The organism is Pseudomonas sp. WT-JTC, from assembly GCF_056711565.1.
Genome location: NZ_CM160042.1, coordinates 4,182,904 through 4,237,803, shown reverse-complemented (window position 1 = coordinate 4,237,803; position 54,900 = coordinate 4,182,904). Strand labels below are relative to the sequence as shown.

Below are 54,900 nucleotides of genomic sequence, written 5' to 3'. Positions count from 1 at the left end.
GAAACCCGCGAGTTGCTGCGCCGCGAGAAGGTCTATCGCGGCACGCGGCCGCCGGTGCAGCTCAAGGATCAGGTGGTGATCCTGATCGACGACGGCCTGGCCACCGGTGCTTCGATGAGGGCTGCGATCCAGGCGTTGCGGGTGCAGGCGCCATTGCGCATCGTGGTGGCGGTGCCGGTGGCGCCGATCGACACGGTGGAGGCGCTGCGCAACGAGGTGGATGAACTGGTCTGCCCGCTGATGCCCGAGTGGTTCACTTCGATCGGGCATTGGTACATGGATTTTTCCCAGACCTCGGATGCCGAGGTGATCGCGCTGTTGCAGCGGGCGTGGCAACGCGGGGAGTGCGGGTAGCGCTGACGGCCATCGGCAGGTGGTCGCAAATCACCGCGTGAGGTGGAATAAACGCCGGTTGTTTGCTTAAGTCATTTGATGCCACCCGACCTGTGCGGCACCCCAACTCAAGACGGGAGCCCTCCCGGAGAGTGCCATGAACCTTCGATCCGCGCGTTGCGTTGTTCTGGCCGGCACGCTGGTGTTCGGCCTGGTGCCGTTCGCTAAAGCCGTGGAATACAAGGATGTGAACGCCAGGGCCAGCACCTTGAGTTTCACCTATGAGCAGATGGGTTCGAGAGCCTACGGCACCTTTGGCAAGTTCAAGGCCAAACTGGACTTCGACACCGATAACCCCGGCGCCGCCCATGCCGCGCTGACCATCTACCTGAAGAGCATCGACGCCGGCAGCAGCGACGCCAACACCGAGCTGCAAAAAACGGCGTGGTTCGACACCGCGACTTATCCGGTGGCGACCTTCGAGTCGACGTCCATCAAGGCCCTGGGCGATAACCGCTACACCATCACCGGCAAGCTTTCCCTGCGGGGGCTTACTCGCGAAGTGAGTGTACCGGTGCTGCTGAAATCGGAGAGCGCCATCGGCATTTTCGAGGGCCAGCTGGTGCTCAAGCGTGACGACTTCAAGATCGGCGAAGGCGAGTGGGCGGACAGTGTGGTGTCCAACGAGATCAATATCCGCTTTCGGATGGTGGCGCCGCAGCGGTGACCGTCAGCGCAAATGCCAGGCACTTTGCCGATAGAACCGATAGTCAGTAAACCTCACCTCGGTACCACCTTGCGATTCGCAAAAGAAAAACGCCCGATCCACATTGCATGGACCGGGCGTCGATCAATCCGCTCTAGTGCACTGGCACCGTCACGGTTTTGCCGAAGGCCGATGTGACGGTCGCCGTCGGGTTAGGCGACGGGCCACTGCCGGTGGTGGTCACCGCTATATTCCAGCGTGCGCCTGTCGCCGTCGGCGTCAGGGTGGCGGTGCCAAGGCTCACCGGACCGGAGGTGGTCGTGGCAGTCGCCGTGATGGTATTGCCCGTGCCACGCGAGGTGGTGCCGGACAGGACCCAGTAGTAACGGCTGTTGCTGCGGGCGGTGACGGTAGCGCTGGTGACGATCAGGTTCTCGACGACACCTGCCGAGACCGCCACGGACACCGTCGTCGGTGCCGACTCCGCACCCTTGGCATCGGCGGCCTTATAGGTAAAGGTCGCGGTGAACGGCGCGGGGACCGTGGCCGGTGGTGTGTAGGTCACGCGCAGACCATCGGTGCTGACCGTGCCCTTGCCGGAGTCCGGTTGCTCCAGGCCCACCACTTTAAGCGGCACGTTACCGTCAGGGTCGGAGTCGTTGGCCAGGACGTTGATGGGCACTGGTTGGCCGTTGTTGCTGATGGCGCTGTCGGGGTTGGCGATCGGATTTTTGTTATCGCCGTCGTTGTTACGGGTATCGCCAGTGCGGAAGGTTGGCAGCGCGGCGGAGTTGACGTAGTTGACGCCGTCCCAGCCAGGCAGGGGCGTTGGCATCAACTGGAACTGGCCCGGGTGCTCAATATCCCAGCGCAGCAGCATGGAGGTATCCTCGTGCTGGGTGTTGTGGCAGTGCTCCATGTAGGTCCCGGCGAATTCACGGAAGCGGATCGCCATTTCCACATCCACCGAACTGTCGATGCCCTCGCCGATGCGATAGACGTCCTTGCGTGCCCATTTTTCCCATTCTGGTGGCGCCTTGCCGTCACGGTGGAGGATGATCCCCTCTTCGAAGTGCACGTGCACAGGGTGATTCCAGCCGTTGCCGCCGCTCTTGATTTTCCACACTTCCATGGTGCCGTCGCCGGAGAACCCGGCATCGGTCGGGCCGTTCGCCAGTTGCGGAGCGGCGCTGATGATCCGAGGGTCCATGGGGTAGCCGAAACCACCGTCGGTCTTGATGGTCCAGGGGGCGTCGTCGGTGCCGTCGGAGCGGCCGAAGATGAACTCGCGATGGCGTGCCACCTTCAGCTTGGCCTGCACTACCGGATCGTCGCGGTTGATCGTCAGCGGGAGCATGGTCTTGCCGGCCGCTTTGCCCGGTTTGGCGGGTTCGTAGTCGGCGGGGTTCATGCTCACGTCCTGGCCGGCATAAGGCTTGACCACCAGCTGCAGGAACTTGCCCACCCCCGGGTCGCCGTTGTCCCATTCCAGCCCTTTGCTGCCCTGCTTGAGCACCGCTTTGTACTTCCCGGACAGGACATCGGCCAGGCTCAGCAGTGTAGCCTCCGGACCCTTGCCGTTCTGGTGCTCCATCAGGTTGACGAAGTACAGCTTGTCGCCGACGCTGATCCCGTTTTTCGCGAAGTTGACGATGATGTCGTAACGCTCGGCGATGCCCATGGTGGGCAGGATGGCGTTGTGGTTCTGCATGTCGCCGTCACCGTCCAGGTCCATGCTGCCGTCGAACGGCACGGCATGTTCCATGAGGTTGCCGTCGTTGCCGACCATGTGGAACGGCACGCGGGTGTAAGACACGCCGGAACCTGCCGGGCCGGGGAATTCGCCACCGGAGCCTGCGACTTCACGCACCAGCGCGATCCTGAAGTAGCGCGACACCGAGCCGTTGAGGATGCGGAAGCGGTAGCTGCGCGCGCGCACATTCAGGCGTGGCTGGTACTGCCAGTTGACCAGGATCTGATCACCGAGGAAACCGTCGGTGTTGAACGGGTTGAACCACAGCTGGCCATTGGCGTCCCAGGCCTTGTCGGCCACCATCAGGTTGACGTCATAGTCACGGTTGCCCCAGGGCAGCGCCGAACCGCTGGGCAGGCGCAGGTTGACGCCGTCTTCGAAGGCTTCGTTACCGCGATCCAGGGCGCTGTAGTAGTTCATCATCACCGCGTTGCCCTTGTAGACGTTCTGTGCGGTGAAACCGTTCATGTGGTCATGGAACCAGTGGGTGCTCATGGTTTCACGCCAGTCGCCACGGATCTTGATGCTGCCGTTGTTGCACGTCTTCAGGCCCGGAGTGGCATCGTTGACGAACAGGGTTTCGCCCGGGGCGCAGGGGAACGCCGCGCGCGGATCCTGGGCGCTGGTGTTGATGGTGTCATAACCGGCCAGTTGAATTGGCCAGCGATAGTCGTAGTACTGCCCCGGAAAGAAAAACGCATTGGCAAAGCCGTCGCTTTCGGCCGGGGTGTGGCCGTTGTGTTCGTGGGTGCTGAGGGTGTGCAGGCCAAAACCCATGTTGGCCGACGGATCGATCGGCAGGGCGTTGTAGTGACGCATCAGCGTCGGTTGGCCGTAGCGCACCATCAGCAGTTTTGGCGGAAAGGTGCCGTCGAAGGTCCAGAGCGCCTTGTGGTTCTGGATCGGCATGTTGGGGTGGAAGCGGGTGTCGATGCCTTTGGTGGTGCCTGTCGTGGTCGGGAGGTCTGAAGTCTGGTAGTACAGCCCGCCAGGCCCGAACTCACCAACGGCGTAGTTGTGCAGCTGGCGACGGTCGCGCATGCCGCCATTGAGCTTGGCGCCCGCTTGAGCAGTCTTGAAGGCGACCTGCGGGTAGAACTCGTTCCAGCGCTGGTGCGACCAGCCTTTTCCTGGCGGACGACCTTCGGCTGGCGAGCCGACCGGATGGCGGTTGAGGAAGGCTTCGATCTGCGCTTTCCACGGGTTGCGGTCCAGTACGTTGGAATACTGCGACGGAAACGGGTACAGCCCCGGCTGGCGCATGAAGGCTTCCAGGGCCGCGGCCGAAGGACCGCTGCGGGCGATGTTGTTCGGGTCCTGCATGGGCGCCGGGCCGACGAGCGGAACCGGGAAGGTCAGGGGCGGTGCCGGCAGTGTCGGGTCGAGTTTTTCCGTGCCGAATTCTTCGAACAGCAGCAGTTGCTGGGTGTACGGCTGCGCCCCGAACAATGGGCTGGGCTTGCCATTGGTGGGGATCTTGAAGGATGTCTGCAGGGCTGGCGGCAGCACGTTGTCGGTCGTTGGCGTGGTGAGGCGGGTGCCAAAGGCGCCATTGGGCAGGGCGATGGCGCCCTGGAAGGCGGGTGGCATGGCCAGTATGGCATCCAGCGCGGCCTTGGGGTCGGCCGGCGGGTTGGTATACGCCGAAGGATCTGTTGGCGGCGGCTGGCTGACATCATCAAGCGGTGCGGCGTTGCCGATGCTGATGTTGATGTTGATCAGCATCACAGCGGCGATGCCCGGTTTCCTGAAAAGGCCGAGCGACTTGAGATCAGGTATTCTCTTCATATTGTATTTCCTCGGGGGCGCGCCGGTGAGGCTGACGTTCGCAATTCGCTCTTTGCAAGAGCTGCGCCAATCGCGAGTGGATCCGAGGGATAGGAAAAATCGTTTTGTATCAAAAGATTGATGGCTGTGGTGGCGGTTATCGCGCCGCAGTGGGGGGGAATCCTCAATGTTGGGGGCCTTCACCCCCCGGTTCCCCCCACCGCGCAGGTGTCAGGCGCGCTATGATAGGCCGCCTTTGCCTCCCGGAGCCTATCACCGCAATGCCCCTGATCAGCCACTTCAAGACTCCGTGCCCCGAGCACGTCAATAGCCAGATCCTGCAGATGGTGGTCGACAACCTGACCGACATCAGCATGGTCGCGATCCCGCCAAGCAACCTGCTGTACAACCTTTATCAGTACGCGATCGGCTATGAGGTGCACCTGTATCTGCAAGCGTTGAACGGTGAGAAAGGCATTGCCGTGGAGTTGATCGTTGCCACTGACGAAGACGACCCGGAAAAGGTGATCGGCTTTTTGCTGTACCTGCCGGTGCAGGACGATCCCGAGGCGTGTGGCGTGGCGTACATGGCGGTGCAGGCCGAGTATCGGCGCCAGGGCGTGGCCCGGCGGATGCTGCGGGAAATGGTCGGCCGCTATCCCCATGCCGAGCTGACTTGCGCGGTGGCCAAGGTGCCGTATTTCGAAGCGATGGGCTTTCAGGTGGTGGGCGTGCGTGCGACCCAGGTGTTGATGAATACCCGTGACCACGCCACCGATGGCTTGATGGCGCTGCTGGATGTGGCGTCGATCTACAGCTCGCTGGAAGTGCGGCAGATTCATACCTACTTGCTGCAAAAGCATGGCAAGCGGGCCATGACCGACGCGGAAAAACAGCGCGACCGGCACCTGGACCAGTTGACGCACAAGGCCCGGGAATTTGTGCGGGGGCGGTTGGGGGACGATGCCGTACCGGCCAGTAGTCCTCGACTTCGGTTGGTCTGACCGAGTTCATCTAAACACCACCCCCCCCTGTGGGAGCGGGCTTGCTCGCGAAAGCGGTGTGTCAGCCAACATTTTTGGCGACTGATACGACGCCTTCGCGAGCAAGCCCGCTCCCACAGGGGATTGGTTGCCCGCGAGAGCTCGCACAGCGTTTAAGCCAGCTTCACATTCATGGTGATCCGCGCCGTGAACACCTTCTTGCCCTCGGCATCGTGAATGTCCACCGGCACGATCTTGTCGCCTTCGGTGGTCCAGTCCACGGCATCTCCCTCGGCTACCGCCGTCACATCGCTCTTGGCCTTGGCCAGGTATTCAACGGTCATGCCTTTGGGAATCCAGCGGGCGCCAGCGGGAATGGAAACGTCGGTCATCATCCCGGCGGCCAGTTCGGCGGCGTTGCACATCGCAATCGCATGCACCGTACCCAAATGATTGGTGATTTCCCGGGCAAACGGCACGTGCACGGTGGCGCTGCCTTTGCGCAAATCCTTGACCAGCGGGTTGATGGTGGAGAAGTAGGGCGCCACCTGGCAGGCCATTTTGCTGAACGCCTGCGGGCCTGCGCTGCTGAACATGCTGAGGAACTGACTCATTTTGATGCCTCTTGAGGATGACAGTTTGCAGAACAATATTCTTTAACAGAACAATGTTCTGCAACGGAACAGTATTCTGTCGATGAGAATTCTGTCAACCTAGTGCCACTTGTTCGTTGGCAACCGCCAGCTCCACCTATGACTTTTCTGGACCGTTTTTCAGCATGGAAACCGCCGATCTGCTCGAACGCTGCTACCCCGGACGACGCGCCGAACTCAAGCGCGACATCTTCAGAAAGGCCCTCGGCCTGTTCAACGAACAGGGGATCGAGGCCACCACCATCGAAATGATCCGCGCCGAATGCGACACCAGTGTCGGCGCGATCTATCACCATTTCGGCAACAAGGAAGGCCTGGTGGCGGCGCTGTTCTTTACCGCTCTCGACGACCAGGCCCGCTTGCGCGACAGCTACCTGGCTGAGGCACACACCACACAAACGGGGGTGCATGCGCTGGTGCACAGCTACGTGGATTGGGTCGATAGCCAGCCGGAGTGGGCGCGGTTCCAGTACCACGCGCGGTTTTCCGTCACCAAGGGGCCGTTCAAGGACGAACTCGCCAGCCGCAACAAGACACGCAACAAGCAGTTGCTGGAATGGCTGGGCGCACAGGGGAACGAGCTGGGTGGTTTTCCGGCGGAGTTGATACCGTCGTTGATCGTCGGCCAGGCAGACAGTTACTGCCGCGCCTGGTTGTCGGGCCGGGTCAAGGGCAGCCCGAAGGCGTACCGGGACATGCTGGCCGAGGCGGCGTGGCGGTCACTGTGCATCCCCAACTCCAATGAACATCCCTTGTAGGAGCGAGCTTGCTCGCGATGGTGTGTCAGGCTGAGTGGTGTCACTGACACTCCATCGCGGGCAAGCCCGCTTCTACAGTGAGCTGTGATGTTTTTCAGAGGCAAAAAAAGAGCCTCAAAGCTCTTTGATGGGGAGGAAGTAGAGCCATTGAGGCTCAAGATGCGCATGAAGCAGGCGGTGAGCTTGGTAGGGGTTCAGTTCACTCACCACCTGCGCAGCGGCTTGAGCAAGCAAGCGACTGCGCAACTTCATCCTAAAAAGACCTAGCGTTTCACTCAAGTACCGCTAGTCGCATCCCCCGGCCAGCCGGCGCGACGCAAGGCCTTGAGCAAGGTCTCGGCATCCAGCCCCGGTACCGCGTGCCCGTTGCCTTCGGCGGTGTCGGCGGCGAGCAAGGCATTGATGATGGCTTCTTCCACGGCCTCGGTGGCGGCCAGGAACAGCTCGCTGATGTGGTCGTTGTTGACCATGCTCAGGTTGTGGGTGGTCGGCGCTTTCTTGCTCTCATAGGCGGCCGGTGGCACGTGATCGTTACCGGTGGCGAAGGCGATGAAAATGTCGCCGCTGTGGTCTTCATTACCGCCGCCAGTGCGGGCCAGGCCGAGGCTGGCGCGCTGGGCCAGACGGGTGCACTGGTGCGGCAGCAACGGCGCATCGGTGGCCAGGCAGACCACGATCGAACCCATGCCCGGATGGGGCAGCGATGCCTTGAGGAACGGCGAATCGACCTGTTCCATGTAGCGCCCGACCGGATACCCGTCAACGCGCAGTTCATTGCGAATGCCGTGGTTGGCCTGGACGATCGCCCCGACTGTCCAGCCGCCCTGGGTGCTGTTCAACCGTCGCGACGCGGTGCCGATGCCGCCCTTGAACTCGTGACAGATCATGCCGCTGCCACCGCCGACATTGCCTTCGGCCACCGGGCCACCCGCCGCCGAACGCACGGCCTGAGCCACGTGTTCCGGTTTGACGTGAAAGCCGTTGATGTCGTTGAGCAAGCCGTCGAAGGTTTCCAGCACCACCGGCATGTTCCAGTAGAGGCGCCCGTCATCCGGTTGCTGCTCGCGGTCGATCACGATCAGCGCATCGCGCACCACGCCCAGGCTGTGGGTATTGGTGAAGGCGATAGGGCTGGTCAGCAAGCCTGCTTCGCGAATCCATTCCAGCCCCGTGGCATCGCCGTTGCCGTTGAGTACATGCACACCGGCAAAACACGGTTGCTGGCTGGTGGAACCGGCGCGCGGTTCGATGACGGTGACGCCGGTGAGGATGTCGCGGCCATTGGCAGTGCGTCCTCGTATATTGCTGTGGCCGACCCGTACGCCGGGAACGTCGGTGATGGCATTGAGCGGGCCGGGTTGCAGTTGGCCGATCGGGATGTTCAGGTCGCGGGCACGTGGTTTCATGGTTTTCTCATCTTCGAGTCGTGGCAGAAAAAATCTGTGGGGCACTGCAGTTCCTGTGGGAGCGGGCTTGCTCGCGAAGGCGTCGTATCAGTCGCCAAAAGTGTTGGCTGACATACCGCTTTCGCGAGCAAGTCGGATCGCCGCACCGCCGCTCCCACAGGGTTAGTGGTGTGTCTACTGGCCATTCTTGACCTTGCTCCAGATCCGCGTCCGCACGCGCTCGGTCGCAGGCGGCAGGGGCTGGAGGGTGAACAAGGTGGCCATGGCTTCGGCCGACGGGTAGACGGCCGGGTTGCTGCGGGTCTCTTCGGCGACCAGTGTCGTGGCGCTGCGGTTGCCGTTGGGATAGTTGAGGTGGTCGCTGACCGGGGCGATGACCTCGGGGCGCATCAGGTAGTCGATGAAGGCCAGCCCTTGTTCCGGGTGCGGGGCGTCCTTGAGCAGTACCAGTGTGTCGAACCACACCGGCGCACCTTCCTTCGGCAGGCTGTAGGCGATCTTCACGCCGTTGCCGGCCTGCTCGGCGGTGGTCTTGGCTTCGAGCATCGCGCCGGACCAGCCGACCGCCACGCAGATGTTGCCGTTGGACAGGTCGCTGATGAACTTCGACGAGTTGAAGTAGGCAATGTGCGGACGCAGCTTCAGCAGCAAGGCTTCGGCCTTCTTGTAGTCCTCGGGGTTGGTGCTGTTGGGCGGCAGGCCGAGGTAGTGCAGGGCAACCGGCAGCATCTCTGATGGCGAGTCGAGCATGGCCACGCCGCATTCGCCGAGCCTGGCCAGGTTCTCTTCCTTGAACACCAGGTCCCAGGAATCCACCGGCGCCTTGTCACCCAGCACCGCGCGCACTTTGTCGACGTTGTAGCCAATGCCGTTGGTGCCCCACAGGTAGGGCACGGCGTACTGGTTGCCCGGATCGTTGTTGGCCAGTTTCGCCAGCAGATCGGTGTCCATGTTCTTGAAGTCCGGCATCTGCGCACGGGGCAAGGGGGCGAGGGCGCCGGCCTTGATCAGCGTGGGCAAACTGAAGTTGCTGGCCACCACCACGTCGTAGCCGCTGCGGCTGGTGAGCAACTTGCCCTCGAGCACTTCGGCGCTGTCGAAGGTGTCGTAGACCGGCTGGATCCCGGTGTCGCGCTTGAAGTCCTGCAGAGTGGTGGGGCCGATGTAGTCGTACCAGTTGTACACGTGCACCGTCGGGGTTTGGACCGCAAACGCCGACAGCGACACCGCCAGACAGGCGCCAAAGCCCAGATTGAAATACAAGTGGTGACGACTCATGATGCGGCACTCCTGGCCTGTTGCGGCCGGTGGTATTCAGGAGTTTTCAGCGTATCGACCGGGGTGGCCTTCACCCATTCCCATCATGGGTTACTCAAAAGGGGTAGTGCGTGGACGCGTTGTTGAAAGAGTTGCCGGTGCACCAGGGGCTGGCGCGGGTCTTCACGGCGGTGGGGCGGGATGGTTTCTGGCGTGCACTGGTGGACACCCTGCGGTTGCTGGTGCCGCTGGACAACGCGTTGGTGGCGCTGATGCGGCCGGGCCATGTGCCGCGCCTGCTGATTGATTTCGATGCCAAGGGCAACGGTGACGAGCAGGAAGAGCTGGCGGACTACCGGGCCGGCATGTACCTGCTCGATCCGTTCTATCAAGCCGCTTGCGCCGGCATCGCCGACGGCTTGCACAGCCTCGAATCGGTGGCCCCCGACCAGTTCCAGCACAGCGAGTACTACCTGAGTTACTTCAGCCGCGTGGTCGGTGGGGACGAGTTGCAGTTCATGGTGAACCTCGACGGCGCCGTGCTCGGCCTGTCCCTCGGGCGTTCGGTGCGCTTCAGCCTGGAGGAACAAGGCCGCCTGCTGTGCGTGCGTGACTGGGTATTGGCGGCGATGCGCCGACACCTGGATCTGACGCCACTGCAAGGGCCGGTCGCCGAACCGCCGGCCAGCGATCTGGCCACGTTACTCGATCGCTTCGACGCACGCCTGACGCTGCGGGAAATCGAAACCGCGCGCCTGATTCTCCAGGGTTTTTCCAGCAAGGCCATCGCCCAGAAAATGGGCATCTCCCCGGAGACGGTGAAGGTGCATCGGCGCAACCTCTATCACAAGCTCAATGTGAACGGGCATGGCGAGTTGTTTGCACTGGTGTTGCAGCCGCGGTGATCTGAGTCAGGCTACAAAAAAGCGGGACTCAGTCTCCGAGCCTGAACACCAACGCCTTCAACCCGCACTCCACATCCGCATCGGGAAACTCTGGCGGGTTCTCCAGGCGCTGCTCAAAGCGCAGGCTCGGCGCTTCGCGGGTCACGCCATCGATCAGGAAGTCGGCACCAAACGCCGGGTCGTTCATGCAGGCCAGAACCGTGCCTTGCGGGCTGAGCAGTTCCGGCAAGCGGCGCAGTACGCGCTGGTAATCCTTGGTCAGCAGGAAACTGCCTTTCTGGAACGACGGCGGGTCGATGATCACCAGATCGTACGGCCCCTTGCCGATCACCTTGCCCCAGGACTTGAACAGGTCGTGGCCGAGGAAGCTCACCTTGCTCAGGTCGTGGCCATTGAGGCGGTGGTTGTCGCGACCACGGCTCAGGGCCGGGCTGGACATGTCGAGGTTGACCACGTGGCTCGCGCCGCCTTCGATGGCCGCCACCGAGAAGCCGCAGGTGTAGGCGAACAGGTTCAACACCCGCTTGCCTTCGGCATTGGCGCGGACCCAGTCGCGACCGTAGCGCATGTCGAGGAACAGCCCGGTGTTCTGTTTGCGGCCCAGGTCGACCCGGTACTTCAGGCCACCCTCGGTGATGTTCATTTCCTCGATGACGTCCCCGAGCAGCCACTCGGTGGTGCTTTGCAGCAGGTAGCGATGCTGCAACAGCAGTGTATGGGCACCGGATTGTGTCCATTGCGCTGATTGGGTGATCGCCATCAGCACCTGCTTCAAGTCTGCCAGTTGCGTCGCTTGCGGCTCCTTGAACAACGCCACCAGCACCACGCCCTGCAACCAGTCCACGGTCACTTGCTCCAGCCCCGGCCAGCAGCGGCCACGGCCGTGGAACAGGCGGCGGGTTTCTGCGGGGGCGGCCGCGAGGGCGGTGAGCACCTGTTGGTTGAGGATGGCGAGGGCTTCAGGGTTCATCGGGTCGGGTCGGTCATTTGTAGGGGGCGGCATTTAACCATAATTGCGCAACTGGTGAATCACCACAAAACAGGGTGGGAGCGGGCTTGCTCGCGAAAGCGCAGTGTCAGTCAACATTGATAGCGACTGACACTGCGCCTTCGCGAGCAAGCCCGCTCCCACAGGGTTCTCGGTGTTCGTTGGGAGCGAGTTATCACAATTAATTTAACTCTGCGTGAGGATTTGGCGATCTTCCCGCTCCCATAATCGGCCCCAACGAACAACAAACGGGAGCCGGACATGTCGCAGACCACTGCTTCACCCAAGTCCAGTCATCCACGCTGGCTACGCCTGACCCATTGGCTCAATGCCCTTGCGGTGCTGGTGATGGTCACCAGCGGCTGGCGCATCTACAACGCCTCGCCGATCTACGAATTCAGCTTTCCCAAGGCGATCACCCTCGGCGGCTGGCTGGGCGGCGCGCTGCAATGGCATTTCGCGGCGATGTGGTTCCTGGCGATCAACGGCCTGATCTACCTGGCCTTCAACCTGTTCAGCGGACGCCTGAAGCGGCGGTTTTTCCCGGTTTCGCCCAAAGGCGTGCTGCAGGACCTGTGGGCCGCGTTACGCGGAAAACTCGGGCACGCCGACCTCAGTCATTACAACCAGGTGCAACGCGTCGCTTACCTGTTCGTGATGGTCGACATCACGCTGCTGGTGCTCTCCGGTCTGGTGTTGTGGAAGTCGGTGCAGTTCCCGCTGTTGCGTGAATTGCTGTTCGGTTACGAAGGCGCGCGCCGTGTGCACTTCTTCGCCATGGCGCTGTTGGTGGCCTTTGTCGCGGTGCACCTGGTGATGGTCGCGCTGGTTCCGAAAACGCTGTTGGCCATGATCGTCGGCCGCAAGGAGCAGGTATGAAAAAGCGCATTCAGGTACCCGGGCTGGACGAGGCCTCGATCCTCACCGACGCCCGCAAGATCCTCGCCCCGCAAATCGAAGACCGCTCGCGCCGTTCGTTCCTGCTGCGCGGCCTGACCCTCGGTGGCGTGGCCATGTTGTCCGGCTGCAACATCACCGACAACGACAGCGTCGAGACTGCGCTGTCGTCCATGTCGCGCTTCAACGATCGGGTCCAGGGCTGGCTGTTCAACCCCAACGCGATGGCGCCGACCTATCCCGAGTCGATGATTACCCGGCCGTTTCCCTTCAATGCCTTCTACGGCATCGACGAGGCGCCGACGGTGGAGGAGGAGAGCTATCGCCTGGAGGTCACCGGCCTGGTCGCCGACAAGCGCAGCTGGCGCCTCGAAGAACTGCGCGCCATGGCGCAGACCGAGCAGATCACCCGGCACATTTGCGTCGAAGGCTGGAGTGCGATCGGCCGTTGGGGCGGCGTGCGTTTCAGCGATTTCCTCAAGCGCATCGGCGCCGACACCGATGCCAGGTACGTCGGTTTCAAATGCGCCGACGACTACTACACCAGCATCGACATGGCCACTGCGCTGCATGCGCAAACCCTGCTGACACTGACTTATGACGGCGAGGTGCTGCCGCGCCAGTACGGCTTCCCGATGAAGCTGCGCATGCCCACCAAGCTGGGCTACAAGAACCCCAAACACATTCAGGCGATTTTCGTCAGCAACACCTACAGCGGCGGTTTCTGGGAAGACCAGGGCTACAACTGGTTCGGTGGCAGCTGATGAACGTGCGAAACATTCACCGTCCGCAAACCCGTGCTCCAAGGAGATTCATCATGAAAAAGTTGACCACCGTTGTTCTGTCCATGTGCCTGGCCGTTGGCGCTGCCAGTGTTTTTGCAGCCGATACGATGAGTAACGACAGCATGAGCAAGGATTCGATGTCCAAGGACGCCATGTCCAAGGATGCGATGAAAAAAGACGCGATGAAGAAGACCGACTCGATGTCCAAAGACAGCATGTCCAAGGATGCAATGTCCAAGGACACGATGAAAAAAGATGCGATGTCCAAGGATGCGATGAAAAAAAGCGAAATGTCGCAGTAAGTCCAGACAACCGCGATCCATTGTAGGAGCGAGCTTGCTCGCGATGGTGTATCAGTCAGCCCGTCATCGACTGACACTCCATCGCGAGCAAGCTCGCTCCTACAGGGGGGCGTGTTGTGCAGGGGTATGACTTGAAGTCATACCCGCATGACTTTTAATGGTTACAGCCCTGCCAACCCCCGGTGTTAAAAATCGCAAACCAGCTCATCAACAACAAAAAAGAGCGTTTGCAACCATGACTCATCATCACTGCCGCGTCTTCGCCAGCGTTCTGCTGCGCTCTTCGAACCCGAACATTTGCCAGCGTGTGCCCCGTGCATGCGTGCGCTTCTGACACCCAAAAAATCCTCTGCGTCCTGATAAGAGTAACGACTCATGAAAGAACTCGACCTGTACATCGGTGAAGGTTTCGAAGGCCCGGGCGTGAACGCCGCACACATCAACATCCTGATCGGCCCGCGCAACGGCCCGGCAGGGCAGGCGTTCGCCAACAGCCTGGCCTCGCCAAGCCAGGGACACTGCCCGTTCATGGTGATCGCCCAGCCGAACATCCCGGTCAAGCCGATGACCCTGTATGTGAACAAGGCCGCGATCAGCAGCGACCTGCACGGCAACGCCACCTGGGGCGCGTCCCAGGCCGGCATCGCCAAGGCGGTTCTCGAAGCGCTGCTCGACGGCACCCTGCCGCCGGAAGCCGAGGACGAGTGGGCCATCGTGACGGCCAACTGGGTCAACCCGGCCTGCGACGACCTCGACGCCGTGTACCTGAACAACTACAACGCCTGCCGCACCGCGATCCGCGCCGCCCTGACCGGCAAGCCGGAAACCGCGCAACTGGCCGATGTGGTCAATCACATCAGCAACCCTTTCTACACGCCAAAAGCCTGAGGTCCGCGCCATGCAATACATCCGTTTGGGCAACTCCGGCCTTGAAGTCTCCCGCCTGTGCCTGGGCACCATGAACATGGGCACCCCGGACTGGAAACCGTGGATCTTCGATGAGAAGAAAAGCGAACCGATCGTCAGGCACGCCCTGGATAACGGCGTGAACTTCATCGACCTGGCGGACTTCTATTCCGCAGGTGTCGGCGAGGAAGTGGTGGGGCGCATCGTCAAGCGCCTGGCCCGTCGCGAAGACCTGGTGATCACCACCAAGGTCGGTTACGGCACCCGCTCCGGCATCAACGCCAGCGGCCACTCGCGCAAGCACATCATGGACAGCATCGATGCTTCACTGAAGCGCCTGGACATGGATTACGTCGACGTTTTCATGCTGCATTACTTCGACGTGAACACCCCGGTCGAAGAAACCATGAGCGCCATGAACGACATCGTGCGCTCCGGCAAGGCCCGCTATATCGGCGTGTCGACCATGCTCACCGGGCAGTTGGCAAAGATCCTCATGGCCTGCGAGCGCAATGGCTGGGTCAAGCCGATCAACATGCAGCTGCAATTGAACTGCGCCTACCGCGAAGAAGAACGCGAGATGATCCCGTTCTGCCGCGACCAGGGCCTCGGTGTCTCGGTGTTCAGCCCGTTGGCGCGAGGCCTGTTGACGGGGGACGCACAATCGACCCGCAATCAGACCGACTTCTTCACCCAGCAGATGTACAGCGACGAAGCCTCGTTCGAAATTGCCCATTCGGTGCAACGCGTGGCCCGTGCCCGCGGTGTGTCCAATGCGCAGATCGCCCAGGCGTGGGTGTCAAACCATCCGGGCGTGGATTGCATGCTGGTCGGCGCCGACACCACCGAACAGTTCGACAGCGCCCTCGCAGCGCTGGAGACCAAACTCGATGCTGAAGAGCTGCACGAGCTGGAACGCAATTACACGCCGTGTGACGTGATCAACGATTACACCGCCGGCAAACGAATCCTGCGTACCGCCCGTCCGGGCCTTGAGCGCTTCAACCTGACCGAGGCCGTGGCATGAGCGCGTTGATCCGTCACGGCAACTTCATCGATGGCCAATGGTCCAGCGGTGGCGCCACGTACCCGGTGCTGAACCCGGCCAACGGAGAGCTGATCGCCGAGGTGCAAAAGGCCGGCGCTGAAGAAACTGATTTGGCTATCGAAGCCGCCAACCGTGCATTGCCAGCGTGGCGCAAGCTGACCGCCAAGGAACGCAGCCAGCGCCTCAAGCGCTGGAGCGAACTGATGCTGAGCAACCAGAAGGACCTGGCCACGCTGCTCAGTCGCGAACAAGGCAAGCCACTGGCCGAAGCCATGGGCGAAGTGGTCTACGCCGCAAGCTTCCTGGAGTGGTTCGGCGAGGAAGCCAAGCGTGCCTACGGCGACGTGATCCCCAGCCACAAGGCCGATGCGCGGATCATCGTGGTCAAGGAAGCCATCGGCGTGGTGGCGGCGATCACCCCGTGGAACTTCCCGTTGGCCATGGTCACCCGCAAGGTCGGCCCGGCGCTGGCCGCCGGTTGCACGATGATCCTCAAACCCTCGGAAGAAACCCCGTTGTCGGCCTTTGCGTTGGCGGTGCTGGCCGAGCAGGCCGGGATTCCGGCCGGGGTGTTCAACATCGTTTCCGGCGATGCGGTGGCGATTGGCGGCGCGCTGCAAGCGTCCAGCGTTGTGCGAAAACTGTCGTTCACCGGCTCGACCCGCACCGGCAAATTGCTGATGCGCCAGGCCGCCGACACCTTGAAAAAGGTCTCTCTGGAACTGGGCGGCAACGCGCCGTTCATTGTGTTCGACGATGCCGATCTGGATGCGGCGGTGAAAGGCGCAATGGCTTCGAAGTTCCGCAACACCGGGCAAACCTGCGTCTGTGTAAACCGCTTCTTCATTCAGGACGGCGTGTACGAAGCCTTTACCGGCAAACTCGCTGAAGCCGTAGCGGCCATGCGTGTCGGCAGCGCCCTGGACGGCGAAACCGAACAAGGTCCGCTGATCAACAGCGCTGCGCTGGCCAAGGTCGAACTGCACGTGAGCGACGCGGTGGAGAAGGGCGCCAAAGTCTTGTGCGGCGGCCGTCGTCATGCGCTGGGCGGCACGTTCTACGAACCGACCATCCTCGCCGAAGCCAACAGCGAGATGTTGATCGCCCAGGATGAAACCTTTGGTCCGGTGGCTGCCTGCTTCCGCTTCAAGGACGAAGCCGAGGTGCTGCAAAAGGCCAACGACACGCCGTTCGGTTTGTCGGCCTACTTCTACAGCCGCGACATCGGCCGCGTCTGGCGCATGGCCGAAGGCCTGGAAGCCGGCATGGTCGGGATCAACGAAGGGATCATTTCCACGGAAGTGGCGCCGTTCGGCGGCATCAAGGAATCGGGCCTGGGTCGCGAAGGATCGAAGTACGGTCTGGATGACTACCTGGAACTCAAATACCTGTTGATGGGTGGTCTGTAAGCGCCACGCCGCCCCCCTGTAGGAGCGAGCCTGCTCGCGATGGACGTCAACGATAACGCTGGGAGCCTGACACCCCGCGGTGCCCTGAAGTCCATCGCGAGCAAGCTCGCTCCTACAGGGATACACGTTTCATTTCTCCATCAATAACAACAACTGGAGACGAACATGTCCGTAACACCGGTAAAAATCGATGACCTGCCCATCGGCCGCTTTCACATCAAGATCGCCGGCCTGACCTTCGGCGCACACTTCACCGACGGCTACATCCTCGGCCTGATCGGTATCGCCTTCACCCTGCTGAGCCCGCAGATGCAACTGGATGCATTCTGGCAGGGCCTGATCGGCGCTTCGGCCCTGATCGGCCTGTTTCTCGGCAGCCTGTTCTTCGGCTGGATTTCCGACAAGGTCGGCCGGCAGAAAATCTTCCTGGTCAGTTTCATCCTGATCACCGTCGCTTCGGTGATGCAGTTCTACGTGGAATCGGCGATGGCGCTGTTCCTGTGCCGGGTGCTGATCGGCATCGGCCTGGGCGGTGACTTCAGTGTCGGCCACGCCATGCTCGCTGAGTTCGCACCGAGAAAGCACCGTGGTGTGTTGCTCGGCTCGTTCAGCGTGATCTGGACGTTTGGCTACGTCGCCGCGACCTTCGTCGGCACCGCCATGCTCAGCCTCGGCGACGATGCCTGGCGCTGGATGCTGGCTTCGTCGGCGATCCCGGCGGCACTGATCCTGATTGCCCGTATCGGCACCCCGGAATCGCCCCGCTGGCTGGTCAATCAGGGCCGCATCGCCGAGGCCCGCGCCATCGTCAAGAAACACCTGGGCGACCACGTCGAACTCGACGAAACCCCGTCCAGCGAAATCCGCTCCGGTTACGCCGTGCTGTTGAGCCGTGAATACCGCAAGCGCACGGCGTTCAACTGCCTGTTCTTCGTGTGCATCGTGATGCCGTACTTCGCCATCTACACCTTCCTGCCGTCGATCCTGCAGAAAATGGGCCTGGCCGAAGGCTTCGGCACCGAACTGATGTTGAACATGTTGCTGATCCTCGGCGCGCTGATCGGCATCTGGTGCACCATCAAGTTCACCCGGCGCGGGTTCCTGATCAACTCGTTCATCATTCTGGCGGTAGCGTTGTTCCTGCTGGCGGTGTTGCCGGGTAGCGCGGCATGGCTGATGGTGCTGGTGTTCGGCGTGTTCACCCTGGTGCTGTCGGCGGTGAGCAACCTGGTGGGCGTGTTCCCGGCCGAGAGCTTCCCGACCGAAGTGCGTGCCAGCGGTATCGGCCTGGCCACGGCGGTGAGTCGCCTGGGTTCGGCGATCAGCACCTTCCTGTTGCCGGTGAGCGTGGCGGGGATCGGTTTGAGCCCGACCATGGGCATTCTCGCGGCGATCCTGGCCATCGGTGCGTTGCTTTCGTGGGCGTGGGCACCGGAGACCAAGTCGTTGACCTTGAGCCAGGCGTGCAAGGCGCAGAGTCCGGTTGAGGGTCAATCGCCGGTGGCGGTGAAAGTGGCAGCGCCGGTCTGACTGACTGTTGCAGATCCAAATGTGGGAGCGGGCTTGCTCGCGAAGGCGTCGTGTCAGTCGCTATTGATGTTGGCTGGCACACCGCTTTCGCGAGCAAGCCCGCTCCCACAAGGGGAATGTCGGTGACTTAAGGGTTGCTGACCAACCCCAACCACTCGGTAAACAACCGTACCTTCGACAGGCCCTGCTTGTCGTTCGCCACATCCAGCCAATAGCCATACGGCCCGACCACTTCCACCGGGGTGATCGGCAGCAGGCTGCCATTGGCCAGTTCCTTTTCGATCATCTGCCGGTCGATCACCGCCAGCCCGCCGCCCGCCAGTGCGGTGTGGATCACCTGGTCCAGGGTGCTGAATTCCAGCCCTTGCCCGGCATCGACATCGTTGCGGCCCATGGCCGCCAGCCAATTTTCCCAGACCTTCAAGCGTTTGCCGTCGTGCAGGATGTGCAGCAATGGAAACTGCCGCAGGTCCGGCGGCTGGTCACCGTTGAACAGCTCCGGGCTGGCCACGGCGATGTGCCGTTCCATCACCAGTAGCTGGCTGCTGCAATGACTGGCCGCCTCAAGGCCGAAGCGGATGTGGCAATCGATTTCCGCGAGGCTGTCGTGGCCCATCTGGTTGGTCACGCTCAGGCTGATATCGGGATAACGTTGCACGAATGCGCGCAGGTGTGCCGACAGCCAGCGTGTGGCCCAGGTGGGCGGCGCGACGATGCGCAGGCGTTGGCGCAGATTGGGCACCCGTACGGCTTGCAGGGCGCGTTCGATATGGTCGAAGGCTTGCGCCAGATGCGGTGAGAGGGCGGTGCCGGTTTCGGTCAGGGTCAGGCCCTGGGGCGTGCGGACGAACAGCGCGACGCCGAGATAATCTTCAAGCTGTTTGATCTGCCGGCTGACGGCGCCCTGGGTGACGTTCAATCCCAGGGCCGCCTGGCTGAAACTGCGATGCCGCGCGACTTCTTCAAAGACACGCAGCATGTTGAGCGAGGGCAGTTGACGCATGGGAGGGGGCTCATTTGCGAGGATGTTTTGTAGCGCCTATCTGACTATTGGCAACGAGCCGATGCAACTGTTGTTTGGGCTGACGCCTTCGCGGGCAAGCCCGCTCCCACAAATCCCTGTGGGAGCGGGCTTGCCCGCGAAAGCGTCCTCAAGGACGCCAAAAATTCCGGATCAGAAGTAGTAGCCGATGTTCACGTACAACTGGTTCTCCCACTGATCAGTCCCACCCGCCCCGAGGCTCTGGGTATAGCTGCTGCCGCCAATGTACGGATCGTTCTTGCCGAACAGCCATTCGGTGTAGACCCACAATTTGCTGACCGCGAACGAGGTGCCGAGGATCATCCGCTGGGAGGTCTTGAAGTCATCGGCGGATTTGTCGAAGGCGCTGTAGTTGGCATAGAGCTTGACCCCGCTGACCTGGTCGAACAGGTACTTGCCGGCCACGTCATAGCTGACGTCCGCCACGTACAGGTTGCCGCGGCTGGCGACGTTGTAGGTGCCGTCGTAACCGCCGAGGGTCACCAGTTCATCAGTGCCGGGGTTGCGCGGTGACATCTGCTGCCGCGCTGCCTGCAACTGCACGCCCCAGGGGCCGTTCTTGCCCAGGTAGTGCACGGCCACGGCATTGCGCCGGCCGTCGTTATCGGTGTCCCTGTTCTGGATGCTCGACGTCAGGCCGGAAACACCGACCTCGGACTTCCATGGCCCCAGGTCCAGCGCCTTGGCCACGCGCAGCACCACGGTATTGCGTTCCTGGTTGTCGCTGCCGTCGGCCACATAGCTGTCGGCCTCCGACACCACGCTGGAGTAGGTGACGCCGTTGCTGGTGCCTTTGCCTTGCCAGGCCGGGCGCAGGTAGTAACCGGCCTGGATGTTCCAGTCACCGCTTTGCTGGATGTACTTGGCGCCGACCTGTTGCACATCTTCCAGGCCGATGACGTTGCCCAGGGTTTCGTAGAAGGTGCTGCCGAAGTACGGCTGCAAACCGAACGGCACCGTGTTCAGGCCCACTTGCACCTGCTGGTCGGGGTTGAACTTGTAGCCGGCCCACGCGTACTTGGCGAATTGGATGTCGCCATAGTTCCTGGTGTACTGGTAGGGATAGGAACGGCCGTAGAAACGGTACTGGGCCTCACCGATCCAGGTGTCGGAGTTGTATTTGGCGCTGAGAAACACGGTGTCGAGGCCGAACTTCTGGATGTCGCGGTCCGGGTCGTAGTCCCAGCGGGCGCGGACGGCACCGCCAAGGTCGAGGTTGTCGGTGACCTGGATCGCCATGGCCGGTGCCGCCAGGGCGCCGAGCACCGGTATCAGGGCCATGGAATGAATCGCGCGAAGGGTAGTTGTGCGCAAAGTCTTACTCCTGTTTTTGATTTTATGTTGGCAACAGCAACCCAAGCCGCAGCGAACGCAGCGGCGTGGGGAAAGGGGTTCGGGTTATCGGGCCTGGGGTCGGATCAGTCTCAACGGCGGGCCATCGACAGGGCTGGCCTGTATCGCCGAAGCGCCGGGGGCCGCCGCCAGCAGCGTCTGGGTGTAGCTGTTCTGCGGCCTGAGCAGTACCTGTTCAGCGGTGCCGTACTCGACCACTTCACCCTGGCGCATCACCGCGATGTAGTCGCTGATCTGCGCCGCCACCCGCAGGTCGTGGGTGATGAACAGGATGCTCAGGTTCAGCCGCTGTTGCAGTTCGGCGAGCAACTCCAGCACTTGCTTCTGCACTGACACATCCAGGGCCGAAACGCTTTCGTCGGCGATCAGCACTTCCGGGCGCATGGCCAGCGCGCGGGCGATGCCGATGCGCTGGCGCTGACCACCGGAAAACTGCCGTGGCTTGCGTTTGAGGGCGTCGCGCTTGAGCCCGACCTGCTCCAGCAGATCACCGGCTTCGATCCACGCATCCTTGGCCGACAAACCACGCAATTGCGCGGCGCGGGCGATGATGTCGCCGACCCGATGGCGTGGATTGAGCGAGCCATAAGGGTCCTGGAAAATCATCTGGATGCGCCGTCGGTTGGCTGCCAGCGCAGCCCCGCGCAAAGCCAGGAAGTCGGTGTCGCCGAGCCAGACGTGACCGCTGTCGCTGTCCACCAGGCGAATCGCCGCTTTGACCAGCGTACTCTTGCCCGAGCCGGACTCGCCGACGATGGCCAGGGTCTTGCCCCGTGGCAGTTGCAGCGAGACATCCCGCAACGCCGCCACCGAGCGGCCGCCGACGTTGTAGGTCTTGTTCAAGTGCTCGATGCGCAACGCCAGTTCGCCGTCGGCACTCGGTACGTGGAGTTCCGGGTGCAGCGCCGGCACCGCCGCGATCAGCTTGCGGGTGTACGGGTGCGTCGGGGCATTGAGCACCTGGTCGCGCTCACCGATTTCCACCAGCCGCCCACCTTCCATCACCGCAATCCGGTCGGCGATCTCCGCGACCACGCCAAAGTCATGGGTGATGAACAGAATCCCGTGCTGGCCGCGCCCGCGCAGTTCGCGCACCAGTTTCAGCACTTGCGCTTGCGTGGTGACGTCCAGCGCCGTGGTCGGTTCGTCGGCGATCAGCAGGTCCGGGTTCATCGCCAGGGCCATGGCGATCACCACGCGCTGGCATTGGCCACCGGAAAGCTGGTGCGGGAAGCTGTTGGCGATCCGTGGCGGGTCGGGCAAATGGGTCGAGTCGAGCAGGGCGAGCATGCGTTCGCGGCGTTCGGTAGCGGGCATTTGCGGTGCATGAATGTCGAAGATTTCCTCGACTTGCTGGCCGATGCGGATCGCCGGGTTCAGTGCCGCCATGGGTTCCTGGAAAATCATCGCGATGCGATTGCCACGCAGCTGACGCAAGGCATCGTCCGGCATGCGACAGATGTCGTTACCGAGAAAATCGATCACCCCTTCGCTGTGGCGCAGGCCTTTGGCGTAGTCGCCCATGATCGCCGCCGACAGTACGGATTTGCCCGAGCCGGACTCACCGATCACGCAGAGGATTTCGCCTTTGCGCACCTCCAGGCTGATGCCGTGCACGGCGTGGCTGCGGTCGGCGCCGGCCGGCAGCTCGATGCAGAGGTTCTCCACGCGCAGCACTTGTTGCAGCTTCTGTGGGTTGTTCATGCTCAGCTCCTTGCGCCTTTCTGGGCGTGTTCATCCAGGCCGTCCGCCAGCAGGCTCAGGCCCAGCATCAGGGTGGAGATGGCAATGCACGGGAAGATCACCAGGTGCGGGAACGCGATGGCCATGCTGCGGCCTTCGTTGATCATGCCGCCCCAGTCCGGGGTCGGCGGTGGCAGGCCGAGGCCGAGGAAGCCGAGGGCGCCGATCATGATCGCGGTGTAGCCGATGCGCAGGCAGAAATCGACGATCAGCGGCCCGCCGCAGTTGGGCAGGATTTCCACCAGCATGATGCGTAGCGAACCTTCGCCCTGGGTGATGGCGCTGAGCACGTAGTCCCGGGAGCGGATGTCGATGGTCAGGGCGCGCATGATGCGGAAGATCGCCGGGGCGCTGGTGAAGGTCACCGCGATCAGGATGTTCAGCGCCGAAGCGCCGAGGGCGATGATGATCACGATGTACAGCACCAGCACCGGGAACGACAGCACGGTGTCGGCGACATAGGACAGGAAGGCGTCGACCTTGCCATTGAAGTAACCGGCACACAGGCCCATCGCGATGCCTGCGGCGAACGCGGTCAGGGTGGCGAGGATCGACCAGAACAGCACGGTCCGGGTGCCCCAGATCAGCCGCGAAAGAATGTCCCGGCCAATCATGTCGGTGCCCAGCAGGAAGCTCTGGCCGCCGGGGTCGGCGGTCATCGGCGTGAGCAACGGGCTGAAGCTTTCCAGCGGGTCGTGGGGCGCCAGCCACGGCGCAAACACGGCGACCAGCACCCAGCCGCCCACCAGCAGCAGGCCGAGCAGGGCCAAAGGATGTTTGAACGAATGCAGGAAGCTCATTGGCCACCTCCGCCAAGACTGCGCAAGGTGATGCGCGGGTTGAGCCAGGTGTAGGCCAGGTCGGAAAAGATTTTGGTCGCGCCAACCACCGCGCCGCTGATCATGGCGCAGGCTTCGATCAGGTACACGTCGTGGTTCAGCGAGGCGGTGTACAGCAATGAGCCGAAGCCCTTGTAGGCGAAGAACACCTCGACCACGATCACGTTCGACAGCAGCCACGGGATGTACAGCATGATCACTGTGATCGGTGCGATCAGCACGTTGCGCAGGGCATGGCGCAGGACGATGCGCGAAGTCGACGCGCCCTTGAGGCGAGCGGTGCGGATGTACGGCGCCTGCATCACTTCGACCATCGAGGCGCGGGTGATGCGCGCCAGGTAGCCGATGCCGAACAGGCACAGCACCATCAGCGGCAGGGCCAGTTCGGCGGCGTTGAAGCCTTCGCTCATGCTGCTCACGCCCGGCAGCCAGTTGAGCCAGAAGACGAAGATCGCCGAGACGAACACCGCACTGGCGAAGTCCGGAATCGACGTGGTGACAATCGACAGGAACGACACCAGGCGGTCCACCGGCGAACCCTGGCGAATGCCCGCCAGAATGCCCAGGGTCAAAGCCACCGGCACCATGATCAACAGCGCCAGCCCGGCGAGGATCAGGGTTTGCCCAAGGTTGGGCAGCAGCAGGTTGATCACAGGCTCGCGAAAGTGCACCGAGGTGCCCCAGTCGCCGCTGACGAAATCCTTCAGCCATACCAGGTAGCGCCACAGGAACGGCTGGTTGTAGCCGTGTTCCACCAGCCACGCCGCGCGCTGGTCGGCGGCGGAGTAGGGGCCGAGGACGTTGATCGCCACGTCCTCGATATTCAGTTCGAGGGCGACGAACACGATCAGCGACACCGACAACAGGGTCGCGATCAACGCCATCAATTTGCGTAACAGAAATTCAGCCATGCTTGCAGGCTCCGGCTAATCAAGGGATGCCGGCCCGCCGCACCGGTCGGTGGGCGGGCACTTTCGGGGCTGCGGGTCAGGCGCTCAACCAGACTTCATCCATTGGGTAGAAGTCCGAAGGGTGAACCTTGAAGCCCTGGACCTTCTTGCTGGTGGCGGTGAACTTGTCACCCCAGAACGGCTGCACCATCACGGCGGCGTCCTGCAGGATGCGTTCGACGTCCTGCATCGCCAAGGCGCGTTGCTGCGGATCGATGATGCCCATGGCCTTGTCCAGCGCGGCGTCGAACGCCGGGTCGCTGTAGTGGCTTTCATTCCAGGCGGCGCCGCTGCGGTAGGCCAGTTCCAGAGACATCACGCCCAGCGGGCGGTGTGCCCAATAGGTCAGGCTGAACGCCGCCTTGTCCCAGATCGGCCAGTACTGGGTGGCCGGGATCACCTTGAGGGCGATGCGGATGCCGGCGTCCAGGCAGTTCTGTTGCAGGATCTGCGCGCAGTCCTGTTCGTAGCGGCCCTGGGTGTTGCCGACGATCAGGTCGATGTCGATGCCGTTGGGGTAACCGGCTTCGGCCAGCAGCTTTTTCGCCCCGGCCACATCCCGCTCACGCTTGGGCAGTGGCGAGTATTCCGGGTGGGAAGGCGCGACGTGGTGGTCTTCACCGAGGGTGCCCATGCCGCGATAGGCGATCTTCAGCATCTGTGCGTTATCGGCACACAGCACCACGGCTTTGCGGATGCGCACATCGGTAAACGGCTTCTGGTCGCAGGCCATGCGCATGACCACGGTTTGCGCCGACTTGCAGCTCAGTAGCTGCGCCCCCGGCAAGCGTTTGGCCAGGTCCAGCTCGGCGACGGTGACGCGATAGAGCACGTCCACTTGACCGGCCTGCAAGGCAGCCAGGTGGGTGGAAATGTCGGTGCCCATGTCGACGTAGCGCAGTTCGTCGAGGTTGGCCGGCTTGCGCCAGTAGTCCGCGCGTTTGGCGAAGGTGGCCTGCTTGTTGACCGCGAAAGAAACCAGCTTGAACGGGCCGGTGCCGATCGGGTTTTTCGTCCAGTCGTCGCCGTTCTTGAAGCTGCGGTGCACCAGAGTGCAGGTGAACGCACTGAGCATTTCCGGAACGGCCAGGATCGGGCGCTTGAGCACCAGGCGGAACTGGTACGGGCCGGTTTTTTCGAAGGCTGCAACGTCCTGGAACGCGGTGCGGTTGACCGACTTGGAGTCGGCGGCGATCCAGCGATTGATGTTGTGCTCGACGTCGTCGCTGGTGAACTCGTCGCCGTTGCTCCACTTCACGCCTTGGCGCAGGTTGAAGGTCCAGACCTTGAGGTCTTCGGACGGGCTCCAGCTTTCGGCCAGGTACGGGTGGGTGATGTTCTCCGCATCGACCCAGGTCAGGAACTCCAGGGAATTGCGCAGCAGGTTCGACGCTTCGATCCAGGTGATCAGCATCGGGTCCTGGATTTCCTGGATGGCGCAGGCAAAACGCAGGCTACCCCCTTGGCGCGGCGGCTGATCCTCGGCGGCGAACGCCGAATCGCCGAGCAGCGCCGAACCGATAAAGGTGCTGGCGCTGGCCACGGTGACGCCCAGCAGGGCGGCGGTGCGCAGGAATTGTCGACGGTTGATCCGGCCATTCCTGACCTGTGTGCACAGGTCGTCGACGGCAGGGTGCGGCGCGGTGCCGTCCAGTGTCATCAGCTCGTTCATAAAGCCTCTCCGATACGTAGCAAAGTGCGTTTTTCGACTGGCCGCAGGCGGCCTGGAACTCAAGGGATCAAGTCAGCGAAAGAATCAGCGGCGAGCACCGTGCAGGCGCAGGCGAGGCGGGCGGGAAGCCGGAGGCTTAAGCGGTCGGGGCGTATTCGGGAGGGGGCGGGTGAGGTAAGGCATGGGGCAGCTCTCATGTTGTTTTTATTAGAGATGGCTGCAGTTTTGTCAGCGGGGCAAAGAACGACAAACGATAAATTCAGCGGGGAAACCTTTGATAAATGCATGTTACTGGCGCAGGGCTGTGCCGGAGCCTGAAATAGACAGGCTGGACACGATCCTTGTGGGAGCGGGCTTGCTCGCGAAAGCGGTGTGTCAGATACATCAATGTTGACTGATACACCGCTTTCGCGAGCAAGCCCGCTCCCACAGAAAAGCGGTTCGCGGTGCTTTCTGAGTTGTCCTACGCAACACAAAATTGCATGTTACTCAGGAAATTTCCCACGAGGCGTGGGATGCTAATTAACTGGTCAGCCTTCCACGAGTGTCTTTCATGAAACGCAAAATGCCCGGTCTGAATGCCCTCAAAGCCTTCGAAGTGGCCGGTAGCACCGGCAGCTTCACCCGGGCCGCCGAGTTGCTCAATGTCACCCAGAGCGCAGTCAGCCGCCAGGTGCGTCAGCTTGAAGAGCAATTGGGCGAGAACCTTCTGGAGCGGCGGCATCATCACCTCGACCTGACCAGCGCCGGCCGGGTGCTGTTGCGGGCATTGCACCAGTCGTTCGACAAGATCGAGCTGACGGTGCGCAGCATCCAGCAGAAAACCCACTCCAACCGTTTGCACATCAACGCACCGCCGACCTTCACCAGCCGCTGGCTGATGCCACGGCTGGGGCGCTTGCGCGAGCAGCATCCGGAGCTGGAACTGAGCATCACCACGCGCCTGCAGGACAGCCTGGCGGAGACCAGCACCCTGGACTGCGCGATCCGTTTTGGCGATGGCGAATGGGACGGGCTGGACAGTTCGCTGCTGATCCAGGAACGGCATATCGCGGTGTGCGCGCCGTCCCTGTATGCGCGGGAGTGGAGCGAGCAGGGCCTGGACCTCAATCGCCTGACGCTGCTGCATGTGCTGGCCCGGGAAGACCAGCGTTACCTGACCTGGAAACACTGGCTGGATGCGGCGCGCATCAGCGGGGTCGACACCCAGGGCGGTTATGAATTCGATTTGCTGGACCTGGCGATCCAGGCCGCCATCGATGGCCTGGGGATCACCATTGCCGACTGGCACATGGTCGCCTCGGAATTGGCCAGTGGGCAGTTGACCCAGGTGTTGAACGTGCATGTCGACGGGCACCAGTCCTACTGGCTGGTGACCCGGCCGGAGCAGACACAGATGCCTCAGTTACAGGTGTTCAGCCAGTGGTTGCAGGAGGAGGTCTGGTTGGCGCAGAGGCAGCTGGAGCCGTCTACCGCGGCTTCCTGAAACACCACAGCCCCCCTGTAGGAGCGAGCTCGCTCGCGATGGGCGTCAACGATAACGCTGGGAACCTGACACCCCACGGTGCCCTCAAGACCATCGCGAGCAAGCTCGCTCCTACAGGGGATCACACCGTTCACAGGGGGTAACGTGCGTTTTTTGAATGTTTCGTCGCGCAATAAATCGTTTGTTCAACGCGGGTCAGATGCCAAGACTGCCCGGACTGGATAAAAACAACGATGGGCGATTCACATGCGACTCGAGCGAAACTTTGTTAACGGCCACTTCATTGAACCGGCCAACGCTGCACTGATCGCGGTCTACAACCCGGCGACCGAAGCGCTGGTGGGCCACGTCTCCGCGGCCACCGCCGATGAAGCCACGGCGGCGGTCGAAGCGGCCCAGGCAGCACAAAAAGTATGGGGCAGGCTCACCAGCATCGAGCGCGCCGAATACCTGCGTGCCTTCGCTGATGCCCTTGAAGCCAACGCCCAAAACATCGGCGAGGCCCTGGCCGGCGAATCCGGCAAAAGCGTTGCCGACGCCAGCAACGAAGCCCGTTACGCGGCGCAGATCACTCGCTATCACGCCGAATGGGCGCGTCGTATCGAAGGCGAGATCATTCCCAGCGATTCCCCGAACGAAAACCTGTTCCTGCACCGCGAGCCGATTGGCGTGGTCGCGTGCCTGATTCCGTTCAACTACCCGGTCTACACCCTGCTGCGCAAGATCGCCCCGGCGCTGATTGCCGGCAACACTGTAGTGGTGCGACCGAGCAACAACACGCCGACTTCGGCCTTCGAAATCGCCAAGGCCGTGCAGCAATCCGGCCTGCCGGCAGGCGTGGTGAACATCCTGACCATGGACCACGGCACCGCAGCTGTTGTCTGCACCCATAAGGCCGTGGGCCTGATCACCCTGACCGGCAGCGTCAACGCCGGGCGCATCGTGCTCGATTACTGCAAGGCCAACATCGCCAAGCCGTCCCTGGAACTGGGGGGCAAGACACCGGCGATCATCGAGGCCGACGCTGACCTTGAAGCCGCCGCCAGCGCCATCGTCGCTTCCAAGACCACCCACTGTGGCCAGTTGTGCACGGCGGTGGAGCGGGTCTATGTGCAGGAAAGTGTCTACGACAGATTCCTCGGCCTGTTGAAAGAGAAAATCAGTGCCGTGAAATTCGGCGACCGCGCCACCGATGCCAGCCTGATGGGGCCATTGGTCAACGCCAGTTCGCGGCAGAACATCCACGCCATGGTCGAGCGCGCCATTGCCGATGGCGCGGTGCTGGAGACCGGCGGCGTGCTGCCCGAGGGCAACGGCCATTTCTATCCGCCGACCCTGCTCAGCGGCTGCCGCCAGGACATGGAAATCATCCAGGAAGAAATCTTCGGCCCGGTGCTGCCGGTGCTCAAGTACCGCGACATAGACGAAGCGCTGGCCATGGCCAACGATCACCAGTTCGGCCTGTCGTCGGTGCTGTACACCGAGAATTACCGCACCGCGCAGAAAGTCGCCAATGCCATCGAGGCCGGCGAGTTGTACGTCAATCGCACCCCGGCCGACCCGTACCAGGGTTTCCACGCTGGCTGGAAACGCTCCGGTTTGGGTGGCGATGACGGCAAGCACGGCATGCTCGAATTTACCCAGACCCGTTTGGTGGTCATGAAGTACTGATCCACCCGCAACACGCCACACCCATAAAAACAATTATTCAGGGCGCCCGGACCACCGGGCTGCCCGAGGTCCCACAGATGTCCAAGCCTGCAACCACTGTTGCCGCTGTTCAGGGTTCGAACGCGGGTTCAAAAAGCCACAGCGACAAGGGAAGTCGTTATTTCCAACTGATGCTGTTGGTGCTCGCCGCCGGTGCGATCTACCCGATCCTGTACCTGCGCCAGGTCTACCAGACCACCATGCTCGAAGTGTTCCAGATCAGCCACAGCGAGCTGGGTTATCTGTACTCGATGCTCGGCACGATCTTCCTGCTCTCGTATCTGCCCAGCGGCTGGCTGGCGGATCGCATCGCGCCACGCTTTTTGATCTTCTTCTCGCTGGTGGCCACCGGTGCCCTGGGCCTGTGGTACTCCACCGCGCCGTCGATGACTGGCCTGATGATCATCTTCGGTTGCTGGGGCCTGACCACCGGCCTGACCTTCTGGGCCTCGGTGCTCAAGCGGGTGAAGATGATTGCCCATCACACTGAACAGGGCCGGTTTTTCGGCATCCTCGATGGTGGCCGTGGCTTGGTCGAAGCGCTGCTGGCGACAGTTGCCCTGGGCCTGTTCGCCTTCGCCACCGAAACCCGTGGCGAGTCGGCCGCCGAAGGCTTCAAGCACGTGGTTTACCTGTATGCCTTCACTTGCATCGCCATCGGCTGCGTACTGGTGTTGATCAAGGACCCGAAGTCGATGGAAGACACGGCGACGGTGGAGAAGGGCAAGTACAACCTGCTCAGCGACCTGACCACCCTGGTGAAAATCCCTGAGCTGTGGCTGGTGACGGCCATTGTGTTCTGCGGTTATCACATCTTCTGGGCCACCTACAGTTTCTCCGATTACCTGCAGGGCGGCGGTATGACGGCGGTCATGGCCGGCACCATCACCACCATCAAGTTGTGGATGCGCCCCATCGGCGGCATTGGCGGCGGCTGGCTCGGCGACAAGTTCTCCAATATCTCGGTGCTGATCGTTGCCTTGTTCATGGCGACACTGGCGATGGTCGGCCTGATCGTGTTCCCGGCGCTCAACAGCCTGGGCCTGCTGATCGGCACGGTGATTTTCATCGGCCTGATGACCTACGCCATTCGCGGGCTGTACTGGGCGATCCTCGACACCTGCAACATTCCGCTGCGCATCACCGGCCTGGCCATCGGCATTGTCTCGGTGGTGGGTTACCTGCCGGATGCCTTCATTCCCTTGATCAATGGCTACCTGACCGAACATTTCCCCGGTGCCTTTGGCTACAAGCTGTATTTCGGCTACATCGCTTTCGTCGGCCTGCTCGGGACCCTGGCGGCCCTGACCCTGCGCGCTCGAATCAATCGTCAATCTTTGAACAAGACAGGTGCCTGAGATGAAAATCGTCGCCCTTGAAACCCACATCGTTGCCGTACCGCCACCACACATCGGCGGCATGTACTGGCTGTTCGTCAAGCTCAAGACCGATTGCGGCATCGAAGGCGTGGGCGAGATCTACGCTGCGACGTTCGGCCCGAAGGCCATGCTGCCGATCATCGAAGACGTGTTCGAACGCTACCTGCTGAACCAGGATCCGCACCACATCGAGCGTTTCTTCCGCCAGGCCTATTCGAGCGGTTTCACCCAGCGTCCGGACCTGACCATGATGGGCGTGGTCAGCGGGCTGGAGATGGCGTGCTGGGACATCATCGGCAAAGCGGCGAACAAGCCGGTCTACGAGTTGCTCGGTGGCAAGGTCAACGAACGGCTGCGTTCCTACACCTACCTGTACCCGGTCAACAGCAAGGGCGAGTACGACTATGACGACCCGGACCTGGCCGCCGAGTGCGCCATCGAGAACATGAACAAAGGTTTCACCGCCGTGAAGTTCGACCCGGCCGGGCCATACACCGCGTACTCCGGGCACCAGATTTCCCTGCAAGTGCTGGAACGCTGCGAAACCTTCTGCCGCAAGATCCGCGAAGCGGTGGGTGACAAGTGCGACCTGCTGTTCGGCACCCATGGGCAAATGGTGCCGTCTTCGGCGATTCGCCTGGCCAAGCGCCTGGAAAAGTACGACCCGCTGTGGTTCGAAGAGCCGGTGCCACCGGGCCAGGAAGACGCCATGGCGCAGGTCGCGGCCAAGACCAGCATCCCGATTGCCACCGGTGAGCGCCTGACCACCAAGTACGAGTTCTTCAAGCTGTTGCAGGCCGGCGGTGCGTCGATCCTGCAAATGAACGTCGCCCGCTGCGGCGGCCTGCTGGAGGCGAAGAAGATTGCGAGCATGGCCGAAGCCTATTACGCGCAGATCGCCCCGCATCTCTACAACGGGCCCATTGGCGCGGCGGCGAGTTTTCAGTTGGCGACGTGCACGCCGAACTTCCTGATCCAGGAAAGCATCATGACCTGGGGCGGTTTCCATGCCGAAGTCCTGACCAAACCGTTGCAGTGGGAGGACGGCTACATCATCCCGTCCACCGAGCCGGGCCTTGGCGTGGAGCTGAACATGGACGTGGTGCGCAAGCATTCGCCATACACCGGCGAGCGCCTGCACCTGCAAATGGCGCCCACCCCGGCGGATGTCAAAGACACCTCACCGGCCAGGGGCTGACGGGACGCTCTTCTGTAGGAGCGAGCCTGCTCGCGATGAATCCGAGAACGCCGCGGGGTGTCAGGTGCGCCGCGTAATCGTTGACCACCATCGCGAGCAAGCTCGCTCCTACAGGGCTCTACCCATTCCGGCTTTTTTGAACAACGACTTACGCGGTAACCGTGCATGACATACGACTACATCATCGCTGGCGCCGGCGCTGCAGGCTGCGTTCTGGCCAATCGCCTCTCGGCTTCCGGGAAATACACGGTGCTGCTGCTGGAAGCCGGCGGGAAAGACTCGTCCTTCTGGTTCAAGATCCCGGTCGGCTTCGCCAAAATGTATTACAACCCGACCTTCAACTGGATGTACTACAGCCGTCCGCAAAAGCAGTTGAACAACCGCGAGATCTACGCCCCGCGCGGCAAGGTGCAGGGTGGTTCGGGCTCGATCAACGCGATGGTCTACGTGCGTGGCCAGGCCCATGACTTCGATGACTGGGCGGCCAACGGCAACGACGGTTGGGGTTTCAAGGACGTGCTGCCGTACTTCCGCAAGCTGGAGAACCACCCGCTGGGTGACAGCGACTACCACGGCGGCAGCGGCCCGATCAGCATCACGCCGATGAAGGGCCAGACCCATCCGATCTGCGATGTGTTCCTCAAGGGTTGCGATGAACTGGGCTACCCCATCAGCGACGACTTCAACGGGCCGAAATTCGAAGGTGCGGGCATCTACGACGTCAACACCCGCGACGGCCAGCGCTGCTCCAGCAGCTTCGCCCATTTGCACCCGGCATTGATCCGGCCGAACCTGACGGTCGAGCATTTCGCCCTGGTGGACCGGGTACTGTTCGACGACCGGCAGCGCGCTACCGGGGTCTCCATCAGCCAGCATGGCGTGGTGCGTACCTTCATCGCCAACAAGGAAGTGATCCTGTGCGCCGGTGCCGTGGACACGCCGAAGATCCTGCAACTGTCCGGCGTGGCCGATCAGGCGCTGCTGGCCAGGCACAACATCCCGATGGTCAAGCACCTGCCGGCGGTGGGGCAGAACCTGCAGGATCACCTGTGCGCCAGTTACTACTACAAGGCCAACATTCCGACGCTGAACGACCAGCTCGGTTCGCTGTTCGGCCAGTTAAAGCTGGGCCTGAAGTACCTGTTGACCCGCAAGGGCGCGCTGGCGATGAGCGTGAACCAGGCCGGCGGGTTCTTCCGTGGCGACGAGCAGCAGAGCAACCCGAATTTGCAGTTGTACTTCAACCCGCTGTCGTACCAGATCCCGAAAAACAACAAGGCCAGCCTCAAGCCCGAGCCGTACTCAGGCTTCCTGCTGTGCTTCAACCCGTGCCGGCCGACCAGTCGCGGGCACATCGAAATCGCTTCGAAAAACCCGCGGGATGCGGCACTGATCGACCCGAATTACCTGAGTACCCAGAAAGACATCGACGAGGTGATCCAGGGCAGCCGCCTGATGCGCAAGATCATGCAGGCACCTGCGCTCAAGGGCATCACCGTCGAAGAGGTGTTGCCGGGACCGGTGGTCGAAACCGACGAGCAGATGTTGCAGTACTTCCGCGAAAACAGTGGCTCGATCTACCACTTGTGCGGTTCCTGCGCCATGGGCTCGGATGAGCGGAAATCGGTGGTGGACAAGCGTCTCAAGGTCCACGGGCTGGACGGTTTGCGCATCGTCGATGCGTCGATTTTCCCCAACGTGACGTCGGGCAATACCCACGCCGCCGTGCTGATGGTGGCGGAGAAGGGGGCCGACCTGATCCTGCAGGACGCTTGATGCCGGTCACCTGGCTGCATTAAAAATGAATTTCCGCCGAGTCCGCAGCTCTACCTTTTAGGTAGCGGATTAGAGCCCGCGAATTCATAGAGGCAATCAGGGAGCGGCACGGTCATGAGTCGAGCATCGACGGCGGGTGGAGATCTTCCTGGCGGGTTGATCCTGGTGGTCGAGGACGACCCGCTGATCCTCGAGTTTCTGTGTGAAATTCTTCAGGAGGAAGGTTTTGTCGTCGAGCCGCAAATCAGTGCCGACGCGGCAGTGATCTATCTGGAACAGCATGCGCCGCAGGTGCACATGCTGCTGACAGACATCAGCATGCCCGGCACGCTCAATGGCGCGGACCTGGCCAACCAGTTCGGCGATCGCTGGCCGGACAAGCCGATCATGATCATGTCCGGTTTCGAAACCCCTGAAAGCTCAGGCGTGCGGCACACGGTCTCTTTCATCAAGAAGCCCTGGATGATCGGCGGGTTGCTCGATTGTGTGGGCGATACTTTCAAATCCAGGCGAATCAACTGACCCGTGCAGATGCTACATTGCCTGGCAAATCCGTCTGGCGCCTGCGAGGTTCTTTTCCTTGGCTGATCACTCTGTTTTCAACTCGACTTACCGTGCCTTTCTGTTCGACATGGACGGCACCGTCCTGACGTCCATTGCCGCCGCCGAGCGGGTCTGGACAACCTGGGCCGTGCGCCATGGCGTCGATGTCGACAGCTTCCTGCCGACCATTCACGGTGTCCGCGCCATCGACACCATCAGCCGTCTGGGGTTGTCCGGGATGGATGCCGAAGCGGAAGCGGCGTGGATTACCGAAGCGGAAATCGAGGATGTCGACGGGGTTTTGGAAGTGGCCGGCGCGGCGAAGTTCCTGCGGTCTTTGCCAGCCAAACAGTGGGCCATCGTCACTTCCGCCCCGCGGCAACTGGCGTTGCGGCGGATGGCGGCGGCGGGGATTCCGGAGCCTGAGGTGATGGTGACTGCCGAGGACGTCACGGCCGGCAAACCCGACCCTGCGGGGTACAGGCTCGCGGCCCGGCGCCTGGATGTCGAGCCCGCACAGTGTCTGGTTTTTGAGGACGCCACGGTGGGGATTCTGGCGGCCGAGGCGGCGGGGGCGGACGTGATGATTGTCACTGCGACCCATGAGCAGCCGATCAAGACCTTGCATGCGACGGTGGCAAGTTATGAATCGGTGCGGGTTCTGGTGGATGCCGCCGGTCTGCGCCTGCACGCCGTCTAATGTGGGAGCGGGCTTGCTCGCGAAAGCGGTCCCTCATTCAACAAACATGTCGACTGAAAGGACGCTTTCGTCGGAACGCCGCGCGGAGCAAGCCCGCTCCCACAGGGGATCAGTGTTCCAGTCAGTAAAGTCCGGGAACCAGCCGCCAGGAGCGGGCGCAATAGGCCTCGTATTCGCTGCCGAACTGCGCCTTCAGCAGGGCCTCTTCCGAATGAATCCGGGCTATCAGCGGGATCAAGGTCAACGCCGCCAGCAACAGACCGACGCCCGAGCGAAACGCCAGCGCCCAGCCCACGGCGATGACCATCATCCCCAGGTAACTGGGGTTGCGCAGGTTGCGGTAAATGCCGTCGGTGACCAGTCGATGCCCCGGTTGAATGGCCACCAATCCGCTGAAGCGCTTGCCCAGCACGAATACGGGCCACAACCGCAGCGCGCCGCCCACGATGAACAGCAGCGCCCCGAGCCAGCGCACGCCTTCTCCACCGAAAGTCCAGAAGTCGATGCGGTCGGTATAGGCCGGCAGAAAGCCGCTCAGCACACCGATCACGCCGAAAGCCGGGAGGACCCAGCGATTGGCCCGGTCTTCGCGTTCTCCCGAACTCAGGTTGACTTCGCTGAACAGTGATACGACGGCCATGATCAGGGTGGCCAAGGCAACGACGACCAGTGAACCGTGACTGAAATAAGCCGCGAAACCACCCAGTCCCCAGATCGCCAGGCCAAGGTAGGCGAGGGTGCTGACGACGGCGAAAAACGCCAGTCTGGCGGAGATTTTCATAAGTGCCTCACACGCGAAAGTGCCTCCTTTTATTGTAGGAGCTGCGGTGCGGCGCTCCGACTTGCCAGCGATGGCGTTTGAGCACTCGACACAGGCTTCAGAGGCAATCGCCGGCAAGCCGGCGCCTACACAAACATCTACGCTCTCGCGTTGCGCCGAATCACCTGTGGCGGCTGCCCGAACACCCGCAGGAACGTTTCGCGCATGCGGCGGCGGTCAGTGAACCCGGTTTCCAGGGCGATCTGGTCGAGGGTCAGGCGTCCGCGTTCAAGCATCTGTCGCGCTGCTTCCAGACGCAGGTTCTCGATGGCCTTGGCCGGCGATTGCCCGGTTTCGGCGCGAAATGCCCGGCTGAATTGCCGGGGGCTGAGGTTGGCCACTTGCGCCAGTTGCTCCACCGACAGGGGCTGGGCGAGGTGTTCCCGGGCGTAGCCGAGCACGGTTTGAATACGATCGGATTTCGGCGCCAGCTCCAGCAGCGCCGAGTGCTGCGACTGGCCTCCGGCGCGACGGTGGTACATCACCAGTTTTTGCGCCACGGCCCGGGCCAGCTCGGCGCCGTGGTCCTTTTCCACCATGGCCAGGGCGAGGTCGATGCCCGCCGTCATGCCGGCGGAGGTCCAGATCGAACCGTCGATCACATAGATGCGATCGGCCTCGACCTTGATCGCCGGAAACCGCGCCTGCAGTTCCCGGGAGTAGGCCCAGTGGGTGGTTGCCCGCCGTCCGTCGAGCAAACCGGCCTGGGCCATGACGAACGCTCCGGAGCAGATCGACGCCGTACGGCGTGCCGTGTTGATACTGGCCCGCAGGTAATCCAGTACGGCCTCGGGCGCCTGTTCGATGACGCAATCGCCACCGACCACGATCACGGTGTCGTACACGCGCTCATCGAAGGGTTCGGTGCCGATGCTCAAACCGCCAGAGGCTCGCAGGTTTTCACCGTTTTCGGACAGCACGCGCACGTCATACAGCGCCTCTGCGGCACTGAAATTGGCGTACTCGAATACCGGCATGGCGGCCAGCGCCATGGACTGGAAACCCTCGAATACCACGAACGCCACGCTGATCATGGAGCTGCCCTCAAATGGTCATGTCCTGAAAACGTACTTTAAACGTCATTTGAGACAGGCGTAAGTCCCTTTATAACGGTCTGCACCCGGCGAGTCTCTCGCCTTACCGTAGAGGAATTGCACCATGGCGCTCTCATCCAAAGGTACTGCACTGATCACCGGCGCTTCTTCGGGGATTGGCGCGGTGTATGCCGATCGCCTTGCCCGGCAGGGTTACGATCTGATTCTGGTGGCCCGCAGCCGGGCCAGGCTCAATACCCTGGCCAATCATTTGAGCGACCAGACCGGACGCACCGTGGAAGTGGTTGCCGCCGACCTGAAGAACAAGGCGGATTCGCTGCGGGTCGAACAGATTCTGCGCAGCGACGCCAGCATCACCCTGTTGGTCAACAACGCCGGGGTCGGTGCCGTCAATTCGCTGCTTGCAAGTCCCGTGGACGACATGGAAGCGATGATCAACCTCAACGTGACCGCGTTGATGCGCCTGGCTTATGCCGTGGTACCGGGCTTCGTAGCCCGGGGCACCGGCACCGTGATCAACATTGCCTCGATCGTGGCCATCGCCCCGGAAACGCTCAATGGCGTATACGGCGCCACCAAGGCGTTCGTGTTGGGCCTGAGTCAATCGATGCAGCACGAACTGGCTGACAAAGGTGTACGCATTCAGGCTGTGTTGCCGGGAGCGACTGCCACCGACTTCTGGAACGTGGCCGGCAACCCGGTGGAAAATTTGCCGAAGGAAATCGTCATGTCCGCCGAAGACATGGTCGATGCCGCGCTCGTCGGCCTGGCGGCAGGCGAAGTGGTGACCATTCCTGGCCTGCACGACGGCAGCCAGTGGGACCGCCACGAAGCCCAGCGCAAGACCCTGTCCGGGTTGTTCCACAACACCGCGCCGGCGCCGCGCTATCGCTGAGACGGTCACCTCGAGGCCGGGTGAACTAAGCTTGGGAGAGAGGACCGTTCACCACCGGCTCGCGCAAGCTCGTCGAGCCGGTGGCGTGTAACAGGAGCCCATATGCTTCACATCCGAACGCCTTTGATCTTGCACCCTGGCCTGTCGACCCCGACCCGCCGTATCTGGCTGAAACTGGAAAACCTGCAACCTGGCGGCTCGTTCAAAATACGCGGCATTGGCTTGCTGTGCAGCCGGGCGGCGCAGCAGGGCAAGCGCAAGGTGGTCTGTCCCTCCGGCGGTAACGCGGGACTGGCCACGGCCATGGCTGCCGCATGCCTGGGGCTCAAGGCATGCATCGTGGTGCCGCACACCACCCCGCAAAGCACCCGGGAGCGGATCAGCAATACCGGTGCCGAGGTGATCGTGCACGGCAAGGTCTGGGACGAAGCCAATCAACGTGCACGGGAACTTGCCCAGGACCCGCGCAGTGAATTCGTGCCGGCCTTCGACCACCCGGTGTTGTGGGAAGGGCACAGCACCATGGTCGATGAAATCCTTGAAGACTGCCCGCCAGTGGATGTGCTGGTGACATCGGTGGGCGGCGGTGGCTTGCTGGCGGGGCTGCTCACCGGCCTGATCCGTCATCGGCGCACCGATTGCCGCATCGTTGCCTGCGAAACCGAAGGCGCGGCGTCGTTCGCCGCGGCGGTGGCGGCCGGGCACCCGGTCAGACTGCCGAAAATCGACACTGTCGCCACGTCTCTGGGCGCCGCACAAGTGGCCACCTGGCCGGTCAAGCACATCGGCGAATTCCCCCATGAGTGCGTGGTGCTCAGTGATGATGAGGCGATCATGGGCGTGGTGCGTTACGCCAATGACTTGCGTCAGTTGGTCGAGCCGGCATGCGGCGTTTCATTGGCGATTGCCTACCTGGATCACCCGGCGATTGCCGACGCCAATGACGTGGTGATCGTGGTGTGCGGGGGGGTGAGTATCAACGCGCAACTGGTGGCCGGGTGGGCACGCTTGTCCGCTGCCACGCACGCCAGGTAGGGCCGTAAACGCTATCCCGGTGTCACAAGCCCCACTACTGGCGATGACGATCTTCAGTGATCGGTGGCAACGCCATCCTGGACGAGAATGGCGCGGGCCAGGTCTTCGTCGCTTGCGTTGTTGAGGGCAGGATTGTCCTGACGGATCTTTTTCAACACCGCCTCCAGATAGGCACCACGAATCGCACCGCCGCTGGCGACGAAGCTGGAGGCGTCATCCCGGGCGGGAATCACGAGTTTGTCGTCTTTGAACGTCGAGTACAGCGAGGCGGAAACCCCGGCCGAGGTGGCGACATCTTCAGCATCGACTTTGGCCAGAGCGGAACCTGCGGGTAAACAAAGTAACAGGGAAGAAATGATAAACAAACGGCGCATGACGGTGTCCTCCGACAGCATGAAGCATAAGGGAAGTACCACATAATTTAGGATGCGCGGCGGTCCCCGAGAGTTCCCCGGCATTGCCGACTCTGCGCATGGACCAGTGATTTCATGGCCTTGCCGCTGGCGATTTTCTCCAGCCTGATCGACTATCCGCAGCGAGGAACGGGGCAAGAGGGAGGCAGGGCCGTTGAACGTCGATATTCAAAGCGTGGTGATCGGGGCTGGTGTCGTCGGGTTGGCGGTGGCCAGGGCCCTGGCCATGAGCGGGCGGGACGTGCTGGTGGTCGAAGCGGGTGAGGGCATCGGCACGGGTATCAGTTCGCGTAACTCCGAAGTGATTCATGCCGGCATCTATTACCCGGGCGGTAGCCTCAAAGCGCAGTTGTGCGTGGAGGGCAAGCAGCGTCTCTACGCTTATTGCGACGGGCACGCTGTTGATTACCGGCGCGTGGGCAAGCTGATCGTCGCCATCGATGAGCAACAGCGCTCGGCTTTGCAGCGTCTGTTGGAGCAGGGGCGTCTTAATGGCGTCGATGACCTGCAATGGCTGGAGGGTGCACAGGTCCGGGAGCTTGAACCGGCGTTGTCCTGCGTCGCGGCACTGTGGTCGCCCTCTACCGGTATCGTCGATTCCCACGGGCTGATGCTTGCGCTTCAGGGCGATGCACAGACGTTCGGAGCGACGCTGGCCTTGCGCACGCCGCTGCTGTCTGCCCGTTGCACCGAACAGGGCTTCGAGCTGCACATGGGCGGCATTCAACCCATGACGCTGGGCTGCCGCGAGTTGATCAATTGCGCGGGTCTGTCCGCTCCCGAGGTGGCGAGCAGCATCGTCGGTCTACCGGCGCAGTTCATTCCCCGGGCGCATTTGTGCAAGGGCAGTTATTTCAGTTTCAGCGGCCGGGCGCCGTTTCGCCATCTGGTGTATCCGGCCCCGGAGAGCGCTGGACTGGGCGTGCACATGACGCTCGATCTGGGCGGGCAGGCGCGCTTCGGGCCGGATGTCGAATGGGTCGAACGCATTGATTACCGTGTCGAACCCCGGCGAGCCGAGGGGTTCTATCAGGCGATCCGCCGTTATTGGCCGGGGTTGCCAGACAACAGCCTGCAACCGGCCTACAGCGGCATTCGCCCGAAAATCAGCGGGCCGACCGAGCCGGCCGCCGATTTTCTCATCAGCGGATGCGCCGAACACGGCGTGCCGGGGCTGGTGAGTCTGTTCGGCATCGAATCACCGGGGCTGACCAGTTGCCTGGCGCTCGCCGAGCGCGTGGTGGCACTCCTGGACGACCGATGATCAGTGCCGGCGCTGCCTTGCGAGCATCGGGTCTATGCTAGGGAGTGCGCTTACTGCCATCGGAGAATTCTGATGATCACCGTACGCACTGCCTGTCTGCTGGCCGATTACAAACGCTGGGCCAATCAGCGCCTGTTTGACAGCCTTGCGGCGCTCCCTCCAGGCGAAGTCAAAAAAGAACGGGTGTCGGTGTTCAAGAACATGATCGGCACCCTCAATCATGTCTATGTGGTGGATTGCATCTGGCGGGCGCACCTTGAAGGCCGGGGGCATAACTTCAAGACTTCACACGATCTGCTGCATGCCGACCTGTCCGAACTGCGCATGGCGCAAAAAGAGATCGATCACTGGTATTGCGACTGGAGCGCCCGGCAAACCGATGCGTCCCTGGACAGACCTGTGGAGTTCACCTTTGTCTCGGGCGAAAGCGGCGTCATGAGCGCCGGCGCGATGCTGATGCACGTGGTCAACCATGCCAGCTATCACCGTGGCTGGGTGGTGCAGATGTACTTCGAGATCCCGGCCATGCCACCGGTCACCGACATGCCGGTGTACCTGCGCGAATCTGAACCGGTGGTCCTGCAGTCGATCAATGCCCCGACAGTGGCGCCGCCATGTGCTGTACAATTTTCGAGCGCAACCAGCGTTCTGCCGGATCGTTATCGTTGACCCCGTTCCAGACCATCGACAGTTCGGACAGGTTGATATCAAACGGTGCATCGTCCGCCCGTAACTGGCTGCTGCCTTCGATCAACGCACTGGCCGCGTAGTCCGGCACGGTGGCGAGCAAGTCAGTACCCGCCAGCAAGGCCCGCAACCCCGCGAACTGTGGCACCGCCAGCACCACCCGGCGCGAACGGCCGATCCGTGCCAGGTCGTTGTCGATGGCGCCGCTCAGATCCCCGGAAAACGACACCAGCGCGTGGGGGCGTTCGCAGAACTCGTCCAGGGTCAACGGGCCGGGACGGTCATCGCCGCGCAGGATCTTCACACTCAAGTCGCGCAACTTCCTGCGCTTGGCGTTGGCCGGCAATTCCGTGGTGTAGCTGATGCCGACGGAGATCTCGCCGCTGGCCAGCATCGACGACATCAGCAGGAAGTTCACCCGGCGCACCACCACCACGACGTTCTGCGCCTCCTCGCGAATCTGCTTGAGCAGCGGCGGAAACAGCCCGAATTCAGCGTCGTCGGACAGGCCGATGCGAAACACGTCGCGGCTGGTGGAGGGCTCGAAATCCTTGGCCCGGCTGACCGCACCGGAAATGGTGTCCATCGCCGGCTGCAATTCCTTGAGAATCTGCAATGCCCTCGGGGTCGGCTCCAGGGTTCGTCCGTTGCGCACCAGCAACGGGTCGTCGAACAGATCGCGCAACTTTGCCAGCGACGCGCTGACAGCGGGCTGGCCGAGGAACAGCTTTTCCCCGGCCCGGGTCAGGTTCTTCTCGAACATCAGGGTTTCGAAAATCACCAGCAGGTTCATGTCCACGCGGCGCAGGTCGTTGCGGTTCATGCCCGGGTTCTCGGTGGGTTTTGGAGTCTTCTCAGTAAAGCACCAAACGCTGCGGAATCTGGAATTCGCTGATGACCTGTGGGAGCGGGCTTGCTCGCGAAGAGGGAGTGTCAGTCGACATCAATGTTGCCGAACACACCGCTTTCGCGAGCAAGCCCGCTCCCACAGGTGTCAGGTTCGGTGAGCATTTTGCGGAACGTCTCCACCAGCGGCCGCAGGTTGATCCGGTGCCACGCCGCCCACAATGGCGTGGTGAAGCAAATCCACGGCACCTCCCGCAGCACCACCCCCGGCGGGGCGTTGCGGCTCAGGCCTTTCTGGATCATCGCGATGCCCAGCCCCGACGCGACCAGCCCCAGTGCGGTGAAGGGTTCGGTGGCCTCCATGCGAATGTCCGGGGTGAAGCCTGCGCGGATGCAGGCGCTGACGAAGTCGTCGTGGCAACTGGCGTTCTGCCGGTGCTGCACGCCGATCCATTCCTGGTCGGCGAGGTCGGCCGGGGTCAGCACGGGCTGCAGCGCCAGCCGATGGTGCTCGGGCAGTGCCAGCAGCATCGGGTCGTCCAGCACCTGAAAACCCAGCAGGTCCGGGTCGTCATCGGTCGGTGGTTCGCTGACCAGGGCAATGTCCAGGCTGCGTTGGCGCAAGCCTTCGAGCTGTTCGGCCGAGCTGAGGTTGTACAGCGCCACGTGTACGTTCGGCCGGTCGACCCGCAGCACGCGCAAGGCATTGGGCAGCACGCCGGCGTGCATGGCGTTTTCGATGTAGCCGATGCACAAGCCGCCTTCTTCGCCGCGGCCCAGGCGCTTGCCGAGGGACTCCAGGCGATTGGCGTGGGTCAGCAGGGCGCGGGTTTCGGCGAGGAAGGTCTGGCCGTCGCGGGTCAGGCGGATGCGTTGCTGGCTGCGTTCGAACAGGGTCAGGCCCAGGCGCTCTTCGAGCTGGGCGATCTGCCGGCTCAGGGGCGACTGGGAAATGTGCAGGCGTTCGGCGGCGCGCCCGACGTGTTCTTCCTCGGCGACGGCAACGAAGTAGCGCAATTGGCGGATGTCGATCATGTCAGACCTGTAGGGACTCAAGTGCTGCGTATTATGTCTTGGACGGTCCGAACATCGCAATCTAGGATCTGCTCAACGGTCAGCAACCTGACCCCTGACACTCCAGAGGATTCATCATGAGCTTGAAAGACAAACTGCCCGGCGCGCTGGGTTTCGGCACCGCCCCTTTGGGCAACATGTTCCGCGCCATTCCCGAGGAAGAAGCGCAAGCCACCGTCCACGCGGCCTGGGATGCCGGTGTACGGTACTTCGATACTGCGCCGTTCTACGGTTCGGGCCTGTCGGAGATTCGCCTTGGCGCTGCACTGTCGCGCTACAACCGTGACGACTATGTGCTAAGCAGCAAGGTCGGCCGGGTGATTCTCGATGAAGTCGAAGACGCCGCTGCCCGTGACCTGGGCGAGAAGAGCGGGGTGTTCGAACACGGCCGCCCGAACAGGATCGTCAATGACTACAGCGCCGACGCCACCCTGCGTTCGATCGAGGACAGCCTCAAGCGGCTGCAGACCGATCGCCTGGACATCGTCTGGGTGCACGACATCGCCCAGGATTTCTATGGCGATCAATGGCTGGAGTACTTCAACCAGGCCCGTACCGGTGCCTTCAAGGTGCTGACCCGCCTGCGTGAGGAAGGTGTGATCAAGGGCTGGGGCCTTGGGGTGAACAAGGTAGAGCCCTGCGAGCTGACCCTTGATCTGAGCGAGGCGCAGCCGGACGGTTTTCTGCTGGCGGGTCGCTACACTCTTCTCGACCACGATCGCGCCTTGCAGCGCTTGATGGACGCCGCCCTGGCGCAGAACGTCGAGATCGTGGTCGGCGGTCCTTACAGTTCGGGCATTCTGGCCGGTGGTGCGCACTTCGAGTACCAGAAAGCCAGCCCGGCCATCATCCATAAAGTCGAGCAGATCAAGCGTATCGCGGCTGCCCATGGCGTTGATATCAAGGCGGCTGCTTTGCAGTTCTCGTTGGCTAACCCCGCCGTTGCGGCGGTGATTCCCGGTTCCAGCCGCCCTGGGCGGATTGTCGAAGATATCGCCGCGCTGTCAGCGGTGATCCCAGCAGCCTTCTGGCAAGCAATGCGCGAAGCGAAACTGGTGTCCGAGCGCGCACCTTTGCCGATCATTGGAGCATGAGTATGAAAATCGATCTGACTGGAAAACTCGCCATTGTCAGCGGCAGCACCGCCGGCATTGGCCTGGGCATCAGCAAGGCGCTGGCCGAATCCGGCGCCACGGTGGTCGTGATCGGCCGCGAGACGGCCAAGGTCGAGCAGGCGGTGGCGAGCATTCGCCAGCAGGTGCCGGGTGCTCAATTGCGTGGGTTGACTGCCGATCTCGGAACGCTCGAAGGTGCGCAAAAACTGTTCGCCGCCGAGCCACGGGCCGACATCCTGGTGAACAACCTGGGGATTTACAACGCGGTTGATTTCTTTGACACCCCCGACAGCGAGTGGACGCGGTTCTATGAGATCAACGTGATCTCCGGTGTGCGCCTGTCCCGGCATTACGTGCCGGACATGGTCAAACAGGGTTGGGGGCGGGTGATTTTCCTGTCTTCGGAATCCGGGATCGCAATACCGGCCGACATGCTCAACTACGGCGTGACCAAAAGCGCCAACCTGGCGGTGTCCCATGGGCTGGCAAAGCGGCTCGCGGGCACCGGGGTGACGGTCAATGCGATCCTGCCGGGGCCGACATTGACCGACGGCGTGGAGCAGATGCTCAAGGACGCCACTGCCGAATCGGGGCGCAGCGTTCGCGAAGAAGCCGACGCCTTCGTGCGCAGCGCCCGGCCAACGTCGATCATCCAGCGGGTAGCGGATGTCGAGGAAGTGGCGAACCTGGTGGCGTACATCGCTTCGCCGCTATCCTCGGCCACCACCGGTGCTGCCTTGCGGGTCGACGGCGGTGTCGTCGACAGCCTGGCCATCTGAACCTTATTGATTGGAGAGAGCATTACATGGCAACTGCATCAGCCTTCATCGACATCCCGGCATCGGCCGAACAGGTCTGGCAATTGATCGGCGGTTTCAACTCGCTGCCGGACTGGCTGCCGTTCATTCCCAAGAGCGAACTCAGCGAAGGCGGGCGCGTGCGCAGCCTGCAAACGGCGGACGGTGCGGTGGTCATCGAACGCCTGCAAGCCTTCGACAACGCGGGCCAAACCTACAGCTACTCGATTTTGCAGGCACCTTTTCCGGCGACTGATTATCTGGCGACGATCAAGGTTCAAGCACAAGGCGAGGGCGCACGGGTGACCTGGTCCGGTCGCTTCGAACCGGTGGGTGTGAGCAATGAGGAAGTGGTGGCGTTGTTTACCGGCATCTATCAGGGTGGGCTTGAGGCGTTGCGGGCCAACTACCCGGCCTGACCGTCAAAACACCAATCCCCTGTAGGAGCGAGCCTGCTCGCGATGGACGTCAACGATAACGCGGGCTGTCTGAATCCCCGCGGTTCCCCGGCGTTTTTCGCGAGCAGGCTCGCTCCTACAGGGGGATCTGTTTTGTTCTTCAGATGAACGCTAGACCTTCGGTATCAAACTCTCCCGACAATCGAGCACCAGCCGCGCGCCGCCCAGCTCGCTGCTGCCCACCTCCAGCGTAAACCCGTGCAGGCTGACAATCGCCGCGACGATGGACAGCCCCAGCCCGAAGCCGATTTTCTGATTGCCCGCCTCGGCGCGATAGAAGCGCTGGAACACCGCTTCGCGTTCCGCCTCGGGAATGCCCGGGCCGGAGTCGAGCACTTCGATGCGCGTGTGCCCGCCGTCATTGACCCCGCGCAAGATCACCGCGCCACCGGGCGGGGTAAATTTGATCGAGTTGCTCAACAGGTTCGCCACGGCTTCGAACAGCAGTGCCCGGTCGCCATTGAGGGGTGGCAACGATGCGGGCAGGTGCAGTTGGAACACCAGGCCGTCGTCTTCCGCCAGGGGCAGATAGAACTCATGCAGTTCCTGCAGCAACGGCACCGGGTCCAGCTGCACGAAACCGGAGCGGCGCTGGCGGTCTTCCAGTTCGGAAATCCGCAACAAGCCACGGAAACGCGCCATCAACGTATCGGCCTCGGCCAGCACCAGGTCCAGTTGCATGGCCTGCGGTGAACCTTCGCCGGCTTGCTGCTGCATGCGGTAAAGCTGCGCGCGCAGGCGGGTCAGGGGCGTGCGCAGGTCATGGGCGATGTTGTCGCACACGCCCTTGACCTCGTTCATCAAGCGCTCGATGCGTTCGAGCATGGCGTTGACGATGGCGGCGAGCATATCCAGTTCGTCACGCCGATTGGACAGTGGCAAACGCCGGCTCAGGTCGCCGGCGACGATGGCTTCGGCGCTGGCCTGGATTGCGCGAATGCGGCGCAACGGCCGGCGCCGCAGCAGATACCAGCCGACGATGCCTGGAACGATGGTCAGGGTCACACCCCAGAACAGGGCGTGAAGGATGATTCGGGTCACGGCGAACAGCGAACCGTTGTCGCGCACCAGCACCAGCCAGCGGCCGTCGAGGGTGGGGGTCGCCACGGCATCGCAACTGTCGGCGGGCAGCGTCTGCTCGCCACTGTCGTCGGAGGCGTCGCAGTCGCGCAGCGTGTGGATCCTGCCATCGAGCGGCAAGCCATCCGGAATGTAGCGCAGGGCGCCGCTGAGGTAACGGTGCCGGGCATCGAACAGGCCGTAGGCGTCGATGCCGCGGATGTCGAAGGTCATGCTGACGGCGAGGGCGTCCACCAGTTGTTCGCCCGAGAAGCGCGAGAACAGGTGCTGGCGTTGCATCAGCGAATGCTTGGCCAGGTTGTCCAGGTAAGCGGAAACCTCGTAGTACATGACCCCCATGAGAATCCCGCTCCAGATCACGAACAGCGAACTGTAGAGCGCCAGCAGACGGCTGCTGGAGGAGCGCCAGCCTTTAGACGGGTTCGGCAATGACATAACCCGAGCCTCGCACGGTCCGAATCAGTGGGACATTGCCAGGCGGGTCGATCTTCTTGCGCAGACGGCCGATGTGGACGTCGATCAGGTTGGTGCCGGGGTCGAAGTGGTAACCCCAGACTTCCTCGAAAATCATCATCCGCGAGAGAATTTGCCCGGTATTGCGCATCAGGAATTCCAGCAGTTTGTATTCGGTGGGCAATAGCGTCAGCAGTTGACCGTCGCGGCTGGCTTCGTGGCTGATCAGGTTCAGCTCCAGGTCCGCTACCCGCAGTGTGGTGGCCTGGGCGGTCACGTTATTCTGCCGGCGCAACAGGACTTCGACCCGGGCGGCCATTTCATCGGTGGCGAATGGTTTGGTCAGGTAGTCGTCGCCGCCGGCGCGCAAGCCGCGCACGCGCTCATCGACGTCGGACAGCGCGCTGATCATCAGGATCGGCGTGGCCACGCCCATGGTCCGCAGCGTGGTGACAATCGCCAGGCCATCGAGCCCGGGCAACATGCGGTCGAGGGTAATCAGGTCATAGTTGCCGCTGACCGCACGCTCCAGCCCTTCGCGGCCATTGTCGACCCAGTCGACGTCGAGGCCGTGGCTACTCAGTTCGGCGACAATTTCCCGGGCGGTCACGGCGTCGTCTTCGATGGTCAAGATGCGGGTCATAGGGCTGGCCTGATTAAATGTTCACAACGTTGTGCGGCATTTTGCCAAGAAATGATCGCAGGCTTTCTAAATAAAAGTTCATGGGCATTCCGGGTTTCGGCCAATGCATGAAATCCTCTGAGCATGCCCGCTCGCGGCAATCCCCTTGTAGGAGCGAGCTTGCTCGCGAAAGCGGTAGGTCAGGCGAGGCGAATCCATCTATTCAATCGGCGTACTGACAAACACCTCAAGCCCCTCGGCATACTCCGTGAATGCAGCGATCCGCGGAAACTGCGCCGCACTCACCTGATCCGGCACCACCAGGTTGGTAAAGCTCCAGGCCACGGCGAGGGTAATGCCGTCCTGCTCAACCGAACCGTCTGTCTTCAGCGGCTGCTTTTCCAGCTCCCGCTCCAGCGCCGAATAGGCTGCCGTCAACTGTCCTTCGACCCGCTGCACCCAGGATTCGAATTGAATCTCCGCCGGCCGCAGGTTGCGTTCGTAGTAAAGCTGCACGGACTTTTCGCTGGCGGCCAACGCCAGGCCAATCAGGCGCAGCGCACGCAGGCGCTGCCCCGGTTCGGCAGGCATCAGGCTTTTTTTGGCCAGGGTTTCCAGATAGTCGATGATCAGCGTCGAATCCATCAACACCTCACCATCATCCAGCACCAGCGTGGGCGCCTTGACCACCGGGTTGATCTGCCGGAATTGTTCGAAGTGGCGGAACACCGAGACCGACTGATGTTCCAGCGTGATTCCCAGGCATTTGGCAGAAATGGCGGCGCGCCTTACATAGGGCGAGTCGAGCATACCGATCAGCTTCATGGTCCTTTCCTTTATATGGCCATTTCGGGAGGGACAACCTTAGCTGAGGTTCGCAACCCTGCAAATGACCGTGAATAATGCCTTGTGCGAGCCGTTTGTCTTCCATATACAGCCGCTCGATTGAATTTCTTGCTATAAACGCACTCCGATTACCGCCTCAAAGCCTGCCGTAGAGCATTTTCAGGGCTTTGTCGGACAAATTCGCTGTCTTTTCAGTTGCTGAGGCCTCAAGTCGGCCTTAGACTGCCGCCCCTCGTAAATTGAGTGCCGGGTGGCGCTTGGAACAAACGGCGCCTTTCCGATGGCCTGCCAAGGTCTGCCGGAACGCTCCCTTATTCGCCTTAATGCACGTTTTTTTATAGAGATATCAATGACAAAGGACAAGTTGCTGGCCATGCCGGCGGATGACTACATGAATGCCGAGCAACATGCTTTTTTCTCCGAGCTGTTGCAGAACATGAAAGTCGAAACCCATGAGCGCATCGAACAGAACCGCATCGCCATCGAAAGCCTGGACACCCCGGCCGATCCGGCAGACGCGGCTTCGGTAGAAGAAGAGCGCACTTGGCTGGTGAACGCGATCGATCGCGACCAGCGCATGCTGCCTCAGTTGGAACAAGCGCTGGAACGCATCAAGGAAGACAGCTTCGGCTGGTGCGACGACAGCGGCGAGCCGATTGGCCTCAAGCGCCTGCTGATCAGCCCGACCACCAAGTACTGCATCGAAGCTCAGGAACGTCACGAGCAAATCGACAAGCACCAGCGTCAGGCCTGATTCTGCGAGGCAGCCCCTTTGATCCGGGCTGCCTTGAAAAGATCGCAGCCTGCGGTAACGCCTGCACATGGAAGCAGGTGCTGCCGCAGGCTGCGATCTTTGTTTTCTGCCGTCTTCGATTTCCCGGTTCTTCTATAGATCTGCTGCAACGTTCGCGACTAAAGGCTCATGGATAATGGCCTTATGGTGGCGTTTAATGCGAAGACAACAATTAGAAGCTTTCCGGGGTGACGATGATGACGAGAGACGGGTCTCTGGTTGCGGCAGTGCCTGCACCAGTGCTGTTGCCGAAAAACCGCTGGCTGGCACCGACGCTGCAAAGCATCGCCCTGATGCTGTTGTTATGTGGCATGACGCTGGGCAACTGGTCGCTCTACCTTGGCCTGCCCCTGGCCGTATTGATTATCTGGCTGCCTCGCCTGCGTTCGCGCGCGACCCCGCAGGCGGCTTCCCCCGACAACTGCGATGCCATCGGCGAGTTGACTCGCGATCTTTCCTACATGACCAGTCATAACGCGCTATCGGCTGCCGGAGTGGCGTTTTCGGTTCGGCAACTGGCGGAAAAACTGCAATCGCAGCTCTCGGCGGCGGCCCGGATCGTCAGCAACGCCGAGGTCATGATCACCACCGAACACGCCGCCTCGACGCTCAGTCGCCAGGCGTTGAGTGCCGCCAGCGAGGCTCATCAAAGTGGCGCGGTCGGGCGTACGGAACTGATCGAGTCCATTGCGCGCATGCATCAGCTCAGCCAGCGCGCCAGCAACAGCCGTGAACTGATCGAAGCCTTGAGCTTGCGCAGCGATGATATCCAGCGCGTGACCCTGGTGATTCAGTCCATCGCCAGCCAGACCAATCTGTTGGCGTTGAATGCCGCCATTGAAGCGGCGCGGGCGGGGGAACACGGTCGCGGGTTTGCCGTGGTGGCCGACGAGGTTCGTGGGCTCGCCGCGCGCACGGCGACCGCCACGGGTGAAGTCGGCGAGATGGTGGCCGATATCCAGCAACGCACGGCGCAGGTGGTGGAGCAGATCCGCCAACTGTCCAGCGACCTCGACACCGGCGTCGGGCAGGTCGAGCGGACGGGACAGCACCTGGAGAACATTGCCCGTCTGGCGGCCAGTGTCGAGTCCCAGGTCGGAGAAATCGCCCAAGGGGCAGAGACCAACCGTGAACAGCTCGACAGCCTGTTTCACGCCATCGAACAGATGCGCAGCGACCTGGCGGTCAGCGACCAGCAGACTCAACGTCTGGCCCAGGCGGCGGTGCAAATGGAAGGGCAGGCCGAAACCATCAGCGAGCGTCTTGCCGAGGTGGGGCTGGATGACTATCACCAGCGGATCTATGACCTGGCCCGGGAAGGCGCGAGCCAGATCGCAGCGCGTTTCGAGGCGGATATCGACGCCGGTCGAATCAGTCTCGACGATTTGTTCGACCGCAATTACCAGGCCATCCCCGATACCAGTCCGGCCAAGTACCAGACGCGTTTCGACCGCTACACCGATCAGGTCTTGCCAACCATCCAGGAACCGTTGTTACCGCGTCACGAAGGATTGGTGTTCGCCATCGCCTGCACCCAGCAGGGTTATGTGCCGACCCACAACCAAGCGTTCAGCCAGCCGCTGACGGGCGACGCGCAACTCGATGCCTTGCAGAACCGGACCAAACGCAAGTTCGCTGACCGCACCGGGATCCGCTGTGGCAGCCATCAGAAGGCCGTGCTGCTGCAAACCTATACCCGCGATACCGGAGAGTTGATGCACGATCTTTCGGTGCCGATCATGCTCAGGGGCCGGCATTGGGGCGGTTTGCGCTTGGGCTACAAACCGGAAAAACCGCGCTAGACCCCCGGGCTGTCGGGCGATTGTTACACATTCTGCAACTAATCTGTGCAGGGTTTTGCTGTTTCCTCGGCGAAAGACTAATTAACATATCTATTAATTAGGTTGCTAATGAAGTTCGGGGGCAGCATGCAAGGCAAAGTTGATGTCGCGGTCATGATCGGCAGCGGAGTACCTGCCAATCTGCGCTCCATGGGACGCAAGGTGTGCTGGGTGGTGTTGCTCAATGGCGAGCGCCGGGGCACGGCGTTCTCCAGTCGCGACGAGGCGGAAGAGTGCAGGGCTGCCTGGTTGGCGCAATTGAACGCCGAAAGACCTGGCAGCCTGCATTGAGGCTGTCAGTGCGTCTGGTGCATGCGCAGGTTCAGGTCGTCGACCACCCGCGCCCAGTCTGCGTCTTCGCGTAATTGTTCCTTGAGGAAGCCGGCCTGTTGCGGTGACCAGAACTCGGCGTCAATGAGTTTCTTGTTGTCAGGCAGGGTATGGCCGGCAATGAAGTCGTCGATCGCTTTCTGGCTGGAGTCCAGGCCGAGCTGGTCGAACAGGCCTTTCAAGTCGTGTGTCGGTGATTCCATCTTCATCTCCTTGCGGGTCGTCAGTCGGGTCGAGGGGCGAGGCGCGGTACCCTGGCTTCAAGGGCGCCGCACGGGTGGAGTTCGATCACGATATTCAAGCGCAACAGTGAGCATAGACCGCCAACCCGAGAATCAGGCTTTCAGTGCACCCGCATCTACCGCCGCCTTCAGTTCCATGGCCGATTCCTGGGCCGCAATGGCGGCGACATCCGGGGTTTTGAACCAGCGATCCTTTTCGACCTGATGATACGTCACGGTCTTTAGCGGTGGTTTGGCACGCATGACAATCACAGCCTGGAATTCGCCGTCGATTTCTCTGGCTTCACCCCGGATAAAAAACTCGCCGATATCAAATTCCGTCACGTTGCAGACTTCCCCTGGAAATACATTGTTGTTGTCAACGTAACCCGATTTTTCCGGATCCGTTTTATTGGGCGGGCAGTATGGCAGCAGTTGCCCGTCGACGGCTGAGATAAGTCGACGGGCAGACCAAACGTCTATGGAAAGGAGCGCGGAGGGCATGTCAACTGTGTGATTCCAGAAGCCGGGCGAGGGCGCAGGCTTCGTTGTGATTGGCTCGGAAACCTCTTACACAGCCTGTAGAAATTTCCTTGATATGAAAGAAGGCAATGCCCGCCATCACCACCTGAAATCTTGGGCGGGCCGGGACATCGGGAAGCGGCTCATGGCGGCGGAACCGTACCGGGGGCGAGTTCGGCGCGGTTTTCGAGTCAGGTACCAAGGGATAGGCAAAGTGGGTCAGCGTGCACATATGAAGTCCTTTTCATTGTTTTACCGACGTATGTACGTCGTTTTGGCTAGTCTCCAAGAGCATCGCTGCTCTAGAATCACCCTCACTGGTGGGTGAATGATGTTTATCTAAAGCAATTTTTTGCGCACGATATGTAGGAAAAGATTTTTTCTTGATGAGATTTTTCCCCGAAGTTGATAGTCCATAATTTTCTGGCAGCAGGAAGGGTGTTTTCCTTCAACCTGTGACGAACGCCAGCCAGGACGATGCGAGTGACGTTTCAGTAGTCTTCTCAAGCTTCGTGATGAATGAGTGCACTACTCATTCAGGACATCAATCCGGGTTCTTTGGCTACACCTTCGGCATTGCCGCTTTTTTGGCTGTGCGTTTATTTTTCGCGCACGGCACCATTTTTCAGATGTGGGGATGTTTCCTTGGCAGTAAGTAATCTCGATATGCATGCGTTGTTCGTGCTGGGCGATTTGCGCGCAAAGCTGGTCAAGCAGTTTCAGTCACGTTTCGTTTACATCACCGAACAGAACGCTGAAGGCATCTACATTGCCGAAATCGACACCGAATCAGCCCTGGTGGTGGACGACAAGCCCGGACTCAAACTCAAGGTCGGCGATCATTTCAGCGCTTCGGTGCTGCCCAGTCGCGAAGGCGGCAAGCTGGACATAAGGTTCCGCGACATCAAGCTGACGGTTTACGGAATTGGCGATTACGCCTTCGTGACCACGGCTGACGGTCAGGGGATCGTGTTCAAGGAAGGGCACAGCGTGGTGACGGTGTTTGCCGCCCATCAACAGTTGCAGGAAGGCCTGACCAAGACCCTGAAAGCCGTGACCGCCAAAGCGGCCAAGTGGCGCAAGGGCGAGCTGGTGACCTTCAAGGCCAGCGAGTGATGACCCAGGCCCGCGCCGATTTCCACGAGCAGAACCTGGCCAGCGCGCAAGACGACGCGCGGCGGCTGTTCGGGCAGAAGACCATTCTGCAGGGAGCCTGGCTGAATTGGGTGGCGTCACAGCTTTACCAGCTGCAACCGGCGCAATACGCCAGCATGGTCAGGCGAGAGCTGATGCGTTTGCAGGAAATTTCCGAAAACTGATCCACGCACCTCGAAAGCGGGAACCTCTACTACAGTCAATGAACTGAGTATTCAGAGGCTTCGCGGTCTGCTGCCAGGCCATCCTGCTATTGCTGTGAACAGCACGAGGTGCAAAAGCATGAACGGATTTCGACGGTTGCTGGCTGCTGTCCTGGCCACTTTCGGTTTGCTGGCGACACCGGCCCCGGCGTTGGCCGCCCAGGCGCCAATCCACTTCGCCGACCTGAACTGGGAAAGCGGCAGCCTGATTACCGATGTCCTGCGCATCATTGTCGAGAAGGGCTACGGGCTGCCGACCGATACCTTGCCGGGCACCACCATCACCCTGGAAACCGCGCTGGCCAACAATGACATCCAGGTCATCGGCGAAGAGTGGGCTGGGCGCAGCCCGGTCTGGGTCAAGGCGGAAGCCGAAGGCAAAGTCGTCAGCCTCGGCGACACGGTCAAGGGCGCTACCGAAGGCTGGTGGGTGCCGGAATATGTGATCAAGGGCGACCCGGCCAAGGGCATCAAGCCGCTGGCGCCGGAGCTGCGCAGCGTCAGCGACCTGCCGCGTTACAAAGACGTGTTCAAGGACCCGGAAGCTCCTAGCAAGGGGCGTTTCCTCAACAGCCCTATCGGTTGGACCTCGGAAGTGGTCAACAAGCAGAAGCTCAAGGCGTATGGTCTGGACGACAGCTACGTGAACTTCCGCAGCGGTTCGGGCGCTGCACTGGATGCAGAGATCAGTTCGTCAATTCATCGTGGCAAGCCGGTACTGTTTTACTACTGGTCGCCCACGCCGTTGCTCGGCCGCTTCAAGCTGATTCAACTCGAAGAGCCGCCGTTCGACGCCGAAGCCTGGAAGACTTTGACTGACGCCGACAACCCCAATCCGCAGCCGACCCGTTCCCTGGCCTCCAAGCTGTCGATCGGTGTGTCCACCCCCTTTCAGAAACAATATCCGCAGATTGCCGAGTTCTTCGCCAAGGTCGACTTTCCGATCGCCCCCCTGAACAAGGCGCTGGCCGAAATGAGCGAGAAACATACTCCGCCGCGTCAGGCTGCGCAGGCGTTCATGAAGGCCCATCCGAATGTCTGGCGGGCCTGGCTGCCCAAGGACGTGGCAGATAAAGTCGCTGCCGGAATGTGAGCGGCCGCCGGTATGAACTTTTGGTCTTGCACTTGCCCGTGCACTACAGCAAAAGCCGGCTAGCCTGTTCTGTTCAAATCCCTTTCAAGGATCTCTGAACCATGACCTTGTTGTTGGCTCAATGGCTGGTGACGATCTTCTCCGTGATCAGTCTGGTGCATGTGTATTGGGCGTTGGGTGGTGAGTGGGCAGCGGTGGCGGTGGTCCCGCAAGTACCGCAGGAGGGCAGCGCACAACTGCGGCCGGCGTTCAAGCCGCGAGGCTGGATCACGCTGGTGGTGGCCGCTTTACTGCTGTCAATAGCCGTGCTGGTGTGCTGGCGGGTGGGTTGGTGGCTGCCACCGTTGCATCACTGGTCGTTGCAGTGGGTGATCAGCGCGATCGCGATTTTGCTGTTTGCCCGGGCCATTGGCGATTCGGAGCTGGTGGGTTTTTTCAAAGAGGTCAAAGGCTCGGAGTTTGCCCGGCTGGACACCTGGGTTTACTCGCCGTTGTGTGTGGTACT

General features: G+C 61.7%; 55 protein-coding genes (2 of these 55 cut by a window edge). 33 read left to right on the top strand and 22 right to left on the bottom strand.

What is annotated here, in order from left to right; translation table 11 throughout:
• Positions 1 to 354 carry the 3' portion of a phosphoribosyltransferase gene (locus tag AC06G5_RS19285; protein ID WP_413704473.1) on the top strand. 318 nt of this gene lie to the left of the window's left edge, so the window shows 354 of its 672 coding nt (coding positions 319–672); its start codon lies beyond the left edge, outside the window; the stop codon is at positions 352 to 354.
• A gap of 136 nt (positions 355 to 490) precedes the next feature.
• Positions 491 to 1,060, top strand: coding sequence for a YceI family protein (locus AC06G5_RS19280; protein WP_413704474.1), 570 nt, complete (start codon positions 491 to 493; stop codon positions 1,058 to 1,060).
• A 133-nt stretch (positions 1,061 to 1,193) separates the two neighbouring features.
• Here the strand turns inward: AC06G5_RS19280 and AC06G5_RS19275 are convergent, their stop codons facing one another.
• Positions 1,194 to 4,580 (bottom strand): Ig-like domain-containing protein, encoded by a 3,387-nt coding sequence (locus AC06G5_RS19275; RefSeq protein ID WP_480458094.1) that lies wholly within the window; start codon positions 4,578 to 4,580, stop codon positions 1,194 to 1,196.
• A gap of 260 nt (positions 4,581 to 4,840) precedes the next feature.
• Here AC06G5_RS19275 and AC06G5_RS19270 point away from each other — a divergent pair, with 260 nt between their 5' ends.
• Positions 4,841 to 5,563 carry a GNAT family N-acetyltransferase gene (locus AC06G5_RS19270; protein ID WP_413427516.1) on the top strand — a complete coding sequence of 241 codons (723 nt, stop codon included), beginning with the start codon at positions 4,841 to 4,843 and terminating at the stop codon, positions 5,561 to 5,563.
• Positions 5,564 to 5,715: 152 nt separating this feature from the next.
• Here the strand turns inward: AC06G5_RS19270 and AC06G5_RS19265 are convergent, their stop codons facing one another.
• Complete coding sequence (locus tag AC06G5_RS19265; RefSeq protein ID WP_413427515.1) at positions 5,716 to 6,156, bottom strand: hotdog fold domain-containing protein; 441 nt, start codon at positions 6,154 to 6,156, stop codon at positions 5,716 to 5,718.
• Between the two features lie 164 nt (positions 6,157 to 6,320).
• On the opposite strand from AC06G5_RS19265, the gene AC06G5_RS19260 reads away from it, so the two are divergent.
• Positions 6,321 to 6,953 carry a TetR/AcrR family transcriptional regulator gene (locus tag AC06G5_RS19260; RefSeq protein WP_413427514.1) on the top strand — a complete coding sequence of 211 codons (633 nt, stop codon included), beginning with the start codon at positions 6,321 to 6,323 and terminating at the stop codon, positions 6,951 to 6,953.
• A 275-nt stretch (positions 6,954 to 7,228) separates the two neighbouring features.
• Here the strand turns inward: AC06G5_RS19260 and AC06G5_RS19255 are convergent, their stop codons facing one another.
• Both AC06G5_RS19255 and AC06G5_RS19250 read right to left on the bottom strand, forming a co-directional pair.
• Entirely contained in the window at positions 7,229 to 8,359 is a 1,131-nt protein-coding gene (locus AC06G5_RS19255; protein ID WP_413427513.1) for a DmpA family aminopeptidase, read from the bottom strand.
• 174 nt (positions 8,360 to 8,533) lie between these two features.
• Positions 8,534 to 9,637 carry an extracellular solute-binding protein gene (locus AC06G5_RS19250; RefSeq protein ID WP_413704477.1) on the bottom strand — a complete coding sequence of 368 codons (1,104 nt, stop codon included), beginning with the start codon at positions 9,635 to 9,637 and terminating at the stop codon, positions 8,534 to 8,536.
• 110 nt (positions 9,638 to 9,747) lie between these two features.
• Between AC06G5_RS19250 and AC06G5_RS19245 the strand changes: the two genes are divergently transcribed.
• Positions 9,748 to 10,521: a helix-turn-helix transcriptional regulator gene (locus tag AC06G5_RS19245; protein WP_413427511.1), complete on the top strand. Its 774-nt coding sequence runs from the start codon at positions 9,748 to 9,750 to the stop codon at positions 10,519 to 10,521.
• Positions 10,522 to 10,549: 28 nt separating this feature from the next.
• Here AC06G5_RS19245 and AC06G5_RS19240 read toward each other — a convergent pair whose 3' ends face one another.
• Positions 10,550 to 11,491, bottom strand: a complete 942-nt coding sequence (locus AC06G5_RS19240) for a class I SAM-dependent methyltransferase (protein ID WP_413427510.1) — start codon at positions 11,489 to 11,491, stop codon at positions 10,550 to 10,552.
• Between the two features lie 279 nt (positions 11,492 to 11,770).
• Here AC06G5_RS19240 and AC06G5_RS19235 point away from each other — a divergent pair, with 279 nt between their 5' ends.
• From AC06G5_RS19235 to AC06G5_RS19205, 7 genes are all read left to right on the top strand, one after another.
• Positions 11,771 to 12,388 (top strand): cytochrome b/b6 domain-containing protein, encoded by a 618-nt coding sequence (locus tag AC06G5_RS19235; RefSeq protein WP_413428795.1) that lies wholly within the window; start codon positions 11,771 to 11,773, stop codon positions 12,386 to 12,388.
• Complete coding sequence (locus AC06G5_RS19230; protein ID WP_413704478.1) at positions 12,385 to 13,170, top strand: molybdopterin-dependent oxidoreductase; 786 nt, start codon at positions 12,385 to 12,387, stop codon at positions 13,168 to 13,170. Before AC06G5_RS19235 ends, AC06G5_RS19230 begins: the two co-directional genes overlap by 4 nt.
• Before the next feature lie 53 nt (positions 13,171 to 13,223).
• Positions 13,224 to 13,493, top strand: a complete 270-nt coding sequence (locus tag AC06G5_RS19225; RefSeq protein ID WP_413704479.1) for a pentapeptide MXKDX repeat protein — start codon at positions 13,224 to 13,226, stop codon at positions 13,491 to 13,493.
• A 375-nt stretch (positions 13,494 to 13,868) separates the two neighbouring features.
• A complete protein-coding gene (gene fae / locus AC06G5_RS19220; protein ID WP_008043405.1) occupies positions 13,869 to 14,381 on the top strand; it encodes a formaldehyde-activating enzyme in 513 nt (170 codons plus the stop codon).
• Between the two features lie 10 nt (positions 14,382 to 14,391).
• A complete protein-coding gene (locus AC06G5_RS19215; RefSeq protein WP_480458088.1) occupies positions 14,392 to 15,426 on the top strand; it encodes an aldo/keto reductase in 1,035 nt (344 codons plus the stop codon).
• Positions 15,423 to 16,856 (top strand): NAD-dependent succinate-semialdehyde dehydrogenase, encoded by a 1,434-nt coding sequence (locus AC06G5_RS19210; protein ID WP_413428799.1) that lies wholly within the window; start codon positions 15,423 to 15,425, stop codon positions 16,854 to 16,856. The genes AC06G5_RS19215 and AC06G5_RS19210 overlap by 4 nt, the downstream gene beginning before the upstream one ends.
• A gap of 165 nt (positions 16,857 to 17,021) precedes the next feature.
• A complete protein-coding gene (locus AC06G5_RS19205; RefSeq protein WP_480458086.1) occupies positions 17,022 to 18,386 on the top strand; it encodes an MFS transporter in 1,365 nt (454 codons plus the stop codon).
• A gap of 127 nt (positions 18,387 to 18,513) precedes the next feature.
• On the opposite strand, the gene AC06G5_RS19200 is transcribed toward AC06G5_RS19205, so the two are convergent.
• The 6 genes from AC06G5_RS19200 to AC06G5_RS19175 all read right to left on the bottom strand — a co-directional run bounded on the left by AC06G5_RS19200 (position 18,514) and on the right by AC06G5_RS19175 (position 25,985).
• Entirely contained in the window at positions 18,514 to 19,389 is an 876-nt protein-coding gene (locus AC06G5_RS19200; protein WP_480458084.1) for a LysR substrate-binding domain-containing protein, read from the bottom strand.
• A gap of 171 nt (positions 19,390 to 19,560) precedes the next feature.
• On the bottom strand, positions 19,561 to 20,709 hold the full coding sequence (locus AC06G5_RS19195; RefSeq protein WP_413705465.1) for a hypothetical protein: 1,149 nt from the start codon (positions 20,707 to 20,709) through the stop codon (positions 19,561 to 19,563).
• A gap of 117 nt (positions 20,710 to 20,826) precedes the next feature.
• Positions 20,827 to 22,485 carry a dipeptide ABC transporter ATP-binding protein gene (locus AC06G5_RS19190; RefSeq protein WP_413704482.1) on the bottom strand — a complete coding sequence of 553 codons (1,659 nt, stop codon included), beginning with the start codon at positions 22,483 to 22,485 and terminating at the stop codon, positions 20,827 to 20,829.
• Between the two features lie 2 nt (positions 22,486 to 22,487).
• Entirely contained in the window at positions 22,488 to 23,324 is an 837-nt protein-coding gene (locus AC06G5_RS19185; RefSeq protein ID WP_413704483.1) for an ABC transporter permease, read from the bottom strand.
• Complete coding sequence (locus AC06G5_RS19180) at positions 23,321 to 24,274, bottom strand: ABC transporter permease (RefSeq protein ID WP_413428811.1); 954 nt, start codon at positions 24,272 to 24,274, stop codon at positions 23,321 to 23,323. Before AC06G5_RS19180 ends, AC06G5_RS19185 begins: the two co-directional genes overlap by 4 nt.
• Positions 24,275 to 24,350: 76 nt before the next feature.
• A complete protein-coding gene (locus AC06G5_RS19175; protein ID WP_413704484.1) occupies positions 24,351 to 25,985 on the bottom strand; it encodes an ABC transporter substrate-binding protein in 1,635 nt (544 codons plus the stop codon).
• Positions 25,986 to 26,538: 553 nt separating this feature from the next.
• Here AC06G5_RS19175 and AC06G5_RS19170 point away from each other — a divergent pair.
• From AC06G5_RS19170 to AC06G5_RS19140, 7 genes are all read left to right on the top strand, one after another.
• The gene (locus tag AC06G5_RS19170; protein ID WP_413428072.1) at positions 26,539 to 27,471 is read left to right on the top strand and encodes a LysR substrate-binding domain-containing protein; all 933 of its coding nucleotides are present in this window, start codon (positions 26,539 to 26,541) and stop codon (positions 27,469 to 27,471) included.
• A gap of 246 nt (positions 27,472 to 27,717) precedes the next feature.
• On the top strand, positions 27,718 to 29,142 hold the full coding sequence (gene aldA, locus AC06G5_RS19165) for an aldehyde dehydrogenase (protein ID WP_413428073.1): 1,425 nt from the start codon (positions 27,718 to 27,720) through the stop codon (positions 29,140 to 29,142).
• Between the two features lie 77 nt (positions 29,143 to 29,219).
• Positions 29,220 to 30,539, top strand: coding sequence for an MFS transporter (locus AC06G5_RS19160; RefSeq protein ID WP_413428074.1), 1,320 nt, complete (start codon positions 29,220 to 29,222; stop codon positions 30,537 to 30,539).
• A 1-nt stretch (position 30,540) separates the two neighbouring features.
• The gene (locus AC06G5_RS19155; RefSeq protein WP_175379011.1) at positions 30,541 to 31,758 is read left to right on the top strand and encodes a mandelate racemase/muconate lactonizing enzyme family protein; all 1,218 of its coding nucleotides are present in this window, start codon (positions 30,541 to 30,543) and stop codon (positions 31,756 to 31,758) included.
• A gap of 165 nt (positions 31,759 to 31,923) precedes the next feature.
• Complete coding sequence (locus AC06G5_RS19150) at positions 31,924 to 33,534, top strand: GMC family oxidoreductase (protein ID WP_413704485.1); 1,611 nt, start codon at positions 31,924 to 31,926, stop codon at positions 33,532 to 33,534.
• Between the two features lie 114 nt (positions 33,535 to 33,648).
• Entirely contained in the window at positions 33,649 to 34,056 is a 408-nt protein-coding gene (locus tag AC06G5_RS19145; RefSeq protein ID WP_413428076.1) for a response regulator, read from the top strand.
• Between the two features lie 58 nt (positions 34,057 to 34,114).
• Positions 34,115 to 34,777 (top strand): HAD-IA family hydrolase, encoded by a 663-nt coding sequence (locus tag AC06G5_RS19140; RefSeq protein WP_413704486.1) that lies wholly within the window; start codon positions 34,115 to 34,117, stop codon positions 34,775 to 34,777.
• 121 nt (positions 34,778 to 34,898) lie between these two features.
• Here AC06G5_RS19140 and AC06G5_RS19135 read toward each other — a convergent pair whose 3' ends face one another.
• Together AC06G5_RS19135 and AC06G5_RS19130 are read right to left on the bottom strand one after the other, a co-directional pair.
• Positions 34,899 to 35,558: a methyltransferase family protein gene (locus AC06G5_RS19135; protein WP_413704487.1), complete on the bottom strand. Its 660-nt coding sequence runs from the start codon at positions 35,556 to 35,558 to the stop codon at positions 34,899 to 34,901.
• Positions 35,559 to 35,695: 137 nt separating this feature from the next.
• Positions 35,696 to 36,631: a GlxA family transcriptional regulator gene (locus AC06G5_RS19130; protein ID WP_413428079.1), complete on the bottom strand. Its 936-nt coding sequence runs from the start codon at positions 36,629 to 36,631 to the stop codon at positions 35,696 to 35,698.
• 124 nt (positions 36,632 to 36,755) lie between these two features.
• Here AC06G5_RS19130 and AC06G5_RS19125 point away from each other — a divergent pair, with 124 nt between their 5' ends.
• The gene (locus tag AC06G5_RS19125) at positions 36,756 to 37,547 is read left to right on the top strand and encodes an SDR family NAD(P)-dependent oxidoreductase (RefSeq protein ID WP_413704488.1); all 792 of its coding nucleotides are present in this window, start codon (positions 36,756 to 36,758) and stop codon (positions 37,545 to 37,547) included.
• A gap of 102 nt (positions 37,548 to 37,649) precedes the next feature.
• The gene (locus AC06G5_RS19120) at positions 37,650 to 38,582 is read left to right on the top strand and encodes a pyridoxal-phosphate dependent enzyme (protein ID WP_413704489.1); all 933 of its coding nucleotides are present in this window, start codon (positions 37,650 to 37,652) and stop codon (positions 38,580 to 38,582) included.
• A 53-nt stretch (positions 38,583 to 38,635) separates the two neighbouring features.
• Here the strand turns inward: AC06G5_RS19120 and AC06G5_RS19115 are convergent, their stop codons facing one another.
• Positions 38,636 to 38,956: a DUF2388 domain-containing protein gene (locus tag AC06G5_RS19115; protein ID WP_413428082.1), complete on the bottom strand. Its 321-nt coding sequence runs from the start codon at positions 38,954 to 38,956 to the stop codon at positions 38,636 to 38,638.
• Between the two features lie 193 nt (positions 38,957 to 39,149).
• Between AC06G5_RS19115 and AC06G5_RS19110 the strand changes: the two genes are divergently transcribed.
• Entirely contained in the window at positions 39,150 to 40,259 is a 1,110-nt protein-coding gene (locus tag AC06G5_RS19110) for an NAD(P)/FAD-dependent oxidoreductase (protein WP_413428083.1), read from the top strand.
• 72 nt (positions 40,260 to 40,331) lie between these two features.
• Entirely contained in the window at positions 40,332 to 40,928 is a 597-nt protein-coding gene (locus tag AC06G5_RS19105) for a DinB family protein (RefSeq protein ID WP_413428084.1), read from the top strand.
• Here AC06G5_RS19105 and AC06G5_RS19100 read toward each other — a convergent pair.
• Both AC06G5_RS19100 and AC06G5_RS19095 read right to left on the bottom strand, forming a co-directional pair.
• Entirely contained in the window at positions 40,849 to 41,769 is a 921-nt protein-coding gene (locus AC06G5_RS19100; protein ID WP_413428085.1) for a LysR substrate-binding domain-containing protein, read from the bottom strand. The genes AC06G5_RS19105 and AC06G5_RS19100 overlap by 80 nt on opposite strands.
• 110 nt (positions 41,770 to 41,879) lie before the next feature.
• Complete coding sequence (locus tag AC06G5_RS19095; protein ID WP_413428086.1) at positions 41,880 to 42,827, bottom strand: LysR substrate-binding domain-containing protein; 948 nt, start codon at positions 42,825 to 42,827, stop codon at positions 41,880 to 41,882.
• 116 nt (positions 42,828 to 42,943) lie between these two features.
• On the opposite strand from AC06G5_RS19095, the gene AC06G5_RS19090 reads away from it, so the two are divergent.
• From AC06G5_RS19090 to AC06G5_RS19080, 3 genes are read left to right on the top strand one after another with little or no spacing between them, the layout of a single operon-like run.
• Positions 42,944 to 43,960: an aldo/keto reductase gene (locus AC06G5_RS19090; protein ID WP_480458076.1), complete on the top strand. Its 1,017-nt coding sequence runs from the start codon at positions 42,944 to 42,946 to the stop codon at positions 43,958 to 43,960.
• 2 nt (positions 43,961 to 43,962) lie between these two features.
• On the top strand, positions 43,963 to 44,760 hold the full coding sequence (locus AC06G5_RS19085) for an SDR family NAD(P)-dependent oxidoreductase (RefSeq protein WP_413428088.1): 798 nt from the start codon (positions 43,963 to 43,965) through the stop codon (positions 44,758 to 44,760).
• 26 nt (positions 44,761 to 44,786) lie between these two features.
• Complete coding sequence (locus AC06G5_RS19080; RefSeq protein WP_413428089.1) at positions 44,787 to 45,197, top strand: SRPBCC family protein; 411 nt, start codon at positions 44,787 to 44,789, stop codon at positions 45,195 to 45,197.
• A 150-nt stretch (positions 45,198 to 45,347) separates the two neighbouring features.
• On the opposite strand, the gene AC06G5_RS19075 is transcribed toward AC06G5_RS19080, so the two are convergent.
• From AC06G5_RS19075 to AC06G5_RS19065, 3 genes are all read right to left on the bottom strand, one after another.
• The gene (locus AC06G5_RS19075) at positions 45,348 to 46,751 is read right to left on the bottom strand and encodes a sensor histidine kinase (protein ID WP_413428390.1); all 1,404 of its coding nucleotides are present in this window, start codon (positions 46,749 to 46,751) and stop codon (positions 45,348 to 45,350) included.
• On the bottom strand, positions 46,729 to 47,412 hold the full coding sequence (locus AC06G5_RS19070) for a response regulator transcription factor (RefSeq protein ID WP_413704493.1): 684 nt from the start codon (positions 47,410 to 47,412) through the stop codon (positions 46,729 to 46,731). Before AC06G5_RS19070 ends, AC06G5_RS19075 begins: the two co-directional genes overlap by 23 nt.
• Positions 47,413 to 47,610: 198 nt before the next feature.
• A complete protein-coding gene (locus tag AC06G5_RS19065; RefSeq protein WP_413704494.1) occupies positions 47,611 to 48,216 on the bottom strand; it encodes a glutathione S-transferase in 606 nt (201 codons plus the stop codon).
• Positions 48,217 to 48,586: 370 nt separating this feature from the next.
• Between AC06G5_RS19065 and AC06G5_RS19060 the strand changes: the two genes are divergently transcribed.
• The 3 genes from AC06G5_RS19060 to AC06G5_RS19050 all read left to right on the top strand — a co-directional run bounded on the left by AC06G5_RS19060 (position 48,587) and on the right by AC06G5_RS19050 (position 51,162).
• Positions 48,587 to 48,991, top strand: a complete 405-nt coding sequence (locus AC06G5_RS19060) for a TraR/DksA family transcriptional regulator (RefSeq protein WP_007935965.1) — start codon at positions 48,587 to 48,589, stop codon at positions 48,989 to 48,991.
• A gap of 233 nt (positions 48,992 to 49,224) precedes the next feature.
• Positions 49,225 to 50,832, top strand: a complete 1,608-nt coding sequence (locus AC06G5_RS19055) for a methyl-accepting chemotaxis protein (protein WP_480458071.1) — start codon at positions 49,225 to 49,227, stop codon at positions 50,830 to 50,832.
• A 126-nt stretch (positions 50,833 to 50,958) separates the two neighbouring features.
• On the top strand, positions 50,959 to 51,162 hold the full coding sequence (locus AC06G5_RS19050; RefSeq protein WP_322616633.1) for a hypothetical protein: 204 nt from the start codon (positions 50,959 to 50,961) through the stop codon (positions 51,160 to 51,162).
• A 5-nt stretch (positions 51,163 to 51,167) separates the two neighbouring features.
• Here the strand turns inward: AC06G5_RS19050 and AC06G5_RS19045 are convergent, their stop codons facing one another.
• From AC06G5_RS19045 to AC06G5_RS19035, 3 genes are all read right to left on the bottom strand, one after another.
• Complete coding sequence (locus tag AC06G5_RS19045) at positions 51,168 to 51,404, bottom strand: DUF2789 domain-containing protein (protein ID WP_413428393.1); 237 nt, start codon at positions 51,402 to 51,404, stop codon at positions 51,168 to 51,170.
• Positions 51,405 to 51,536: 132 nt separating this feature from the next.
• Positions 51,537 to 51,767 carry a hypothetical protein gene (locus AC06G5_RS19040; RefSeq protein ID WP_413428403.1) on the bottom strand — a complete coding sequence of 77 codons (231 nt, stop codon included), beginning with the start codon at positions 51,765 to 51,767 and terminating at the stop codon, positions 51,537 to 51,539.
• A 160-nt stretch (positions 51,768 to 51,927) separates the two neighbouring features.
• On the bottom strand, positions 51,928 to 52,176 hold the full coding sequence (locus AC06G5_RS19035; protein ID WP_413428394.1) for a hypothetical protein: 249 nt from the start codon (positions 52,174 to 52,176) through the stop codon (positions 51,928 to 51,930).
• A gap of 434 nt (positions 52,177 to 52,610) precedes the next feature.
• On the opposite strand from AC06G5_RS19035, the gene AC06G5_RS19030 reads away from it, so the two are divergent.
• The 4 genes from AC06G5_RS19030 to AC06G5_RS19015 all read left to right on the top strand — a co-directional run.
• Positions 52,611 to 53,060, top strand: a complete 450-nt coding sequence (locus AC06G5_RS19030) for a hypothetical protein (RefSeq protein WP_413428404.1) — start codon at positions 52,611 to 52,613, stop codon at positions 53,058 to 53,060.
• Positions 53,060 to 53,263, top strand: coding sequence for a hypothetical protein (locus AC06G5_RS19025; RefSeq protein WP_413704495.1), 204 nt, complete (start codon positions 53,060 to 53,062; stop codon positions 53,261 to 53,263). The genes AC06G5_RS19030 and AC06G5_RS19025 overlap by 1 nt, the downstream gene beginning before the upstream one ends.
• 118 nt (positions 53,264 to 53,381) lie before the next feature.
• On the top strand, positions 53,382 to 54,395 hold the full coding sequence (locus tag AC06G5_RS19020) for an ABC transporter substrate-binding protein (RefSeq protein ID WP_480458067.1): 1,014 nt from the start codon (positions 53,382 to 53,384) through the stop codon (positions 54,393 to 54,395).
• A gap of 101 nt (positions 54,396 to 54,496) precedes the next feature.
• Positions 54,497 to 54,900, top strand: the 5' portion of a protein-coding gene (locus tag AC06G5_RS19015) for a DUF3995 domain-containing protein (RefSeq protein WP_413428397.1). 34 nt of this gene lie beyond the right edge of the window; only the first 404 of its 438 coding nucleotides appear in the window; it begins with the start codon at positions 54,497 to 54,499; its stop codon lies beyond the right edge, outside the window.

Excerpts from the sequence above, each read along its gene's own strand:
- AC06G5_RS19105 (WP_413428084.1), top strand. The coding sequence starts at position 40,332 with ATGATCACCGTACGCACTGCCTGTCTGCTGGCCGATTACAAACGCTGG.
- AC06G5_RS19225 (WP_413704479.1), top strand. The coding sequence starts at position 13,224 with ATGAAAAAGTTGACCACCGTTGTTCTGTCCATGTGCCTGGCCGTTGGC.
- AC06G5_RS19250 (WP_413704477.1), bottom strand. The coding sequence starts at position 9,637 with ATGAGTCGTCACCACTTGTATTTCAATCTGGGCTTTGGCGCCTGTCTG.
- AC06G5_RS19100 (WP_413428085.1), bottom strand. The coding sequence starts at position 41,769 with ATGAACCGCAACGACCTGCGCCGCGTGGACATGAACCTGCTGGTGATT.
- AC06G5_RS19190 (WP_413704482.1), bottom strand. The coding sequence starts at position 22,485 with ATGAACAACCCACAGAAGCTGCAACAAGTGCTGCGCGTGGAGAACCTC.
- fae (WP_008043405.1), top strand. The coding sequence starts at position 13,869 with ATGAAAGAACTCGACCTGTACATCGGTGAAGGTTTCGAAGGCCCGGGC.
- AC06G5_RS19155 (WP_175379011.1), top strand. The coding sequence starts at position 30,541 with ATGAAAATCGTCGCCCTTGAAACCCACATCGTTGCCGTACCGCCACCA.
- AC06G5_RS19120 (WP_413704489.1), top strand. The coding sequence starts at position 37,650 with ATGCTTCACATCCGAACGCCTTTGATCTTGCACCCTGGCCTGTCGACC.
- AC06G5_RS19160 (WP_413428074.1), top strand. The coding sequence starts at position 29,220 with ATGTCCAAGCCTGCAACCACTGTTGCCGCTGTTCAGGGTTCGAACGCG.
- AC06G5_RS19050 (WP_322616633.1), top strand. The coding sequence starts at position 50,959 with ATGCAAGGCAAAGTTGATGTCGCGGTCATGATCGGCAGCGGAGTACCT.
- AC06G5_RS19180 (WP_413428811.1), bottom strand. The coding sequence starts at position 24,274 with ATGGCTGAATTTCTGTTACGCAAATTGATGGCGTTGATCGCGACCCTG.
- AC06G5_RS19255 (WP_413427513.1), bottom strand. The coding sequence starts at position 8,359 with ATGAAACCACGTGCCCGCGACCTGAACATCCCGATCGGCCAACTGCAA.
- AC06G5_RS19070 (WP_413704493.1), bottom strand. The coding sequence starts at position 47,412 with ATGACCCGCATCTTGACCATCGAAGACGACGCCGTGACCGCCCGGGAA.
- AC06G5_RS19240 (WP_413427510.1), bottom strand. The coding sequence starts at position 11,491 with ATGAACCCTGAAGCCCTCGCCATCCTCAACCAACAGGTGCTCACCGCC.
- AC06G5_RS19065 (WP_413704494.1), bottom strand. The coding sequence starts at position 48,216 with ATGAAGCTGATCGGTATGCTCGACTCGCCCTATGTAAGGCGCGCCGCC.
- AC06G5_RS19175 (WP_413704484.1), bottom strand. The coding sequence starts at position 25,985 with ATGAACGAGCTGATGACACTGGACGGCACCGCGCCGCACCCTGCCGTC.
- AC06G5_RS19035 (WP_413428394.1), bottom strand. The coding sequence starts at position 52,176 with ATGTGCACGCTGACCCACTTTGCCTATCCCTTGGTACCTGACTCGAAA.
- AC06G5_RS19280 (WP_413704474.1), top strand. The coding sequence starts at position 491 with ATGAACCTTCGATCCGCGCGTTGCGTTGTTCTGGCCGGCACGCTGGTG.
- aldA (WP_413428073.1), top strand. The coding sequence starts at position 27,718 with ATGCGACTCGAGCGAAACTTTGTTAACGGCCACTTCATTGAACCGGCC.
- AC06G5_RS19125 (WP_413704488.1), top strand. The coding sequence starts at position 36,756 with ATGGCGCTCTCATCCAAAGGTACTGCACTGATCACCGGCGCTTCTTCG.
- AC06G5_RS19210 (WP_413428799.1), top strand. The coding sequence starts at position 15,423 with ATGAGCGCGTTGATCCGTCACGGCAACTTCATCGATGGCCAATGGTCC.
- AC06G5_RS19085 (WP_413428088.1), top strand. The coding sequence starts at position 43,963 with ATGAAAATCGATCTGACTGGAAAACTCGCCATTGTCAGCGGCAGCACC.
- AC06G5_RS19075 (WP_413428390.1), bottom strand. The coding sequence starts at position 46,751 with ATGTCATTGCCGAACCCGTCTAAAGGCTGGCGCTCCTCCAGCAGCCGT.
- AC06G5_RS19130 (WP_413428079.1), bottom strand. The coding sequence starts at position 36,631 with ATGATCAGCGTGGCGTTCGTGGTATTCGAGGGTTTCCAGTCCATGGCG.
- AC06G5_RS19090 (WP_480458076.1), top strand. The coding sequence starts at position 42,944 with ATGAGCTTGAAAGACAAACTGCCCGGCGCGCTGGGTTTCGGCACCGCC.
- AC06G5_RS19275 (WP_480458094.1), bottom strand. The coding sequence starts at position 4,580 with ATGAAGAGAATACCTGATCTCAAGTCGCTCGGCCTTTTCAGGAAACCG.
- AC06G5_RS19055 (WP_480458071.1), top strand. The coding sequence starts at position 49,225 with ATGATGACGAGAGACGGGTCTCTGGTTGCGGCAGTGCCTGCACCAGTG.
- AC06G5_RS19135 (WP_413704487.1), bottom strand. The coding sequence starts at position 35,558 with ATGAAAATCTCCGCCAGACTGGCGTTTTTCGCCGTCGTCAGCACCCTC.
- AC06G5_RS19215 (WP_480458088.1), top strand. The coding sequence starts at position 14,392 with ATGCAATACATCCGTTTGGGCAACTCCGGCCTTGAAGTCTCCCGCCTG.
- AC06G5_RS19115 (WP_413428082.1), bottom strand. The coding sequence starts at position 38,956 with ATGCGCCGTTTGTTTATCATTTCTTCCCTGTTACTTTGTTTACCCGCA.
- AC06G5_RS19020 (WP_480458067.1), top strand. The coding sequence starts at position 53,382 with ATGAACGGATTTCGACGGTTGCTGGCTGCTGTCCTGGCCACTTTCGGT.
- AC06G5_RS19030 (WP_413428404.1), top strand. The coding sequence starts at position 52,611 with ATGCATGCGTTGTTCGTGCTGGGCGATTTGCGCGCAAAGCTGGTCAAG.
- AC06G5_RS19170 (WP_413428072.1), top strand. The coding sequence starts at position 26,539 with ATGAAACGCAAAATGCCCGGTCTGAATGCCCTCAAAGCCTTCGAAGTG.
- AC06G5_RS19200 (WP_480458084.1), bottom strand. The coding sequence starts at position 19,389 with ATGCGTCAACTGCCCTCGCTCAACATGCTGCGTGTCTTTGAAGAAGTC.
- AC06G5_RS19260 (WP_413427514.1), top strand. The coding sequence starts at position 6,321 with ATGGAAACCGCCGATCTGCTCGAACGCTGCTACCCCGGACGACGCGCC.
- AC06G5_RS19150 (WP_413704485.1), top strand. The coding sequence starts at position 31,924 with ATGACATACGACTACATCATCGCTGGCGCCGGCGCTGCAGGCTGCGTT.
- AC06G5_RS19185 (WP_413704483.1), bottom strand. The coding sequence starts at position 23,324 with ATGAGCTTCCTGCATTCGTTCAAACATCCTTTGGCCCTGCTCGGCCTG.
- AC06G5_RS19060 (WP_007935965.1), top strand. The coding sequence starts at position 48,587 with ATGACAAAGGACAAGTTGCTGGCCATGCCGGCGGATGACTACATGAAT.
- AC06G5_RS19265 (WP_413427515.1), bottom strand. The coding sequence starts at position 6,156 with ATGAGTCAGTTCCTCAGCATGTTCAGCAGCGCAGGCCCGCAGGCGTTC.
- AC06G5_RS19045 (WP_413428393.1), bottom strand. The coding sequence starts at position 51,404 with ATGGAATCACCGACACACGACTTGAAAGGCCTGTTCGACCAGCTCGGC.
- AC06G5_RS19025 (WP_413704495.1), top strand. The coding sequence starts at position 53,060 with ATGACCCAGGCCCGCGCCGATTTCCACGAGCAGAACCTGGCCAGCGCG.
- AC06G5_RS19195 (WP_413705465.1), bottom strand. The coding sequence starts at position 20,709 with ATGGCCCTGATACCGGTGCTCGGCGCCCTGGCGGCACCGGCCATGGCG.
- AC06G5_RS19205 (WP_480458086.1), top strand. The coding sequence starts at position 17,022 with ATGTCCGTAACACCGGTAAAAATCGATGACCTGCCCATCGGCCGCTTT.
- AC06G5_RS19145 (WP_413428076.1), top strand. The coding sequence starts at position 33,649 with ATGAGTCGAGCATCGACGGCGGGTGGAGATCTTCCTGGCGGGTTGATC.
- AC06G5_RS19270 (WP_413427516.1), top strand. The coding sequence starts at position 4,841 with ATGCCCCTGATCAGCCACTTCAAGACTCCGTGCCCCGAGCACGTCAAT.
- AC06G5_RS19235 (WP_413428795.1), top strand. The coding sequence starts at position 11,771 with ATGTCGCAGACCACTGCTTCACCCAAGTCCAGTCATCCACGCTGGCTA.
- AC06G5_RS19095 (WP_413428086.1), bottom strand. The coding sequence starts at position 42,827 with ATGATCGACATCCGCCAATTGCGCTACTTCGTTGCCGTCGCCGAGGAA.
- AC06G5_RS19080 (WP_413428089.1), top strand. The coding sequence starts at position 44,787 with ATGGCAACTGCATCAGCCTTCATCGACATCCCGGCATCGGCCGAACAG.
- AC06G5_RS19230 (WP_413704478.1), top strand. The coding sequence starts at position 12,385 with ATGAAAAAGCGCATTCAGGTACCCGGGCTGGACGAGGCCTCGATCCTC.